The sequence below is a fragment of the Actinomadura sp. NPDC048394 genome (assembly GCF_040651755.1).
Taxonomy (GTDB): domain Bacteria; phylum Actinomycetota; class Actinomycetes; order Streptosporangiales; family Streptosporangiaceae; genus Spirillospora; species Spirillospora montaniterrae.
In genome coordinates, this window is record NZ_JBEZJL010000084.1 from 1 (window position 1) to 49685 (window position 49685).

General features: G+C 73.9%; 44 protein-coding genes. 17 read left to right on the forward strand and 27 right to left on the reverse strand.

From position 1 onward, the window contains the following. Window positions 1-172: 172 nt before the first annotated feature. Window positions 173-844, reverse strand: a complete 672-nt coding sequence (locus tag AB0C78_RS41480; RefSeq protein WP_360759212.1) for a class I SAM-dependent methyltransferase — start codon at window positions 842-844, stop codon at window positions 173-175. 289 nt (window positions 845-1133) lie between these two features. Between AB0C78_RS41480 and AB0C78_RS41485 the strand changes: the two genes are divergently transcribed. From AB0C78_RS41485 to AB0C78_RS41495, 3 genes are all read left to right on the forward strand, one after another. Continuing rightward, window positions 1134-1325, forward strand: coding sequence for a ferredoxin (locus AB0C78_RS41485; protein ID WP_151543949.1), 192 nt, complete (start codon window positions 1134-1136; stop codon window positions 1323-1325). Window positions 1326-1454: 129 nt separating this feature from the next. Next, window positions 1455-3344 (forward strand): endonuclease/exonuclease/phosphatase, encoded by a 1890-nt coding sequence (locus tag AB0C78_RS41490; RefSeq protein WP_360759152.1) that lies wholly within the window; start codon window positions 1455-1457, stop codon window positions 3342-3344. Between the two features lie 165 nt (window positions 3345-3509). After that, window positions 3510-3698 (forward strand): hypothetical protein, encoded by a 189-nt coding sequence (locus tag AB0C78_RS41495; RefSeq protein ID WP_360759154.1) that lies wholly within the window; start codon window positions 3510-3512, stop codon window positions 3696-3698. A gap of 217 nt (window positions 3699-3915) precedes the next feature. Here AB0C78_RS41495 and AB0C78_RS41500 read toward each other — a convergent pair whose 3' ends face one another. Next, the gene (locus AB0C78_RS41500; RefSeq protein WP_360759156.1) at window positions 3916-6828 is read right to left on the reverse strand and encodes a hypothetical protein; all 2913 of its coding nucleotides are present in this window, start codon (window positions 6826-6828) and stop codon (window positions 3916-3918) included. Between the two features lie 109 nt (window positions 6829-6937). Beyond that, window positions 6938-7492, reverse strand: a complete 555-nt coding sequence (locus tag AB0C78_RS41505; protein ID WP_360759158.1) for a DUF1707 domain-containing protein — start codon at window positions 7490-7492, stop codon at window positions 6938-6940. 202 nt (window positions 7493-7694) lie between these two features. Between AB0C78_RS41505 and AB0C78_RS41510 the strand changes: the two genes are divergently transcribed. Both AB0C78_RS41510 and AB0C78_RS41515 read left to right on the forward strand, forming a co-directional pair. After that, complete coding sequence (locus AB0C78_RS41510; RefSeq protein ID WP_151543953.1) at window positions 7695-8279, forward strand: Uma2 family endonuclease; 585 nt, start codon at window positions 7695-7697, stop codon at window positions 8277-8279. 132 nt (window positions 8280-8411) lie between these two features. Continuing rightward, complete coding sequence (locus AB0C78_RS41515; protein ID WP_360759160.1) at window positions 8412-9356, forward strand: NADP-dependent oxidoreductase; 945 nt, start codon at window positions 8412-8414, stop codon at window positions 9354-9356. Window positions 9357-9364: 8 nt separating this feature from the next. Here the strand turns inward: AB0C78_RS41515 and AB0C78_RS41520 are convergent, their stop codons facing one another. Next, window positions 9365-11275, reverse strand: a complete 1911-nt coding sequence (locus tag AB0C78_RS41520; protein WP_360759162.1) for a translation factor GTPase family protein — start codon at window positions 11273-11275, stop codon at window positions 9365-9367. Window positions 11276-11438: 163 nt separating this feature from the next. On the opposite strand from AB0C78_RS41520, the gene AB0C78_RS41525 reads away from it, so the two are divergent. Further along, window positions 11439-12146, forward strand: coding sequence for a cupin domain-containing protein (locus tag AB0C78_RS41525; protein ID WP_360759164.1), 708 nt, complete (start codon window positions 11439-11441; stop codon window positions 12144-12146). Window positions 12147-12200: 54 nt separating this feature from the next. On the opposite strand, the gene AB0C78_RS41530 is transcribed toward AB0C78_RS41525, so the two are convergent. Continuing rightward, window positions 12201-12695, reverse strand: a complete 495-nt coding sequence (locus tag AB0C78_RS41530; protein WP_360759166.1) for a MarR family transcriptional regulator — start codon at window positions 12693-12695, stop codon at window positions 12201-12203. Window positions 12696-12776: 81 nt separating this feature from the next. Here AB0C78_RS41530 and AB0C78_RS41535 point away from each other — a divergent pair, with 81 nt between their 5' ends. Further along, the gene (locus AB0C78_RS41535) at window positions 12777-13631 is read left to right on the forward strand and encodes a TIGR03619 family F420-dependent LLM class oxidoreductase (protein WP_360759168.1); all 855 of its coding nucleotides are present in this window, start codon (window positions 12777-12779) and stop codon (window positions 13629-13631) included. Window positions 13632-13693: 62 nt separating this feature from the next. On the opposite strand, the gene AB0C78_RS41540 is transcribed toward AB0C78_RS41535, so the two are convergent. The 14 genes from AB0C78_RS41540 to AB0C78_RS41605 all read right to left on the reverse strand — a co-directional run bounded on the left by AB0C78_RS41540 (window position 13694) and on the right by AB0C78_RS41605 (window position 30076). Next, window positions 13694-14698, reverse strand: coding sequence for a sugar phosphate isomerase/epimerase family protein (locus AB0C78_RS41540; protein WP_360759170.1), 1005 nt, complete (start codon window positions 14696-14698; stop codon window positions 13694-13696). Next, window positions 14698-15846 carry a Gfo/Idh/MocA family oxidoreductase gene (locus AB0C78_RS41545; RefSeq protein WP_360759172.1) on the reverse strand — a complete coding sequence of 383 codons (1149 nt, stop codon included), beginning with the start codon at window positions 15844-15846 and terminating at the stop codon, window positions 14698-14700. Before AB0C78_RS41545 ends, AB0C78_RS41540 begins: the two co-directional genes overlap by 1 nt. A gap of 49 nt (window positions 15847-15895) precedes the next feature. Next, window positions 15896-16960, reverse strand: coding sequence for an ABC transporter substrate-binding protein (locus tag AB0C78_RS41550; RefSeq protein ID WP_151543958.1), 1065 nt, complete (start codon window positions 16958-16960; stop codon window positions 15896-15898). A 79-nt stretch (window positions 16961-17039) separates the two neighbouring features. Next, window positions 17040-18074, reverse strand: coding sequence for an ABC transporter permease (locus tag AB0C78_RS41555; RefSeq protein ID WP_225992214.1), 1035 nt, complete (start codon window positions 18072-18074; stop codon window positions 17040-17042). Beyond that, complete coding sequence (locus tag AB0C78_RS41560; protein ID WP_360759175.1) at window positions 18071-19615, reverse strand: sugar ABC transporter ATP-binding protein; 1545 nt, start codon at window positions 19613-19615, stop codon at window positions 18071-18073. The genes AB0C78_RS41555 and AB0C78_RS41560 overlap by 4 nt, the downstream gene beginning before the upstream one ends. 74 nt (window positions 19616-19689) lie before the next feature. After that, entirely contained in the window at window positions 19690-20952 is a 1263-nt protein-coding gene (locus AB0C78_RS41565; protein WP_360759177.1) for an ROK family transcriptional regulator, read from the reverse strand. Window positions 20953-21115: 163 nt separating this feature from the next. Next, complete coding sequence (locus tag AB0C78_RS41570; protein ID WP_151544469.1) at window positions 21116-21724, reverse strand: ATP/GTP-binding protein; 609 nt, start codon at window positions 21722-21724, stop codon at window positions 21116-21118. Beyond that, the gene (locus AB0C78_RS41575) at window positions 21705-22220 is read right to left on the reverse strand and encodes a DUF742 domain-containing protein (RefSeq protein ID WP_360759179.1); all 516 of its coding nucleotides are present in this window, start codon (window positions 22218-22220) and stop codon (window positions 21705-21707) included. Before AB0C78_RS41575 ends, AB0C78_RS41570 begins: the two co-directional genes overlap by 20 nt. Before the next feature lie 22 nt (window positions 22221-22242). After that, window positions 22243-22686, reverse strand: a complete 444-nt coding sequence (locus AB0C78_RS41580) for a roadblock/LC7 domain-containing protein (protein WP_151544467.1) — start codon at window positions 22684-22686, stop codon at window positions 22243-22245. Further along, window positions 22683-25550 carry a nitrate- and nitrite sensing domain-containing protein gene (locus AB0C78_RS41585; protein ID WP_360759214.1) on the reverse strand — a complete coding sequence of 956 codons (2868 nt, stop codon included), beginning with the start codon at window positions 25548-25550 and terminating at the stop codon, window positions 22683-22685. The genes AB0C78_RS41580 and AB0C78_RS41585 overlap by 4 nt, the downstream gene beginning before the upstream one ends. A 105-nt stretch (window positions 25551-25655) precedes the next feature. After that, on the reverse strand, window positions 25656-26369 hold the full coding sequence (locus AB0C78_RS41590; RefSeq protein WP_360759181.1) for an ATP/GTP-binding protein: 714 nt from the start codon (window positions 26367-26369) through the stop codon (window positions 25656-25658). After that, window positions 26350-26727 carry a DUF742 domain-containing protein gene (locus AB0C78_RS41595; protein WP_360759183.1) on the reverse strand — a complete coding sequence of 126 codons (378 nt, stop codon included), beginning with the start codon at window positions 26725-26727 and terminating at the stop codon, window positions 26350-26352. Before AB0C78_RS41595 ends, AB0C78_RS41590 begins: the two co-directional genes overlap by 20 nt. Before the next feature lie 44 nt (window positions 26728-26771). Beyond that, entirely contained in the window at window positions 26772-27218 is a 447-nt protein-coding gene (locus AB0C78_RS41600) for a roadblock/LC7 domain-containing protein (protein WP_360759185.1), read from the reverse strand. Next, window positions 27215-30076: a nitrate- and nitrite sensing domain-containing protein gene (locus AB0C78_RS41605; RefSeq protein ID WP_360759187.1), complete on the reverse strand. Its 2862-nt coding sequence runs from the start codon at window positions 30074-30076 to the stop codon at window positions 27215-27217. The genes AB0C78_RS41600 and AB0C78_RS41605 overlap by 4 nt, the downstream gene beginning before the upstream one ends. A gap of 305 nt (window positions 30077-30381) precedes the next feature. Here AB0C78_RS41605 and AB0C78_RS41610 point away from each other — a divergent pair, with 305 nt between their 5' ends. Continuing rightward, on the forward strand, window positions 30382-31224 hold the full coding sequence (locus AB0C78_RS41610; protein WP_360759189.1) for a hypothetical protein: 843 nt from the start codon (window positions 30382-30384) through the stop codon (window positions 31222-31224). A gap of 229 nt (window positions 31225-31453) precedes the next feature. On the opposite strand, the gene AB0C78_RS41615 is transcribed toward AB0C78_RS41610, so the two are convergent. Together AB0C78_RS41615 and AB0C78_RS41620 are read right to left on the reverse strand one after the other, a co-directional pair. Beyond that, window positions 31454-32248 carry an enoyl-CoA hydratase-related protein gene (locus AB0C78_RS41615; protein ID WP_360759191.1) on the reverse strand — a complete coding sequence of 265 codons (795 nt, stop codon included), beginning with the start codon at window positions 32246-32248 and terminating at the stop codon, window positions 31454-31456. A 4-nt stretch (window positions 32249-32252) separates the two neighbouring features. After that, window positions 32253-33155: an SDR family oxidoreductase gene (locus AB0C78_RS41620; protein ID WP_360759193.1), complete on the reverse strand. Its 903-nt coding sequence runs from the start codon at window positions 33153-33155 to the stop codon at window positions 32253-32255. A gap of 287 nt (window positions 33156-33442) precedes the next feature. On the opposite strand from AB0C78_RS41620, the gene AB0C78_RS41625 reads away from it, so the two are divergent. Further along, window positions 33443-34522: a dihydrodipicolinate reductase gene (locus AB0C78_RS41625; protein WP_360759195.1), complete on the forward strand. Its 1080-nt coding sequence runs from the start codon at window positions 33443-33445 to the stop codon at window positions 34520-34522. An 18-nt stretch (window positions 34523-34540) separates the two neighbouring features. On the opposite strand, the gene AB0C78_RS41630 is transcribed toward AB0C78_RS41625, so the two are convergent. Beyond that, window positions 34541-35218 (reverse strand): DedA family protein, encoded by a 678-nt coding sequence (locus AB0C78_RS41630; protein WP_360759197.1) that lies wholly within the window; start codon window positions 35216-35218, stop codon window positions 34541-34543. A 257-nt stretch (window positions 35219-35475) separates the two neighbouring features. On the opposite strand from AB0C78_RS41630, the gene AB0C78_RS41635 reads away from it, so the two are divergent. From AB0C78_RS41635 to AB0C78_RS41660, 6 genes are all read left to right on the forward strand, one after another. Beyond that, the gene (locus tag AB0C78_RS41635; RefSeq protein ID WP_360759199.1) at window positions 35476-36396 is read left to right on the forward strand and encodes a glutathione S-transferase family protein; all 921 of its coding nucleotides are present in this window, start codon (window positions 35476-35478) and stop codon (window positions 36394-36396) included. Window positions 36397-36522: 126 nt separating this feature from the next. Further along, window positions 36523-37194 (forward strand): AIM24 family protein, encoded by a 672-nt coding sequence (locus AB0C78_RS41640; protein WP_151541492.1) that lies wholly within the window; start codon window positions 36523-36525, stop codon window positions 37192-37194. A gap of 204 nt (window positions 37195-37398) precedes the next feature. Further along, a complete protein-coding gene (locus AB0C78_RS41645; RefSeq protein WP_360759201.1) occupies window positions 37399-41121 on the forward strand; it encodes a multifunctional oxoglutarate decarboxylase/oxoglutarate dehydrogenase thiamine pyrophosphate-binding subunit/dihydrolipoyllysine-residue succinyltransferase subunit in 3723 nt (1240 codons plus the stop codon). Window positions 41122-41202: 81 nt separating this feature from the next. Continuing rightward, a complete protein-coding gene (locus tag AB0C78_RS41650) occupies window positions 41203-41379 on the forward strand; it encodes a DUF6104 family protein (protein ID WP_360759216.1) in 177 nt (58 codons plus the stop codon). Between the two features lie 108 nt (window positions 41380-41487). Further along, complete coding sequence (locus AB0C78_RS41655; RefSeq protein WP_360759203.1) at window positions 41488-42312, forward strand: DUF4097 family beta strand repeat-containing protein; 825 nt, start codon at window positions 41488-41490, stop codon at window positions 42310-42312. A 1-nt stretch (window position 42313) separates the two neighbouring features. Continuing rightward, entirely contained in the window at window positions 42314-43048 is a 735-nt protein-coding gene (locus tag AB0C78_RS41660; RefSeq protein WP_360759205.1) for a PadR family transcriptional regulator, read from the forward strand. A gap of 42 nt (window positions 43049-43090) precedes the next feature. Here the strand turns inward: AB0C78_RS41660 and AB0C78_RS41665 are convergent, their stop codons facing one another. The 4 genes from AB0C78_RS41665 to AB0C78_RS41680 all read right to left on the reverse strand — a co-directional run bounded on the left by AB0C78_RS41665 (window position 43091) and on the right by AB0C78_RS41680 (window position 46902). Beyond that, window positions 43091-44059, reverse strand: a complete 969-nt coding sequence (locus AB0C78_RS41665; protein WP_360759207.1) for a zinc-binding dehydrogenase — start codon at window positions 44057-44059, stop codon at window positions 43091-43093. 77 nt (window positions 44060-44136) lie between these two features. Next, window positions 44137-44889, reverse strand: coding sequence for an amino acid ABC transporter ATP-binding protein (locus AB0C78_RS41670; protein ID WP_151541505.1), 753 nt, complete (start codon window positions 44887-44889; stop codon window positions 44137-44139). Window positions 44890-44978: 89 nt separating this feature from the next. Then, window positions 44979-45926, reverse strand: a complete 948-nt coding sequence (locus tag AB0C78_RS41675) for an amino acid ABC transporter permease (RefSeq protein ID WP_151541486.1) — start codon at window positions 45924-45926, stop codon at window positions 44979-44981. A gap of 4 nt (window positions 45927-45930) precedes the next feature. Next, on the reverse strand, window positions 45931-46902 hold the full coding sequence (locus tag AB0C78_RS41680; protein WP_151541485.1) for an ABC transporter substrate-binding protein: 972 nt from the start codon (window positions 46900-46902) through the stop codon (window positions 45931-45933). Between the two features lie 355 nt (window positions 46903-47257). On the opposite strand from AB0C78_RS41680, the gene AB0C78_RS41685 reads away from it, so the two are divergent. Further along, window positions 47258-48448, forward strand: a complete 1191-nt coding sequence (locus tag AB0C78_RS41685) for an NADP-dependent malic enzyme (RefSeq protein WP_151541484.1) — start codon at window positions 47258-47260, stop codon at window positions 48446-48448. Between the two features lie 71 nt (window positions 48449-48519). On the opposite strand, the gene sodX is transcribed toward AB0C78_RS41685, so the two are convergent. Beyond that, on the reverse strand, window positions 48520-48933 hold the full coding sequence (sodX, locus tag AB0C78_RS41690; RefSeq protein ID WP_360759210.1) for a nickel-type superoxide dismutase maturation protease: 414 nt from the start codon (window positions 48931-48933) through the stop codon (window positions 48520-48522). A gap of 183 nt (window positions 48934-49116) precedes the next feature. On the opposite strand from sodX, the gene sodN reads away from it, so the two are divergent. Continuing rightward, window positions 49117-49545, forward strand: a complete 429-nt coding sequence (sodN, locus tag AB0C78_RS41695) for a superoxide dismutase, Ni (RefSeq protein ID WP_151541483.1) — start codon at window positions 49117-49119, stop codon at window positions 49543-49545. Window positions 49546-49685: the final 140 nt, after the last annotated feature.

A 49685-nucleotide genomic window follows, 5' to 3' on the forward strand; every position in this document is an offset into this window, starting at 1 on the left:
CATGATCGGCGATCCGCACATGAACTTCTACGAGGGCACGGCGAAGGTCGACGACATCCGCCTGTACACGCCGGAGAACCGTTCGGCCGGCTCGGCCCACGCCCCCCGGTGGGGGCTCCGCCCCACACCCCCGACCCGAGTGCTCCGTGCCGGGCCGTGACCGTTCTGTGGCTTATGAGGCGTCGGGGCGGGGGGCGGCGGTCGGGTCTGCTTCGGAAACGCGTTCTAGGACGCGTAGGGAGCCCTGTACGCGGCGCTCCTCGAAGGCGCCGCTCTCCAGGGCCCTCAGGTAGACGTGGTAGGGGGGCTGCCCGCCGTCCTTCGGGTCGGGGAACACGTCGTGGATCACGAGTGCCCCGCCGACCGCGACGTGCGGCGCCCAGCCCTCGTAGTCGCCCTGCGCGTGCTCCTCGGCGTGACCGCCGTCGATGAACAGCAGCGCGAGCGGGGTGCGCCAGAACGCCGAGACCGTCCGGGACTGCCCCACGATGGCGACGACCTGGTCCTCCAGGCCCGCCGCGCCGACCGTCTTGCGGAACGTCGGCAGCGTGTCCATCCGCCCGGTGCTCGGGTCGACCAGGGACGGGTCGTGGTGCTCCCAGCCCGCCTGGTTCTCCTCGGAGCCGTGGTGGTGGTCGACCGTGACGACGACCGTGCCGGCCTGCCGGGCGGCGGCGCCGAGGTAGATCGCCGACTTGCCGCAGTAGCTGCCGACCTCCAGCAGCGGGCCGGTGGCGGCGAGCAGGGCCCCGTACTCCAGGGCGGTCTCGTAGAGGACGCGGCCCTCGTCGTCCGGCATGAAGCCCTTGGCGCAGCGGGCGGCGCGCAGCAGGTCCGCCGGCATCGCGGGAGGTCCGTCCGGGCGGTCCGCGGCGGAGGTCGTCCCCGGGAGGGTGGGCGCCTCGCGCAAATCAGACGGGGTTTCGGTCATCCGCGCACCTTATCCGACACCGAATGAGACTCGGGTCTCGCCCCGGTGTTGCCGCACCGGACTGGAACGTGTTCTACTTTTCCGGGCGGGCGGCCGGTGCCAGAACCCGGTTCGGTAGGTTGGGCGCCGGGCACCGGGCCGGCGGGGGCGCGCCCCCGCGCGGACCTCCCCCGCCCATCCGGGAACGCGAACGGAGAAGCCGATGAGAGTACGGGTCGACCCGCTGGTGTGCGAGGCCAACGGCGTCTGCGTCGGGCTCGCCCCCGAGGTCTTCGACCTCAACGACGACGACGAGCTGGAGATCCTCAAGCCGGACGTGCCGGCCGAGGAGGCCGACCACGTCCGGCACGCGGTCCGCTCCTGCCCGAAGGCCGCGCTGACCCTCGAGGAGTAGCCGCACCGGCGGCCCGGCCGCGCCCCGCCGCCGGACGGGCGGAACCGCACCGGGCGGTTCGTCAGCGGTCCGCTTCCCGTGCCATCCTGCTTCGTGCCCTTCGGACGACTAGACGATCGTGGAGTGCGGGTGGCGTACGCAGCTGCAGCGGGCCCTCTCCGGACGGCCCGGACGCTCGCGTCCGTTCTGGCGGCGGCGCTGGCCGTCCCCCTCGCCGTGCCGCCGGCCGCGAACGCCGCCGCGCCCCTCACCGGACGGCGCATCCACGACATCCAGGGCGCCGCGCACGTCTCGCCGCTGAACGGCGCCGCCGTCGCGGGCGTCCCCGGCGTCGTCACCGCCGTGACCGGCAACGGCTTCTGGATGCAGGACCCCCGCCCCGACCGGAACCCCGCGACGTCCGAGGGCGTCTTCGTCTTCACCCGCACCCGGCCGCCCGCCGCCGCCGGCGACGCGGTCCGGGTGAACGGGAAGGTCCGCGAGTACCGTCCGGGCGGCGGGTCCGCCGGGCTCACCCGCACCGAGATCGACGCGACCGCGACCGGCGTCACCGCGCACGGCGCCGCGCTGCCCGCGCCCGCCGTCATCGGGCCGGGCGGGCGCCGGCCCCCGACCGCCGTGATCTCGGCCCGGCGCGGCGACGTCGAGAAGGGCGGGATCCTCGACCCCAAGCGCAGCGGCCTCGACTTCTACGAGTCGCTGGAGGGGATGCGCGTCCGGATCAGCGACGCCGTCGCGGTCGGGCCGTCCCGCGACGGCCAGGTGCCGGTGCTGCCCGCCAACGGCGCCGGCGCCGGGACCCGCACCAAGCGCGGCGGCATCCTGCTGCGCGACGGCGACGCCAACCCCGAGCGGATCGTCCTGGACGACGCGCTCGCCCCGCTGCCCGCGATGAACGTCGGCGACCGGCTGCCCGGCGCCGACGACGGCGTCCTCGACTACTCCTACGGCGACTTCACGCTGCTGCTCACCGCCGCCCCGCGGCGCGCCGACGGCGGCCTGCCGCAGGAGGCCGCGTCCCGGCAGCGGCCCGGCGAGCTCGCCGTCGGCACCGCCGGGCTCTCCGGCCTCAACCCCGACAGCCCCCCGCGGCGCTTCGACGACCTCGCCGGCGACATCGTCCAGGGCCTCGGCTCCCCCGACCTCGTCGCGGTCAGCGGCCTGCAGGACAACAGCGGCCCGCACGACGACGGCACCGTCGCCGCCGACCAGACCGTCGCGCAGCTGATCACCGCGATCAGCGAGGCGGGCGGCCCCGCCTACGACTGGCGCTCGGTGAACCCGCGCGACGGCTCCGACGGCGGCGAGAAGGGCGGTAACAGCCGGATCGGGTTCCTGTTCCGCACCGACCGCGGCCTCGCGTTCGTCGACCGTCCCGCGGCCACCGAGCCGCTCGCCGACCCGCCGCCCGCCGCGCAGCCCGACCCGGCCGTCACCGCCGCGAAGCCGCTGCGCCGCGCGGACGGCACCGCGGCCCTGTCGCAGTCGCCCGGCCGGATCTCCCCCGGCGACGCCGCCTGGAGCGGCGCCCGCAAGCCGCTGGCCGGGGAGGTCACGTGGCGGGGGCGGCGCATCATCGTCGTCGCCGACGACTGGTACCCGCGCACCGGCGACGACCAGCCCGCCTTCGGCCGGTACCAGCCGCCGTCCAGCCCCACCGAGTGGCGCCGCGACGCGCAGGCCCGGGTCGTCGCCGGGTTCGTCCGGTCCGTGCGGGCGGCGGGCAAGAAGGCCGACGTGATCGTCACCGGCGGCCTCAACGACGGCGGGACGTCCCTGCCCGTGCAGGCGCTGACGAAGGACGCCGGGCTCGCCGACCTGCCGGCCGCGCTGCCGGCCGGCGACCGGTACACCGCCGTCACCGGCGGGAACTCCGAGGACCTCGACCACATCCTGCTCAGCCCGTCCCTGGCCAGGAGCAAGCACCGGTTCGACATCGTGCACCGCGCGTCGGAGTTCGCGTCGCGCGCCGGGGACCACGACCCGACCGTGGTGCGCATCGACCTGCCCGGCAAGTGACCGCACCGCGCGGGGGCGTCCGGCCTCGCGTGTGAGCGGGGTCACCCAATTCCGGCGGTGCCGAAAAGAGCGGCTTCGTACGATCCGGAAACCCGCCGGTGTTTCTCTCCCCGGGGCGGGGGCAGCGACCGATCGTCACACCCCCTCCGGGAGGAGACGTCCCCCATGGCGTTCCGATATCGGTCGCACCACATCAGCCTGGTCGGCCTGATCTATCTCATCATCGGCGTGTTCGTCGCCTGGGACCGCGGCTACATCGACGTCCCGCTGCTGCGCCAGGTCGGCAGCGCGCTGCTGGCCATCTTCCTGTGGGTCCTCATCCTGCTGGGCGTGGACCTGCACATCCACGCCTGATCCAGGACCGGCACGGGCCGTCCGCGCGTCCCCCCGCCGTCGGGCGGCCCGTGCCCCGGACCCCGGCGACAGGTCCCCGTGCCGTCGGGGTCATAGACCCCAGAACACCCGAAGAGCTACGTTCCGCTCATGACGAAAAAAGACTGCAGTTGCGGACACGGCGGCGGATGCTCCTGCCCGAAGGGCTGCTCCTGCGGCTGCAACGGGTGATCCCCCGCTAAGGCCGCCCCGCCGACACCGGCTTCGCCGCCGGCGCGGACCCGGCCCGCGGCACCGGCGCCCGCCACAGCAGCGGCGTCTCGGCGCCGGCGTGGACGGCGGAACCGGTGGCCAGGACCGTGCCTCCCGCCGACGTCATCGCCGTGAGGCGCCGTCCGGTACGCCCGCCGAGACCCCGCGCGGGCACCCGCCGCCACGCCGCCCCGTCCGGTGACCCGAACACGGCCGCGCCGCCCGGCGCGGTCGCGACCGCCACGACGAAACCCTGCGGCGTCGCGGCGGCCGCGGTCACCTGCCGCGCGCCCGGCGGCATGCGCCGCGCCCACGTCCGCCCGGCGTCCGGCGACACCAGCAGGCCCGCGTCCGCTCCCGCCACGACCAGCGCGTTCCCGCGCGCCGCGACCTGCGTGAGCGGGCCGGTGCCCGGCGGCACCGCGGGCGTGGGCGTCCATTTCGCGCCGTCCGGCGACGTCCACACGGCCGGCTTCCCGTCGCGCCCGCCGACCGCCACGTAGCCGGAACCGGTCGACGCCACGTCGACGAGGTTCCCGGCCACCGCCGCGCGCTGCCACGCCTTCAGGTCGGACGACCGCCACACGGTGCCGCCGCCGACCGCCACATAGCCCGTGGACCCGGACGCGACCGCCGCGAGCGGCCCGGCGGGCACCTTCGCGGGCTCCCAGACCGACCCGTCCCGCGACGTCAGCGCGAGCCCGCCCGGCCGCGCGGCGGCCGTGCGGCCGACCGCGAGCCACCCCTGCCCGCCGAACGCCACGTCCGACAGCCGCCCGGGGGTGCCCGGCACCCGGCCGCGCGTCCAGCCGAGCCCGTCCGGCGAGCTCCAGACCGCGGCGCCGCCGTTCGTGCTGCCCACCGCCACCGCCCGGCCCGGCCCCGCGGCGAGGGACCGGATCGCCCGCTCGGTGTGCACCGCGCCCGGCACCGCCGCCAGGTTCACGCCGGACAGGTACGCGTCGCCGCCCTGATGTCCCGCGACCGTGACCGCGCCGCCCGCCGCGACCGCCAGACCGCTGGTCTGCACCGGCCCCGCGACCGTCCCGGACGGCTGCCAGGCGCGCCCGCCGGGGCTGCGCAGCACCGTCCGCTGCCCCTTCGCCCCCTTCACCACGACGCCGAACCCCGCCGCGGAACCGCCGAACCGCTCGACGCCCGCGTACCCCGGCGCCGAGAACCGTCCCGCGGCCTGCCACCTCAGGCCGTCCGGGGAGGTGAACAGCACCCCGAACCGCGCCGTCCTCCGGTGCTTCTTCGGGCCGGTGGTCAGCCGCCCCTCTCGCACCGTCGCGAACCCGCCCGGGCCCGCGACCAGGCCGTTCGTCGCGCCCTGCGACCCCTGCGCCTGCGGGACGGCCACCGCCGTCCAGGTCCGCCCGCCGTCCGCGGACCGCCACAGGCCGTCGCCCCGCACCGTTCGCGTGACCTTCTTCTTCCCCTTCTTGCGGGTCACCTTCCGGCTGAACGTCCCGTGCGTCACCAGCACGCCGCCGGACGCGGCGACCCGGTCCAGCCCGGTGATCCCGGCCTGCAGCCCGTCGACGCGCTGCCACGCCCGGCCGTCCGCGGTGCTCCACACCACGGCGCGGCCCCGCGCCGAGCCCACCGCGACGAACCCGTGCACGGTCGCGACCAGCGCGTTCACCTGGTCGTCCGGCCTGAACGCGGCCGTGTCGAGGTGCCGCGTCCAGGTCGCGCCGCCGTCGCTCAGCCACACCACCGTGCCCGCGGGCGACCGCCCGAGCGCCGCCCAGCCGCCGGCCCCGGCCGCGACCAGCCGCGGGCGCTCGCCGGCGGGCGGCTCCGAGCCGTCCGCGCCGCGCACCTTCGCCGCCTTCCACGCGTGCCCGCCGTCCGCGGACACCAGGAACCGCGCGCGCTCCTGCCCCGGCGTGCCGTCGCCCTCCGTCCCGGCGGCGACGACCTTCCGCCCGGACGCGGTGACCACGGCGAGGTCCTGGACAAGGCCGTCCGTCGTGGCCGCCGGGTCGGTCCCGAACAGCGCGCCCGCCGGGATCGGCGCGGGCGGGCGCGGCTTCTTCGGGCCGCCGCCGCTCTGATCGAGCGCGAAAAGCGCGCCGCCCGCGACGACCACCAGCCCGGCCGCACCCGCGATCGCGGCACGCAGCGTCCGCGTTCCCCGGCCCCCGGCGCGCCCCTCTGGTCCCGCCTGCGCATCGCCGACGCCCACCTGAAGATCGTCGGCCGCCACCTTGGACGCGTCGGCCGCCGCCTGGGGCTCGCCGGCCGCCGTCTGCGCTTCACCGGCCGCCGCCCGGTCGGTGTCCGTCTGAGGTTCGCCGGGTGCCGCCTCGTCGTTGTCCGCTTTCTCGGGTGTCTCGGCGGTGCCGGGCTTGGGCTGGGCGGACGCCGCCGCGACGACCGAGCCGGCCCCGCGGGCCTTCGCCGACCGCTTCGCGGCGCGGTTCTTGCGCGCGTCCTGCTTCGGCTTCTCGTCCGCGGGGGCGGCGACCGCTTCCTCGGCGGGCTTCTCGGCCGGGCTCGCGGACGGCGCGGAGGCGCGCTGCTTGCGCTTCTTCGGCTTGGACGGGGACCCGGTCTCAGCGGCCTCTGCCGGGCGCGCGGCGACCGGCGGAGCGTCCGCGCGGATGGCGTTCAGGCTCGCGGGCGCCTCGGATGCCTCGGGCTCCGGGGCGACGGTGGCGGCGCGTTCCCGGGGCGGTGCCCCGTGACCCCAGCGGATGCCGGCGGCGCGCCACGCCTCGTAGGCGCGCTGCCAGGGCGACAGGGCCGCCGGGAGGTCGGCGAGGTCGGCGGCCACGCCGAACGTCAGGCGGCGTCTGACCTCGCGCGATCCGTCCGGCCGGTCATCGGCAGGGGGCTCCGCACCGGCCGGGGACGAGGTGCCGTCCCGCTCCGGGGTCCTCGCCGTCACACGCGCTCCTTCACGGTCCTGGGACCACTATGAAACCGCGCCACACCGATGGTTGTTCGCACATCGGCGTGAACGGCGGCCGATCGGGCCGCTGGAGCGTTCTATCACCTCAGGCCGGACGGATCCGATCTTTCGCCTCGATCTCCCCCTTGTAGGCGAATCCCTGGATGTGGACGACGGGCGCGTCGGCCCCCGGCGCGCCGTGCAGGTCGGCGGAGACGCCCATGCCGCCGGTCTCCACCCGGACGCCCGGCGGGACGATCACCTCGACCGTCGACTTGTAGGCGAGGACGCGGAGCGTCGTGACGGGCCCGTCCAGCTCGGCGGCGCGCAGGTCGAGCAGGGAGTGCCCCTTGTAGATCACGGTGGTGTACTTCTCGGGGAGGCGCCAGCGGCCGGTGCGGCGGACGCCGCTCTTGTAGGCCAGCTGGAAGCGCCCGGCGGGGCCGCGGTCGGCGGGGGCGGGGGCGGTCGCGGCGGCCGGCAGGTCGGACGAGACCTCGGCCAGGTCGGCCTCGGTGCGGGCGGCCAGGGCGAGGTCGATGCGCTCGTCCAGCTCGGCCTCGGTGAGCCGGCCTTCGGCGTAGGCGGTGTGCAGCCGGACGAGGACCCGGTCGCGGTCGCCGTCCGAGGCCCGCAGGCCCTTGCGCTGCTCGAGGGTCATCTCACATCTCCTTAGCGGCGGTCTGCCCGCAGCCTGGACCCTCCGGCGGGTGGAGGGTCAAGCAGAGTCGCGATGTATCTTAACCCGGTCTCGCTCGGTTTGCGAGAGATTCGCCCGGATCGACTCGCGATCATGGGGTGCCGGACTCGCGGGCGTCCGGCCGGTAGATTCGGATCAGCCCGTTGATTGAGGGGGGACGGTCATGGGCGGGACGGCGGGGCGTGCGCACGGCCCGTACACGCTGTACGACCTGGACGCGATGCCCGAGGAGGGGCGGCGCTACGAGCTCGCCGACGGCTGGCTGAACGAGCTGCCGGGCGACCTGTGGCACGACCACGCCGCCGACACGCTGAAGACGATCCTGAAGGACGCGGCGCGGCAGGCCGACGCGGACGTGCACGTGGCGGGCGCGCCGCAGGACGTCACCACCCCGGCCGGCGTCCGCAAGCCGGACGTGTTCGCCGTCGCCCGGGACGTGGCGCGCGCCGCGCTGGAGCGGCAGACCCGCACCTACTACGGCCCCGACCTGATGCTGGTCGCCGAGGTCGTGACGCCCCGCACGGTGAACGAGCAGATCGACCGCGTCCGCAAGGTCGAGGAGTACGCGGCGACCGGCATCCCGCACTACTGGATCATCGATCTGGAGCCCCGCCCGTCGATCACGATGCTGGAGCTGTCCGGCGGCCGCTACGAGGTGGCGGGCAGGGCGCGGTCCGGCGAGACGGTGACGCTGACGGCACCGTTCCCGATCAGGTTCGATCCCGTCCGCCTCTCCGAGATGGACTGACCCCCGGCGGGCGGCGGCGGGCACGGGCCTGCGCTGGCCGGATCCTTTCGGTTGTTGGCGATCTCGCCGCTTTTTGCCGCGGCGGTGTCCGGGCAGAGTGAGTGCGTCGCAACCGAGAAAGGGAGTAACGCCATGTCGGAGCGGATGCGGGCGGTCAGGCAGGACGTGCTGGGCGGGCCCGAGGTGCTGCAGCTGGTCGAGGTCGAGCGGCCGGAGCCGGGGCCCACCGAGGTGCTGGTCCGGGTGCGGGCCGCCGGGGTGAACCCGACCGACTGGAAGCACCGGGCCGCGAAGATCTTCCTGCCGGACCCGCCGTTCACGCTGGGCTGGGACGTGTCCGGCGTGGTGGAGGAGGTCGGGTTCGGGGTGACGCTGCACAAGCCGGGCGACGAGGTGTTCGGCATGCTGCGCTACCCGGGCGGGGTGGGCTCGCACGCCGAGTACGTGGCGGCGCCGTCGCGGACGTTCGTCCGCAAGCCGGACGCCATCGACCACGTGCAGGCGGGCGCGCTGCCGCTGGCCGCGCTGACCGCCTGGCAGGCCCTGGTGGACACGGCGGACGTCCAGGAGGGGCAGCGCGTGCTCGTCCACGCCGCGGCGGGCGGCGTCGGGCACCTGGCGGTCCAGATCGCCAAGGCGAGGGGCGCGCACGTCCTCGGCACGGCGAGCGGGGCGAAGCACGCGTTCCTGCGCGACATCGGCGTGGACGAGCCGATCGACTACCGGAGCGTCGACTTCGCCGACGCGGCCGAGGACGTCGACGTCGTGCTCGACGCGATCGGCGGCGACTACGGGCCGCGCTCGCTGCGCACGATGCGGCGAGGCGGGACGCTGGTGGCGATCGCGGGGCGCGCCCAGCCGGAGGACATGGCGCGGCAGGCCGCCGAGCGCGGCGTCCGGTTCGAGAAGCTGCTGGTCGAGCCGGACTTCCACGCGATGACGGAGATCGCGGAGCTGGCGGCGTCCGGGCGGCTGCGCGCCGAGATCGACACGGTGCTGCCGCTGGAGGACGCCGCCAAGGCGCACGAGCGGGGCGAGACGGGACGGGTGTCCGGCAAGATCGTCCTGACGGTGTGACGGGCCGGTCACCGGCTCAGTCCGCGCAGGTAGGCGGTGCGGTCGAGGGGGTCGCCGCCGGTGCGGGGCCGCGACGGCGGCGTGCCGGTGACGCGGCGCTCGCCGGACGGCTCGGACCACCAGGTGCCCTCGCCGCGGGTGAGCGCGGGCAGTGCCGCCTCCGCCTCCCGCGCGCGCCCGGCCGGGATCTCACCCTTGATCGTCCAGCCGGCCGGGCCGGGTTCGGGCTCGACGGCCGTGGCGCCGAGGGGGCCGAGCGCGGCGAGGACGGCGCTGAGCGCGTCGGCGGGCGCCTCCGCCTCGAACGCGTGGCACGGCTCGTAGACGCGGGTGCCCGCGCGCGCGAGGGCGGCCATGAGGATCAGCGGGGTGAGGCCGCGGAAGTCGCCGGCGGTGCTGACCGGCGCGGCGTACCCGGACCGGGTCAGCACCACGGCGCAGTCGGTCACCGGCCAGCCGTGCAGGCCCTGCTCCAGGGTGCGGTGGACGGTCTCCTCGATCGCCCGGTCGAAGGCGTGCGGCAGCGCGCCCGGCTCGGTCTCGCGGCGGAACGTGTTGCCGGAGCCGCGCGGCGCGGGCTCGACGCGCAGCCCGACGCTCGCCCAGAAGTCCGGCACGCGGCGCCGCCAGTCCATCTCCTCGACGGCCTCGCCGGTGCCGGCCGGGCGCTCGGCATAGACGATGCGGCTCTCCTCGAACACGGCCTCGACACCGGCCTCGGCGAGCAGCCGCGCCGCGATGACCTCCTTCTGCACCTCCCCGTACAGCAGCACCGACGTCGCGCCGGACGGGGCGGGCCGCGCGCGGATCAGCGGGTCCTCGTCGGCGAGGCCGAGGAGCGCGGCGCGCAGCCGTCCCGCGTCGGCGGGGCGGCGGGCGCGGACGATCGTCTCCAGCGACGGCGGCGGGAACGGCGGGACCTCGCGGACGGGCGGCCCGATCCGGTCGCCGACGCGGACCTCGGCGAGGCCGCGGACGGCGGCGATGTTCCCGGCGGTCAGGGGCCCGCCGGGGGCACCGGCCGGCCGCCGAGCGCCGGGGGCACCGACGATGTCCAGCCCGGTGATCCGCCCGCCGCGCCCGCCCGCGAAGACGACGTGCTGGCGCGTCCGCACCTCGCCGGAGAAGAGCCGCAGGTAGGCGACCCGCCCTCCGGAGGGGGCGCGCTCGACGGCGAACACGGTCCCGCGCGTCTCGCCGTCGCCCGGCCCAGCGGGCGGCAGCAGGGACGCGATCCCGTCGAGCAGGTCGCCGACGCCCGCGCCGGTCACGGCCGAGCCGAAGTACAGCGGCTGGACGGCCGCGGCGGCGGTCTGCGCGCGCAGCGACGCCCGCACGGCCTCCGGCGGGGTGGCGCGGCCCTCCACGAAGTCGGCGAGCAGGGCGTCGTCGCCGTCCGCGAGGATCTCCGCCGACGGCGCGCACGGCACGGCCCGCCCGTCCCGCACCCGGTTCAGCGGGACGGGCCGGACGCCCGGCCGGCGGCCGAGCGCGGCGAGCACCGCGTCCGGGTCCGCGCCCATGCGGTCGATCTTGTTCACGAAGACGAGGGTGGGCAGCGCGAGCGCGCGCAGCGCCCGCAGCAGCACGCGGGTGCGGGCCTGCACGCCCTCGACGGCCGACAGCACCAGGACGGCGCCGTCGAGCACCCCGAGGGCCCGCTCGACCTCGGCGGCGAAGTCGGCGTGGCCGGGGGTGTCGATCAGGTTGACGCGCAGCGCGCCGAGCCGGAACGGCGCGACGGCCGACCGGATCGTGATGCCGCGGCCGCGTTCCAGCTCGCCGCGGTCGGTCTGGGTGTCGCCGGCGTCGACGCTGCCGAGCCGGTCGATCGCGCCGGTGTCGAACAGCAGCCGCTCGGTCAGGCTGGTCTTTCCCGCGTCGACGTGCGCGAGGATGCCGAGGTTGAGCGTGGGCATGGGCGGTGGAGTCCTCGAAAGCTCTCGTCCGGAATGGGCTGTGAGATTCCGAAGACCTGGCGCATCTCGCCTCCGCCGTTCAGGGATGGGACGCGTTCATGCTGCCACCCCGACACCCGACGCCCGTACCGGTTTTTCGCCCGGGCGGCACTAGCCTTGGACGGTGCTGCTGCTGACGACGCTCGACGGCTGGCGCGCCCAGCCCGGGCCCCGGTTCGTCCTGTCCGACGCGGGCGCCGTGTGGGCGCCCGACTCCGAGCCCGACCTGCTCGCCATCGCCGACGACGTCTACGGCGGGGGCGGCGCCGGCCAGCTCGTCGCGGTGACGCTGGATCCGGAGCCGGGGCTGCGGCCGCCGCGCGGCGTCATCGACAAGACGGCCGCGACGGCGGTCCGGTACGTGCGGCGCGGGCCGGACGGCCGGCACGTCGCGCTGCTGGACCGTCCCGCCACCGCCGAGGCCCTCGACCTGCTCCCGCACCCCGAGGGGGGCTGGTACCGGGAGACATGGCGGTCGGACGTGTCGTTCGCCCCGGCCGGCTACCCGGGCGAGCGGGCGACCGCGACCGGCATCTACTTCCTGCTGCCGCCCGGCGAGGAGTCGATGTGGCACGCGGTGCGCTCGGCCGAGATGTGGCTGTGGCACCGCGGCGGCCCGCTGTCGCTGCTCCTCGGCGGGGACGGCGACGAACCGGCGGACGCCCCGGAGACGGTCACGCTGGGCGCCGACGTGGCGGCCGGGCAGGTGCCGCAGGCCGTCGTCCCGCCCGGCGTCTGGCAGGCGGCCCGCCCGGCCGGGCCCGAAGAGGTGCTGGTCAGCTGCGTGGTCTCCCCCGGCTTCGACTTCGCCGACTTCCGCGCCCGCCCCTGACCGCGCCCGCCCCCGACCGCGCCCGCGTCTGAACGGGTTCGGCGCCGGCCGCGGCTAGCGGGCCGTCCTGCGGCGCGGCCGGACGGCCTGCTCGGTCCAGAACGGCTCCATCACCCGCTCGATCGCGCCCGCGACGGTGCGGAGCTCGTCCCGGGTCAGCGGCCCGAACACCTCGGCGCCCACCTCGTCGGCCAGCGCACGCGCGCGGGCGTGCACGTCCCGCCCCGCGCGGGTGATGCGGACAGAATGGCGGCGCCGGTCCTTCGGGTCGCGGGTGCGCTCGCAGAGCCCGCGCTCCTCCAGGTCGTCCACCAGGCCGACCATCAGCGTGGGGTCGAGCAGCAGGTAGCCGGCCATCTCCTGCTGCGACAGCGTGCCGGACGAGCTGAGCGCCGCCAGCACGAGGAAGTGCCGGACGCGGAGGCCGAGCGGTTCGAGGGCCTCCTCCAGCCGCTGCTCCATCCACCAGCCGCACTTGGACAGCTGGAAGCCGGTCACGGACGCGAGCCCGGCCGGCAGCCCGCCGCGCATGGGCCTCTCCTCCGCCATCCCGCCAGGCTATAGCAGTTCGAGGATCCAGCCCATCGATCATCGGTTGACTGGATAATCGAAAAGTTCAACTATTGAGTCATGGCACTGACTCTCGGGCTCTACGGGCTCAACCTGCACGCCTGCGCCGGCCCGCGCGGCTCCGCCCGGATCGCCGCCCTCGCCGAGGAGCTCGGCTACGACTCGCTGTGGGCGGGCGACCACGTCGTCCTGCCGAGCCCCCGCACCGACGCCTCGCCGCTCGACCCGCGGGCGCCGTTCCTCGACGCGGTCGTCTCCCTCACCCATCTCGCCGCGGCCACGGAGCGGATTGCCCTCGGCACGGGCGTCATCGTCCTGCCGCAGCGCAACCCGCTGGTCCTGGCCAAGCAGCTGGCGAGCGTCGACGTGCTGAGCGGCGGGCGGCTGGTCTTCGGCCTGGCGGCCGGCTACCTGGAGCCCGAGCTGCGGGCCCTCGGCGTCCCGCCCGGCGAGCGCGGGACCCGCACCGACGAGCATCTCGCCGCGATGCGGTCGCTCTGGTACGACGACGCGCCCGCCTTCCACGGCCGGCACGCCGACTTCGAAGGCGTGGACGCGCACCCGCGTCCCGTGCAGCGTCCCGTGCCGGTGATCATGGGCGGGCACGGCCCGGCGGCGCTCCGCCGCACCATCCGCGAGGCCGACGGGTGGTACGGCTGGATGCTCGGCCGGCGCGCCGCCGCCGACGCGATCGCGCGGCTGAGGGCGGCGGCACGGGAGGCGGGCCGCGACCGGCCCCTGCACGTCTCGGTCTCGCCGCCGCGCCCGCCGGACGCCGCGACCGTCCGCGACTACGCGGAGGCGGGCGTCGACCGGCTGATCGTCGTCCCGCCGATGGGCGTCCCGCTCGACGAGTTGGAGGGGTTCGTCCGGGCCCACGCACCCGCGGAGGTCGGCGCCGCACCGGCCGGGTGAAAGGAGCGCGGCGCGCCGTCCCTTGCGTGGCCTCAAGGGGCGGCGCGCCGCGAGCCGGGGGGTCAGTCGGACGAGAAGGCGGCGTCGAACGCGGCGGACGGCGGCTCCATCGCGTTCAGCGCCCGGACGAACTCCAGCGCCTCGGGCGCGCCCTGGAGGCGGTCCATGCCCGCGTCCTCCCACTCGATCGAGATCGGGCCGTCGTAGCCGATCGCGTTGAGCGCGCGGAAGACGTCCTCCCAGGGGACGTCGCCGCGGCCGGTGGAGATGAAGTCCCAGCCGCGCCGCAGGTCCGCCCACGGCAGGTGCGACGACAGGCGCCCGCGGCGGCCGTCGCCGGTGCGGACCTTGGTGTCCTTGCAGTCGACGTGGTAGATCCGGTCGCGGAAGTCGAACAGGAACCCGACGGGGTCGAGCTCCTGCCAGACGAAGTGCGACGGGTCGAAGTTCAGGCCGAACGCGGGCCGGTGCCCGATCGCCTCCAGCGCCCGGACGGTCGTCCAGTAGTCGTAGGCGATCTCGCTCGGGTGGACCTCGTGCGCGAACCGGACGCCGACCTCGTCGAACACGTCCAGGATCGGGTTCCAGCGGTCGGCGAAGTCGGCGTAGCCGCGCTCCACCATCGCCTCGGGGGTGGGCGGGAACATCGCGACGGTGTGCCAGATCGACGAGCCCGTGAACCCCACGACCGTGGAGACGCCGAGGCGCGCGGCGGCGCGGGCGGTGTCCTTGATCTCCTCGGCGGCGCGCTGCCGGACGCCCTCGGCCTCGCCGTCGCCCCAGATCCGCTCCGGCAGGATCGCCTGGTGGCGCTCGTCCGGGATGTCGCAGACGGCCTGGCCGACGAGGTGGTTGGAGATCGCGAACACCTTGAGGTCGTGCTTGGCGAGCGTCTCCAGCTTGCGCGGCACGTAGCCGTCGTCGGCGAGGGCCTTGTCGACCTCGAAGTGGTCGCCCCAGCAGGCGATCTCCAGGCCCTCGTAGCCCCAGCCGGACGCCAGTCGGCAGACCTCCTCGAACGGCAGGTCGGCCCACTGGCCGGTGAACAGGGTGATCGGTCGCGCCATCACAGGCTCCCCTCGACGTCGGCCCACCCGCCGGACGCGGCGCTCGCCGCGACCGCGTCGAGCACCCGCTGCACCCGCAGGCCGTCGGCGAACGACGGGCTCGGGTCGGTGCCGTCCGCGATCGCGGTGAGCAGGTCGGCGACCTGGTGGGTGAAGGTGTGCTCGTACCCCAGCATGTGACCGGGCGGCCACCACTGGCGGGCGTAGGTGTGGACGGGCTCGGTGACGACGATCCGGCGGAACCCCGCCGTCTCGGCGTCCTCGGTGCCGTCGTAGAACCACAGCTCGTTCATCGACTCCAGGTCGAACGACAGCGCGCCGGACGAGCCGCTGACCTCGATCCGGAGCGCGTTCTTGCGCCCGGTCGCCATCCGGGTGGCCTCGAAGGAGGCGAGCGCGCCGCCGTCGGTGCGGCCGACGAACAGCGCCGCGTCGTCGACCGTGACCTCGGCCGTGCCGCCGCCGGGGGCGGGGCGCTCCCGGACGAAGGTGTCCATCACCGCCGACACCCCGACGAGCGCGTGCCCGGTGATGAACTGCGCGGTGTCGATGATGTGCGCGCCGATGTCGCCGAGCGCGCCCGTCCCGGCCCTGTCACGGTCCAATCGCCAGCTGAACGGCGCCTCCGGGTCCGTCAGCCAGTCCTGCAGGTACTGCGCGCGGACGTGCCGGACGGTCCCGATGCGCCCGCCGGCGACGAGGTTGCGGGCGAGCGTGACCGCCGGGACGCGCCGGTAGTTGAACCCGACCATCGACCGGACGCCGTTCGCCCGCGCGCGCTCCGCCGCCGCCACCATCTCCTCGGCCTCCGCGGACGAGTTCGCGAGCGGCTTCTCGCACAGGACGTGCTTGCCGGCGTCCAGCGCCGCGACGGCGATCTCGGCGTGCGCGTCGCCCGGCGTGCAGATGTCCACGATCTGCACGTCGTCGCGGCGCAGCAGCTGCTTCCAGTCGCCCTCCGACGACGCCCACCCGAGCGTGCGGGCGGCCTCGGCGGCCCGTCCGGCGTCCCGTCCGGCGAGAGCGGCCATCACCGGGGTCAGCGGCGGCCCGAAGAACGGCCCGACGGTGCGCCATGCCTGGGAGTGGGCGCGCCCCATGAACGCGTGCCCGACCATCCCGACTCCGACGGTGGTCAATGTGCTCACCTCTCTGTACTGCGCCCGCCGGGGTCGCCGGCGGGCGCGCGGCCCTGCCTCAGGACTCGAAGCCGAGCGGCAGGTAGCGGCTCACGTTGTCGCGGGTGACGGTCTCCGACGCCAGCGTGATCGACTGCGGCGGCTCCAGCTCCACCAGGTCGGCCATGCCCTTGCCCTGCGCCAGCAACCGGGCCAGCCGGACCGCGGACGCGGCCATCGTCGGCGGGTAGGTGACGGTCGCCTCCAGCACCCCGTTCCCCGCCTTGATCTCGCGCATCGCGTTCGCGGACCCGGCGCCGCCGACCATGAAGAACTCCTTGCGGCCGGACTGCTTGATCGCGGCGAGCACGCCGACGCCCTGGTCGTCGTCGTGGTTCCACAGCGCGTCGATCTTCTTGTGCGCCTGCAGCAGGTTGGACGCGACCTGGTTGCCGGTCTCCACGGTGAACTTCGCGTCCTGCTTGGCGGTGACGGAGTACCCGTAGGACTTCAGCGCGTCCGCGAACCCCTTGCTGCGGTCCTGCGTGAGCGGCAGCGTCGCGATCCCCTGGATCTCCACGATCACCGGGTTCGAGACGCCCTTGGCCTTGAGCTTCTTGCCGATGTAGTGGCCGGCGGAGACGCCCATGCCGTAGTTGTCGCCGCCGATCCACGTCCGGTAGGACAGCTTGTCGGGGAACACCCGGTCCAGGTTGATCACCGGGATGCCGGCGTCCATCGCCTTGCGCGCGACCTGGTTCAGCTGCTCGCCGTCGTTCGGCAGCATCACCAGCACGTTCACCTTCTCCGAGATCAGCGACTCGACCGCGGAGATCTGCTGGTTGATGTCGTTGGTCGGCTGGACGGGCTTGAACGTCACGTCCTTGTACCTCTTCGCCTGCGCCTCGGCGTTCTTCGCGATCGCGGCCGTCCAGCCGTGGTCGGCGGCGGGCGCGGAGAACCCGATGGTGACCTGCTTGCCGGGCTTGTCGTTGTCGCCGCCGAGCGCGCCGGTCTGCGCGGCCGGGGCGGGGTCGTCCTTCTCCTTGTTGCTGGTGCAGGCGGTCGCGAGGGCTCCGGCCGCGACTGCGGCGCCGCCGAACAGGACGCCTCGGCGGGTGGGGCGGGTGCTCTGGTCGCGCATGACGTGCTCCTGGTTTCCGGGGGGTGGGGCGGCGGGGGGCGGGCCGCGGGGGGCGGGCAGGTCAGGTCGGATGAGCGGGTCAGGTGGGCGAGCGCAGGCCGCGGCGCTGCAGCAGCACCGCGATCCCGATGATCACGCCCTTGGCGATGAGCTGGTCGCTGGTCTGCAGGCCGTTCAGGATGAACAGGTTCGTGATGACGGTGAACACCAGCACGCCGAGGATCGACCCGGCGACGGTGCCGCGCCCGCCGGTCAGCAGCGTCCCGCCGATGATCACCGCGGCGATCGCGTCCAGCTCGTACAGGTCGCCGTGGGTGCTGGAGCCGGTGGTGGTGCGGGCCATGATGATGATCGCGGCGACGCCGCAGCAGAACCCCGACAGCGCGTACAGCAGCAGCGTGTGCCGCCGGACGTCGATGCCGGCGAGCCGCGCCGCCTCCGGGTTGCCGCCGACGGCGAACGTGCGGCGGCCGAACGTGGTGCGGTTCAGCAGCACCCAGCCGGCGACCGCGACGGCCGCGAAGATGTACACGACCAGCGGCAGCCCGAGCACCTTCGTCGTGGACAGCGACTCGATCGCGTCGTTCTCCGGCCGGATCAGCTGCGTCTTGCGGTCCGACATCCGCTGCGCCAGCCCGCGCGCCGACACCAGCATCGCCAGCGTCGCGATGAACGGGACCATCCGGCCGTAGGAGATCAGCAGGCCGCTGACGACGCCCGCGCCCGTCCCGACGAGGATCGCGCACAGCGCCATCACCGCCGGGCCGTACGACTGCGTCGCGACGGTCGTCGCCCACACCGACGCCAGCGCCATCACCGACCCGACCGACAGGTCGATCCCGCCCCCGATGATCACGAACGTCTGGCCGACCGTGATCACCCCGATGGTGGCGGCCAGCGCCAGGATCCCGACCAGGTTGCCGGAGGTCGGGAAGTTGTCCGGCTCGGTGATCACGCCGACCACCGCCAGCAGCGCCAGCGCGGCGACCAGCCCGAGGTGCCGGAACTCGCCGGGCCCGCGGCCCGCGCCGGCGCGCCGCAGCGGCCGCAGCGGCCCCTTCGCCCAGGCTCCGCCCGCCGCGGCGCCGCGCACGCCCGCGTCCGTCTCGGTCACAGCGCGCTCCCTTCCATGATCATGTTGAGTACGGCGGCCTCGTCCAGCCCGGCGGCGTCGCCGCTGTGCACGACCCGGCCCTCGCGGACGACCAGCACCCGGTCGGCGAGGCCGAGCACCTCGGGCACCTCGCTGGACACCAGCAGCACCCCGATCCCGCGCGCCGCCAGGGCGCGGATCACCGCGTACAGCTCGGCGCGGGCGCCGACGTCCACGCCGCGGGTCGGCTCGTCCAGGATCAGCAGCCGCAGGTTCCGGGCCCCGGCCAGCCACCGCGCCAGCACGACCTTCTGCTGGTTGCCGCCCGACAGCGTCACCACCGGACGGCGCGGATCGGGCGGCCGGATGTCGAGCGCCTCGATCTGCTCCCGGACGTCCGCCAGCTCGCGACGCCGGTTCAGCCAGCCGAACCGCGCGTACCGGCGCAGGCCCGCGACCGTCACGTTCCCGGCGACGGAGTCGTTCAGCAGCAGCGCCTGGCTCTTGCGCTCCTCGGGCGCCATGCCCATCCCGCGCCGCACCGCCGCGCCCGTGTCGCCCGGACGCACCGGCCGGCCGTCCACGAGCACCCGCCCGCGCGCCGGGCGCCGCGCCCCGTAGACCGCCTCGAGGATCTCCGAGCGGCCCGATCCGACGAGCCCGGCCAGCCCGACGATCTCGCCCGCGCGGACGGAGAACGACACGTCCGCGAACGCGCCGGGCAGCGTGAGCCCCTCGACCCGCAGCACCTCGGCCGCGCCGCCGGGAGCGTCGCCGTCGCCGCCGTCCGGCGCGGGTCGGTCGGGGAACACGTACTCGATGTCGCGGCCGGTCATCAGCGACACGATGTGGTCGGTCTTCGTCGTCCTGGCGGGCAGGCCGTTCGCGACGGACCGGCCGTCCTTCAGCACGGTCACCCGGTCGCCGATCTCGCGGATCTCCTCCAGCCGGTGCGAGATGTAGACGACGGCGACGCCGGACGCGGTCAGCTCCCGGATGATGCGGAACAGGTTCGCCACCTCGTCGTGCGCGAGGGCGGCGGACGGCTCGTCCATCACGATGAGCCGCGCGTCGTGCGACAGCGCGCGGGCCATGCTGACGACCTGCTTGCCCGCCGCGGGCAGCCGGCCCGCCTCGCGGCGCGGCGGGATCTCGCCGTGCCCGAGCCGGCCGAGCAGCTCCCGCGCGGCCCGCTCGGCGTCGCCGCGCCGGGTGAAGCCGAGCGTCGCGCGCTCGTGGCCGAGGAAGATGTTGTCGGCGACCGACAGCCCGTCGACCAGGTCGAGCTCCTGGTAGATGGTCGCGATGCCGGCCCGCATCGCCGCGGTCGGCCCGGCGAGCCGCGCCGGCCGCCCGGCGAAGGCGATCTCGCCCTCGTCCGGCTGGTGCGCGCCGGCGAGCACCTTGATGAGCGTCGACTTCCCGGCGCCGTTCTGGCCGAGCAGGCAGTGCACCTCGCCGGCCCGGACGTCGAGGTCGACGCCGTCCAGCGCGCGGACGCCGGGGAACTGCTTGACGATGCCGCGCATGCGCAGCAGCGGTTCGGGTTCGGACGGGCCCATCGGGCCTCCTCGGGGGTCAGGAGGGACGCGGGTCGAGGGGGACGGAGGTCGGGGCGCGGGACGGGCGGGCGCGGTCAGGCGGGGCCGGGGTCGGGCGGCGGGGAGAAGACGTGGTCGCTGATGAGCCGCGCGCCGCCCACCACCCCGGCGGCGCCGGCCAGCTCGGACAGCACGATCGGCAGGTTGCCTGTCGCCAGCGGCGCCGACCGGCGGTAGACGACGCTGCGGATCTCCGCGAGCAGGGTGTGGCCGAGCCCGGCGACGCCGCCGGCGATGATCACCAGGCCCGGGTTGAAGAAGCTGACCAGCCCGGCGAGGACCTGCCCGACGTGCCGGCCGCCCTCCCGGATGATCCGCACCGACGCCGGGTCGCCCGCCGCCGCGGCCTGCGCGACGTGCTCGCCGGACAGCTCCCCGTGCGCCTCCAGCAGCGCGGCGAGCTGCGGCGACTCCCCCGAGCGCGCCGCCGCCTCCGCGTCCCGCGCGAGCGCCGCGCCGCCGAAGTAGGCCTCCAGGCAGCCGGCGTTGCCGCACGCGCAGATCGGCCCGTCGTCGTCGATCCGGATGTGCCCGATGTCGCCCGCGCTGCCGGACACGCCGCGGTAGATCGCGCCGTCGACGACGATGCCGCAGCCGATGCCGGTGCCGATCTTCACGAGCAGGAAGTCGTCCACCGACCGCGCGAGGCCCGCGTGCAGCTCGCCGAGCGCCATCAGGTTCACGTCGTTGTCCACCAGGACGGGGCAGCCGAGCTCGGCGCCGATCGCGTCGCGCACCGGGAACCGGTCCCAGCCCGGCATGATCGGCGGGACGACCGGCATCCCGTCCCGGAAGCTCACCGGCCCGGGGACGCCGATGCCGGTGCCGTGCACGCGCGGGATCAGGCCCTCGTCGCGCAGCTTGCCGAGCAGGTCCAGCGCCCGGTCCAGCACCGCGGTCGCACCCTGCCGGACGTCGCACGCCTCGCTGACGTGGCCGAGCACCTCCAGGGCCCCGTCGGTCACCGCGACGTCGATCGAGGTGGCGCCGATGTCGAACGCGACGAACCGCAGGCTCGGCGACAGCCGGACGATCCCGGACCGCCGCCCGCCGCGCGACGCCGCGAGCCCGGCGCCCTCCACCAGCCCGAGCTCGACCAGCCGGTCCAGCTCGACGGCCAGCTTCGAGCGCGACAGCCGGACGACGTCGCCCAGCTCGGCCCGCGAGCGCGGGCCCTCGTCGCGCAGCAGCCGCAGCAGGCGTGCCTGATGCACGTTCTGCGGGCGAGCCGGCATGCGCATCACGCCGTCCTCTCGGGTTCCGTCCGGGGTGCCGGGGCCGTGTGACCCCGGTCTCATGCCGAGACCGTAACCGGCTTTCGCCGCCTTGAGAAGACCTTTCCACCAACTTCGGCCAACTTTCTCCATTCGCAGGACAAAGTTGGCCATGAAAAAGCCCCGGACCGGCACATGCCGGATCCGGGGCTGGCCCGCCGGGTCACGGGCTCCCGAGGGGCCGGGGTCAGTACGTGACGGGCTGGCGGCCCGCGCTCATCGTGCGCATGATGTGCTCGACGAGCGTGATCAGCACCCGCTTGGCGTCCTCCCGGTCGCGGACGTCGCAGTCGATCACCGGGATCTCCGGGGACAGGTCCAGGGCGTCGCGCACCTGGTCGTGGGTGTGCCGCCCGGCGCCGTCGAACCGGTTGACGCCGATGATGAACGGCACGCCGCGCCGCTCGAAGTAGTCCACCGAGGCGAAGCAGTCGGCGAGCCGGCGGGTGTCGACCAGCACCACCGCGCCGAGCGCGCCCTTGGCCAGCTCGTCCCACATGAACCAGAAGCGGTCCTGGCCGGGCGTGCCGAACACGAACAGCACCAGGCCGTTCGGCAGGGTGATCCGCCCGAAGTCCATCGCCACGGTCGTCGTCGTCTTGGACGCCACCGCCGTGGTGTCGTCGATGCCGATGCTCTTCTCGGTCAGCGCCTCCTCGGTGCGCAGCGGACGGATCTCGCTGACCGCGCTCACCAGGGTGGTCTTGCCGACTCCGAAGCCACCGGCCACAAGGATCTTGACGGTCAGCGCGGAATCGCCCGCCTGGGCGGCCGCGTCAGAGCGCACGGATTCCATCGATCACTTCCTTGAGTACGCGCTCGCTGGGGAACTGCGCCACCGGCGCGGGGCGCCGGACCTGTATCAGCGAGCGGTCGAGCAGGTCGCCGAGCAGGACGCGGACGACCCCGAGGGGAAGTTCCAGATCCGACGCTATCTCGACGACCGACAACGGGGTGCGGCAAAGCTCCAGGATCATGTCATGTTCCGGCTCCGGCGACCACGGAGACGCCGGAATCGCCGGAGATGCGCCCGCGGCGTCCGGCGCGTCGACGGCCTCGATCAGCGCGACGAGGTCGAACTCGACGCCCTCGTAGTGGGTGCGGCCGCCGGTGAGCGCGTAGGGGCGCACGACGGGCCCGGCGGCGTCGTCGAACCACGCCGACCCGCCCGGTGCGCCCGCCGGGGGGCCGCCCGCGGCACCGGCCGCGGACCCGGTCGCGGCGCCGCCCGCGGCGCCGCCCGCGGAGCCGCCTTCGGCGCCGGCGGGATGCCGGTGCGGCCACTCGGGCACGGAACCCTCGGTCCCGTCCACCTCACACGCCGCCCTCGGCGGCGGCCGCCCGCGGGCTGGCCGACAGGTGCTGGCCGACCCGCGTGACGAGCATCGCCATCTCGTAGGCGATCATGCCGAGGTCGGCGTCGGCGTCGGCGAGCACCGCCAGGCAGGCGCCGCGCCCGGCGGCGGTGACGAACAGGAACGCCGACTCCATCTCCACGATGGTCTGCCGGACCGGGCCGCCGCCGAACGACTCGCCCGCGCCGCGCGCCAGGCTCTGGAAGCTGGCGGCGACGGCCGCGAGGTGGTCGGAGGCCTCCTGCCCCAGGCCGCGGGAGGCCGCCATGCGCAGGCCGTCGCTCGACAGGACCACCGCGTTCTGCACCTGGGCGACGCGCTGGACCAGGCTGTCGAGCAGCCAGTTCAGCTCGCCGCCGGCACCGCCCGCGGCGTCCGCGCCGGAGTGCTGGGCATCTGTCATGGGGCGTCGTCCTCCTGGTCACCTCGGTTGGGCCGATCGTCGAGGCCGGACGGCGCCTGCGCCTCGGCGTCGGCCGCCTCCCGCCTGCCGCGCTGCCAACCGCGCTGCATGGCGGACATCATCGATCGCATGGTCTCGGGCGAGCGGGCCGCGTCCGGGCCGTCCGGTGGAGCGGTCCCGTCGCCGGGCGGGACGCCCGGGGCGCCCGCGTCGCCGGGTCCGGCCGGGGACGCGTCGGCGGGGACGGGGGCCGCCAGCGGCAGCGACGGCTCCGGCGCTGCGGGCCGCTCGGGCTGCTCGGGCCCGGGCGGGGTCGCGGCTGCGGGCGGCGGTGCCTGTCCCCGCGCGGCCAGGTGGGCGTCGACCCGTTCCTTCAGCTGGGGCGCGAGGTGCGTCTGCCGGCGGCGCTTCGGAAGCTCGCCGTCCTTGAGCGGCGGCGCGGGCTCGGCGTCCGCCGCCTGGGCGGGCTCGCGGGCGGGCTCCGGCGAGGCCTGCGGCCGGTCGGCGCGGCGCGAGCGCCTGCGCTCCGGCAGCGGCGTCGGCCCGGGCGCCTCGTCGCGGGCCTGCTCGGTTCGCCCGGATTCGACCCGCACCGGTTCCGCCCGGACGGGCTCGCTCGTCGCAGGTGCGGGATTCGCAGGGGCGGGCTGCGCGGGTTCGGCCTGCGCGGGGTCGCCCGCGACCGGCTCGGCCCGGACCGTGTCCGCCCGCACCGGCTCGGCCTCCGCGACCAGCCGCACGACGCCGCCCTGCTCCACCGCCGGGCGCGCGGGCGCCGACAGCGCGCCCGCGGGCGCGGCGGGCAGCCGCATCGGCCCGGTGTTGCGGCGCGCGACGGGCTCCGGCTCGGCGGTGTCCACGATGAGCGATCCGGGGATCAGCGCGATCGCGGTCGTGCCGCCGTACGGCGACTGCCGCAGCGTCACCTTGATGTCGTGCCGCTCGGCGAGCCGCGCCACGACGAACAGGCCGAGCTGCGCGCTGTCGGACGGGTCGAACTCCGGCGGGTCGTCCAGCCGGGCGTTCGCCGCGCGCAGCGCCTCGTCGGTCATGCCGAGGCCGCGGTCCTCCACCTCGATCGCGAAGCCGTTGGCGACCGGGTGCCCGCTGACCCGCACCGGCGACTGCGGCGGCGAGAACGTGGTGGCGTTCTCCACCACCTCGGCGAGCAGGTGGATGACGTCGGCGACGGCGGAGCCGAGCAGCGCGATCCGCGGCAGCGGCTGCACCCGGACGCGCGGGTAGTCCTCGACCTCGGCGACCGCGCCGCGCACCACGTCCACCAGCGGGACGGGCCGCCGCCAGCCGCGCCCGGCGGTCTTGCCGGCGAGGATGACCAGGCCCTCGGCGTGCCGCCGCATGCGGGTCGCGAGGTGGTCGAGGCGGAACAGGTCGGACAGCTCCGACGGGTCCTCGGTGCGGCGCTCCATGGTGTCGAGCAGGCTGAGCTGGCGGTGCAGCAGCGCCTGGTTGCGGCGGGCGAGGTTGACGAACACCTCGCTGATCCCGCGCCGCGCCGCGACCTCGCCGGCCGCGGCCACCAGCACCGCCTCGCGGGCCCGGTCGAAGGAGTCGGCGATCTGCCGGATCTCCCGGATCCGGAAGTCGACGCCGGGCTCCGGCTCGGGCTCGGCGGGGCGCCCGGCGCGGACCTGCTCGGCCAGCAGCGGGAGCCGCTTGCGGGTGAAGTCGACGACGGCGCCGGCGAGCGTGCGGCACTCGCGCAGCAGCCGCCGCGACACCCGGATCGCGATCAGGGCGGACAGCACGACGGCGACCAGGCCGAGGCCGCCCGCGATGCCCAGCCGGACGAACACGCCGACCGCGATGTGCTGGGCGCGGCCGGTGATGTCGTCGAGGGTGCGGTTCTCGAAGCGGTAGAGGCCCTCGTCGGCGTCGTCGGCGACCGTCCGCCACTGGGACGGGTCGACGACCGGGACCTTCGCGGTGCGGACGGCCCGGCCCGCGGTCCCGCTCTGCGAGCCCGTCCCGGCCGCGGCGCCCTGCCCGGTCGCGGCGCCCGTCCCGGTGGCCGTCCGGCCCTGGACGGGCTTCTTCTTCGCGACGGTCCGGACCTGCTCGGTCCCCCGGATCACCTGGTCCTCGAGCTTGCGCAGCTGCGCGAACTGCGGGGAGGCCGTGAGCCGCTCGTAGCGGGCGCGGTCGGCGGCCGGCAGGTTCGGGACGTTGTCCGCGTACGTCATCCGCTGCGCGCCGACGAGCTGCGCGAACTCGCCGCGCTCGGCGGCGCTCAGGTGCCCGGCGGCGAGCGCGCCGGTGAGCAGCGCGTCCTCGCGGGACAGGAACTCCCGGCCGCGGCCGACGGAGGTGAGCGTGCGGGCGTCGGCGGTGATGGTCCCGTTCGCGGGGGTCGTCGCGCTGTAGATGGCGAAGCCGGCGTCGATGATGCCGCTGTAGTCGGCGAGCACGTCCGCGCGGCCGGACGCCCGGTCGTCGACGCCGCGGCGGGTCGCCTCCAGCGTGCCGAGCTTGGCGAGCAGGTCGTCCATCCGCTTGACGACGCCGGGCAGGATGGAGCCGCGCAGCGCGCCGTCGCCGAAGCCCTTGCGCAGCTCCTTGACGGCGCCGTCGGTCACCTGCCGCTGGGTGCGCAGCACGTCGGGGTTCACCGCGCGCGACGACCCGGCGTCGGCCATCGACAGCCGGCGCTCCTTCTGCAGCGCGTTCATCAGCCGCTGCGTCGGCAGCACCGCCTCCTGCTGGAACTTGCGGCTCTGCAGCAGCTGGTGGGCGTCCCCGTAGGTGATCCCGGTGAGGAACATCCACAGCGCGGCCAGCGCGAGCAGCGGCACGAGGACCAGGAGCGTGATCCTCGCCCGGATGGAGGAGAAGCGGGAGCCCATCACGGCAGGTGGACCATGCTCACATCGGCGGCTTTCGGCGAGGGGGGATGCGACATGCGGGGGAAACCTCCCGATGCGGGATGTACGGGGGTCTGCGGGACTCTACTACGTCGCGGGTCCGCGACGATCAGGTGACCGAGCGTCATGTCCGGGGTCGCCGGCGTCCGGCCAGCTCAGCACGTGCTCCATCAGCGCGATGAGGACCTGCTTGGTCGAATCGCGGTGGCGGGCGTCGCACAGCAGCACCGGGACGCCCGGGTCCAGGTCGAGCGCGATCGCGACGTCCCGGGGGTCGTGCCGCTGCGCCCCGTCGAAGCAGTTGACGGCCACGACGAACGGCAGCCGGCGCCGCTCGAAGTAGTCGATCGCGGGGAAGCAGCCGGTCAGCCGGCGGGTGTCGGCGAGCACGACCGCGCCGATCGCGCCGGCCGCCAGCTCGTCCCACATGAACCAGAAGCGGTCCTGGCCGGGCGTGCCGAACAGGTAGAGCAGCAGCTGGTCGGAGAGCGTGATGCGGCCGAAGTCCATCGCGACGGTCGTGGTCGTCTTGCCCTGGACGCCGGTGACGTCGTCGACGCCGACGCCGCGGTCGGTCAGCGGCTCCTCGGTGCGCAGCGGCCGGATCTCGCTGATCGACCCGACGAAGGTGGTCTTGCCGGCGCCGAACCCGCCCGCGATGAGGATCTTGGTGGTGACGAGCGGGTGGGGGGCCGGGCCGGCGGCCGGCGCGGCGGGGCCGCCGAACCAGGGGTGCTCGCCGGTTCCCGGGGCGGTGCGGCCGGGGGCCGCCTCGCCGGGGTCAGAGGGCGCGTAGGCCATTGAGGACCTCCCTCAGGACGCCGCGTCCGGGCCGTCCGCCGGCGGGGGCGGCGGAGTCCACCACCGCGATCAGCCCGGCGTCGCGCAGGTCGCCGAGCAGCACCCGGACGACGCCGAGCGGCAGCCCGAACTCCGACGCCAGGTCGACCACGGCGACGGGCCGGGCGCAGCCGCGCAGCAGCCGCACGTGGTCGGGGCTGTAGCGCAGCCGGTCGCCCGGCTGCGCGCCGGTCGCCGCGACGACCGCGATCAGTTCGAAGCCCTCACCCGCGGGACGGGTGCGGCCCCGGGTCCGCGCGTAGGGGCGGACGAGCGGGCCGGCCTCCCGGTCCAGCCACCGCTCCGCCGACGGGTTCATCGGTCAGTACCCCCACATCTCCCCCGGGACGGGCTCCGCCCGGATCACCGGCCCTGCGGGGCCGCTCCCCCGGCGCCGAAGCCGCCGCCCGCCGCCTCGTAGCGCGGGGCGGCCTGCAGGTGCTGCCCGACCCGCTTGACCAGCACCGCCATCTCGTAGGCGACCAGGCCCGCGTCGGCCTCCGCCTCGGCGAGCACCGCCAGGCAGGTGCCGTCGCCGGCGGCGGTGACGAACAGCAGCAGCGCGTCCATCTCGATGATGGTCTGGCGGACGTTGCCGCCCGCGAAGTGCCGGCCGGCGCCGCGGGCGAGGCTCTGCACGCCGGACGCCAGCGCGGACAGGTGCTCGGCGTCCTCGCGGCCGAGCTCGCTGGACGCGGCGACCGCGAGGCCGTCGCGGGACAGGATCACCGCCTGCCGCACGCTCGCGACGCGCTCGGCGAAGTCGTTGAGCAGCCAGTTGAGCTCGCCGGTGACCGTGTTGTGCATCATCGGGTCCCCTCATCCTCCCCATCGGACGCGCGGCCGCGCCGCCATCCCTGCTGTACCGAGGCCATCAGCGAGCGCGCCTCCTCCGGGGACCTCGCGACCCCGTCGGCGGCGCCGCCGCCCACCGGAGGGGGCAGCGGCGGCGGTTCCTTGCGCAGCTGCGGCGCGAGGTTCTCCTGCCGGACCCTGCGGGGCAGGCCCGCGTGGGTGCCGGCGGGAGAGCCGCCCTCCGCGCCGCGAGGGCGCTCGCCGCCGTCGACGGTACCGCGCTCCTCCCCGCCGTCCCACGCCGTGTCACCGCCCGGATGCGCACCGCGCTCCGATCCGGCGTCGTCCCGCCCGGGTGCGCCCGCCGGTGCGCCGGGTGTGCGGGCGCCGGGCGCGTAGACGGGCGCGGGCATCCAGCCGTCGGCGTCGGACGGGTCGTCCGACGCGTAGGCAGGCATGGCGTCGGCCTCGTCCGACCACGGGTTCGCGGAGCCGCCGCGCGGGCCGTGAGGCGGCGCGGGCGGCGCGTCCTCGGGCCGGCCCCAGGGAGCCGCCGGGCCGGCGAGCTGCGGCAGCACGGGCGGCGCCTCGCGCAGCGGCACGGGCACCGGCCACGCCGAGCCGGGCTGCGGCGATTCGCCGGGGGCGGGCTCCCGGCGGGCGAACACCCCGACGTCCGGGACGACCTCGGCGCGCGTCACGACCTCCGGGCGCGGCGTCCCGCCGAACGGGACGTCGGTGTACGGGGTGCCCATGAACGCCGGCCCGGTGTCGGACGGCACCGCCTGCACGGGCCCCCGCTCGGCGGGCTCGGCGGGCTCGGCGTCAACGGGCTCGGCGGCGTCGCCTTCGCCGTCCGGGGACGGGGCGTCCGCGCCGCCGGACGCTCCGGGGGCGCCGTCGTCCGCCGGGGCCTCGACCGCGGGCGCGTCCGTGGCGCCGTCCAGCAGGGCGGGGTCCTCGTCCATCCGGTCGGCGGGCACGACGAGGTCGTGCGGCATCAGCACGATCGCCGTGACGCCCCCGTACGGGGAGCGGTGCAGCGACACGTCGATGCCGTGCCGGGCCGCGAGCCGCGCGACGACGAACAGCCCCAGCCGGTCGGTGTCGACCAGGTCGAACTCCGGCGGTTCGGCGAGCCGCCGGTTGATCTCGGCGAGCATCTCCGGCTTCACGCCGAGCCCGCGGTCCTCGATCTCCACGCAGAAGCCGTTGCCGACCCGCTCCGCCATCACCCGCACCTCGGTGTTCGGCGGGGAGAACGACGCCGCGTTCTCCAGCAGCTCGGCCAGCAGGTGCACGACGTCGGTGACGGCGGCGCCGACCAGGCCGTCCTCGGACTCGGTCAGCACGACCGCGCGGGTGTAGTCCTCGATCTCGGCGACCGCGGCGCGCAGCACGTCGGTGATGTGCACCGGGCGCCGCCAGCCGCGGCCCGGGGTGGCGCCGGACAGGATGATCAGGCTCTCGGCGTGCCGCCGCATGCGGGTGGTGAGGTGGTCGATCCGGAACAGCGCCTCGAGGTCGTCGGCCTCGGCGCGGCTCTCCAGCCCGTCCAGCATCGTCAGCTGGCGGTGCAGCAGCGACTGGTTGCGGCGGGCGATGTTGAGGAAGATCCGGCCGACGCCGGCGCGCAGCTCGGCCTGCCCGACGGCGGCGTCCACGGCGGTGCGCTGCACCTTGGCGAACGACTCGGCGAGCCGGTTGACCTCGCTGGTGCGGCCGCGCGGCAGCGCGGGCGCCTCCGCCTCGACGTCCACGGCCTCGTTGCGGCGCAGCCGCTCGACGAGCCGCGGCAGCCGCTCGTCGGCGAGCTCCTCGGCGGAGCCGCGCAGCCCGACGAGCTCGCGGACGACGCCGCGCCCGAACCGCAGGGCGAGCAGCACCGACAGGGCGATGACCAGCAGGCCAGCGCCGCCGACGACGCCGAGCCGGATGTAGGCGTCGCGGCCCAGCCGGTCGGCGCGCGCGGCGGCCCCGTTGGTGTTCGCCATGATCATCTGGTTGACCGACAGGACCAGCGGCTGCGCGGTCTCCTGCCACTGCCAGGCGCTGATCGGCAGCGGGCCGCGGTCGTGCGCGGCGATCTGGTCCTCGATGTCCTTGTACGCGTGGTATTGGGTCGAGGCGAACACCGGGGCGGTGAGCCGGGCGTAGACCTTCGGGTCGGCCAGCGACCGCTGCCGCTGCCACTGCCAGCGCTGCTCGCCGAGCATCTCCAGGAACATCCGGTGCTCGGCGGCGGTCATCCGGCCGTGCGTGACGAGCGCGCCCGCGACCAGCGCGTTCTCGCGCTGCAGCAGCTCCATCGCGCGCCCGGCGGCGCGGTCGGACAGCGTCCAGTTGTAGAGGGACGCGTCGTCGATGACGATGAGGCTGTCGTACAGCCGGTGCATCACGTCGACCATGCTGCTGTAGTCGTTGACGGCGGTCAGCCGGTCGATCGTGCGGCCGTCGACGGCGGCGCGCAGCTCGCCGAGTCCGCCGAGCGCCTTCAGCACGTCCGAGACGCGCGACCGCATCTCGGCGGTGGTGGCGCCGCGCGCGGCGTCGGAGGTGGACGTGCGGCGGAAGGTGGCCACGGCCTTGTCCAGGCGCGCGCGCTGGGCGGTGAGGGCCGCGGGCGTGGACGCGGCCTTGCGCGGGCCGCTGAGGTACACGACCGACGCCTGCCGCTCCTTGCCCAGCTCCACGAGCAGCCCTTGGCCGGACGCGGCGAACTGGTCGTTCAGCGTGTGGTACTTGCGCTGGGCGAGGGCGGCGCGGCCGGTGAGGTCGGCGGCGTACACCCAGATCGCGACCAGCGAGACGAGCGGAACGAGAAGAAGCGCGGCGACCTTGGACCGGATCGGGCGCGTGCGTGCGGTTCTCATGGGACCTCGAACGTTCCGGCACGTAGGGTGGCCCGATCATAGAGGCGGCCCGCAACGCCTCCGCAACCCCTTCACCACCTTTCGTCCGTATTCGGAACCGGAATCGGTTATCGACAATCAGGACATTTGCTTCATTTCCCCCTGTTGCCGGGCGGCGATGGGCCATACTCTGCTGTTTCGCCCGCCGATCGCGGCCCGGCACGGGAGGGAGACCGACGATCAGTACAGGCAGCCACGGCGCGGCCGGCCCGTCCGGCCGGAGCGGGAGCCCGCTCCCCGCGCCCGGGAGCGTTACCATTCCCGCCGTGAGTCCCGAAAGCCAGGCATCCGAGGCACTTCCGTCGCGACGCCGCCGCGCCCCCCGCGGCGGCCGACATCGCGGCGACGAGTCCTTCCTGCTGCCCCAAGGATCCCCCGCGCTCGTCCTGGCCGTGCCCGGCCCCGCCCGGCAGGGCGGCACCGAGGTCGCCGCCGAGCTCGCCCGGCTCGTGGAGATCGAGCACACCGGGCAGCCCGCCCACGTCGGGTACCTCGACGGCGGCGAGGCGAACCTGCACGCCCTGCTGGCCGGCCTCGGCCGCCCGCAGGACGAGCTCGCGGCCGTCGTGGTGCCGATGTCCACCGGGCCCGACCCGGCCCTGGACGCCGCCGTCCGCGCCGCCGTCGCGTCCGCGCCGGTGCGCGCCGTCGCGGCCGAGCCGCTCGGCCCGCACCCCCTCATCGCCGAGGCGCTGCACGACCGGCTCGCCGACGCCGGCCTCGCCCGCGCCGACCGGATCCGGATGATGACGATGGTCACCGCCGCGACCGGCGTCATCGTCGCCACCCCCGGCGACGCCACCGCCGTCCGGCAGGCCGAGGTCACCAGCGTGCTGCTCGCCTCCCGGCTCGCCGCGCCGGTCTTCACCGCCTCGCTCGCCGACGAGGCCGGCATGCGGGCCGCCGGGGAGCAGCTGCGCGCCGCCGGCGCCGCGTCCGTCGCCGTCGCGCCGCACCTCATCGGCCCCGAGCCGGAGAGCCGCCTGGTCCCCGCCGCGGCCGCCGCCGTCGGCGCCGCGCACGCGGGCCCGCTCGGCGCCCACCCGGCCCTGGCGCGCCTCGCCGCCCTCCGCTACGTCGAAGCCCTGTCGTTGGCCCTGGCCGACTAGCCGCAAGCATGACCGTGGCCGGGGTCCTAGCCAGGACACCGGCCACGGGCGGTTGAGCACCAGCCCAACGGTTCGAAGCTCAGCCACAGGCCACGGGCAGGCACGCGGAGCGAGTGCAGCGGGCCTGCCCGACGACGGACGACGCGTTTCACGCGGAGCTCTAGCGGAGCGTGAAACCGTCGTCCGTCGCAACGGGGGTTCCAGGGGGGCGTCCCCCTGGGCTACACGTCTAGCGGTTCTTGAACTGCGGGGGGCGTTTCTGCATCGTCGCGGTCATGCCCTCGGCGAGGTCCTCGGTGAAGAACGCGAGGGCCTGGACGCCGGTCTCCGCGGCGATCTGCCGGCGCAGCCCGGGGACGTCCAGGGACATGTTCAGCAGTTCCTTCGTGCGGCTCAGCCCGTACGGGGACGTCGCGAGCAGCTCGTCGGCGAGCGCCTGCGCGGCGTCAAGGTCGCCGCCCTCCGCGCACACCTCGTTGACGATCCCGAGCGCCTCGGCGCGGGCCGCGTCGAGGCGCTGCGCCCGGTAGCAGATCTCCGCGGCCTTCGCCGGGCCGACGAGGCGCGGCAGCAGCCAGGACAGCCCGCAGTCCCCGGCCGACAGGCCGAGGTTCACGAACGGGACGACGAACCGGGTGGTGGGGTCCGCGACCCGCAGGTCGCAGGCCAGCGCCCAGGAGACGCCCATGCCCGCGACCGGGCCGTGCAGCGCCGCGATCACCGGCTGCGGGATCTCCCGCAGCCGCGCGGTGACCTCGCCGCCGCGGGCGATGCCGCGGTAGAGCCGCTGGGCGCGGCCCTCCTCGGACTCCTGGCCCGGGTCGCCCTGGATGTCCATGCCCGAGCAGAAGCCGCGGCCGTCCCCGGTGAGCACGACGACCCGCGTGGACGGGTCGCGCGGCAGCTCGTTGAGGACGTCGAGCATCCGCTCGGTCAGCGCGCCGTCGACGGCGTTCAGCCGCTCCGGGCGGGACAGGGCGATGGTGAGCACCCCGTCCCGCCGGTCGAGCCTGATCCCGTCCAACGGCTCAGGAGGTCAGCTGCTGGATGAGCGGGCCCATCTGCTCCATCGGGTTCTTGAACACCGCGAGCGGCTCGCTCGCGTTGATCGCGGCCCAGTTGTCGCGGACGGCCTCGACGGTGAGGGTCTCCTTCTGCCCGTAGCCGGGGCCCTCCGCCACGAAGATCTTGGCGATCCGGCCGCCGCCGACGGTGTAGACCTCGCCGGAGTCCTCGTTGGACTCGTGTACGAGGAAGGCGACCAGGGGGGTGACCTGGTCGACGCCGAGCTTGTCGGCGAAGTCGGCGGGCAGCAGGTCCTCGGTCATCCGGGTCCAGGCGACCGGCGCGATGGCGTTGGCCTTGATGTTGTACTTGGCGCCCTCGTGCGCGAGGGTCTTGGTGAACCCGACGAGGCCCATCTTCGCGGTGGCGTAGTTGGCCTGGCCGAAGTTGCCGAACAGGCCGGCCGGCGACGAGGTGTTGACGATGCGGCCGTAGGCGTTCTCGCGCAGGTGCGGCCACGCGGCGCTGGAGACCAGGAACGAGCCGCGCAGGTGCACGGCGATGACCGCGTCGAACTCCTCGACGGTCATGTTCTTGAACGACTTGTCGCGCAGGATGCCCGCGTTGTTGACGACGATGTCCAGCTTGCCGAACGCGTCCAGCGCGGTCTGCACGATCGCCTTGGCGCCCTCGGGGGTCGCGACGTTGTCGGGGTTGGCGACGGCCTCGCCGCCGTTCTTCTTGATCTCGTCCACGACCTCCTGGGCGGGGCCGGCGGAGGCGCCGACACCGGAGCGGTCGCCGCCGAGGTCGTTGACGACGACCTTCGCACCGCGCGCGGCGAGCTCCAGCGCGTGCTGGCGGCCGAGGCCGTGGCCCGCCCCGGTCACGACCGCGACACGGCCGTCGTAGCGCAGTTCCGACATCTCTGTCTCCTCACATCGCACCGACTACGCCCCCAGGTAATCATCCGGGGGTTACCCAGTGGTACCACTAAACCGAATCCCGCTCGGCCGCGGCCCCCTCCGATCCCTCCCCGGCGGTCCGCGCGGGCAAGCACCGTGCTCCGTGGGACTTCAGTGAAACTTGCGGCAAATGCCGCATTTCCTGGGGCGTACGGCGTAGTGTCCTCACCCACCCGCATGTCTCACCCACCCGCGCAACCCGGCCCGGTCCGCACAGGTGCCGCCTCGACATCGGAGGTCCCGTCTCGATGAGCCCTGCCGACGCGTCCAGCGCCCCCCGCCCGTACCGCGTCGTGCAGTGGGCGACCGGCACGCTCGGCCGCGCCGTGATCCGCGGCGTCCTCGACCGCCCGGGCCTGGAGCTCGCCGGCGTGTGGGTGCACACCCCCGCCAAGGACGGCGCCGACGCGGGCCTGCTCAGCGGACGCGCCGCCACCGGCGTCACCGCCACCCGCGACCTCGCCGCGATCCTCGACCTGGACGCCGACTGCGTCGTCTACGCGCCCGGACGCGCCGGCGACCCGCTCGCCGACCTCGACACCGTCTGCGCGCTGCTCGCCTCCGGCAAGAACGTGATCTCCATGAACGGCCTCGTCTACCCGCAGGCGCACGGCCCGTCCCTGGTGAACGAGCTGGAGCAGGCGTGCAAGCGGGGCGGCTCGTCGGTGCACGGCACCGGCTTCAACACCGGGTTCATGGCGGACGTGATGCCGCTGGCGCTGTCCCGGCTGTCGCGCCGGATCACCCACGTCTACTCCCGCGAATGCTCCGACTTCGCCCGGCACCCGTCCTGGGGGATGGTGCACCACATGGTCGGGTTCGGCCGCGACGAGGAGGCGTTCCTGCGCTCGCTGCGCCCCACCCGCACCGCGATGCGGTCGCTGTACACCGAGAGCCTGCACCTCGTCGCCGCCGGGCTCGGCGTGGACCTCGACGAGATCGACGTGGACGTCGACTACCGGCTCGCCGGCACCGACCTGGAGATCACCGCCGGCCGGATCCCGCGCGGCACCGTCGCCGCGGCGCGCTGGACGTTCAGCGGGCTGACCGGCGGGCGGCCGGTGATCAGCGTCGAGGTGATCCACAAGGCGGACGCCGCGCGGATCCCCGACTGGGGCGACCCCGGCCACTCGGTGCGGGTGCACGGCCGCCCGTCGATCACCCTCACCACCGACGACGAGTGGGTGTCCGACGAGATCTCCGCCGCCGCGGCGCACGCGCTGAACTCGATCCCCGTCGTGTGCGCCGCCGAGCCCGGCATCCGCACCTACCTGGACCTGCCGCCGGTCACCGGCCGGATGGACGCCACCGCCTCCGGCCGCCTCTGAGGGCCCGGCCCGGACCGGCTACGGGAGGGTCTGCTCCACGCGGGACGCCGCGTCGCCGGCCTCCGCGTCGCCGGCCTCGGCCTCCTCCTCGGCCTCCCGGCGGTGCCTGCGGACGCTCCACACCACGATCGCGACGACCGCGATCACCGCGAGCCCGATCGCCAGCCCGCGCCCGGCCCACTGCGCGGCCCGGTCGAACGCCTCGCCCGCGAAGTAGCCGCCGAGCGTGAACGTCACGACCCAGGTGAGCCCGCCGAGGAAGTTGAACAGCAGGAACTTCGGATACGGCAGCCGGGAGCTGCCCGCCAGCGCGGGCATCAGCGCCCGCAGCAGCGCGGTGAACCGGCCGATGAACACCGCCACCGCGCCGCGCCGCCGGATGAGGTCCTGCGCGCCCTCCACCTTCGCGCGGTGCTTGGCCACCGCGCGGATGTCCAGCAGCCGCGGCCCGTACTTCTTGCCGATCTCGTAGCCGACCGAGTCGCCGGCGACCGCCGCGACGACCCCGATGACCAGCAGCAGCGGCAGCGAGAGGGTGCCCTGGCTGGCCAGCACGCCGCCGACCACCACGGCCGTCTCGCCGGGGAACACGAACCCGACGAACAGCGCCGCCTCCGCGAACACCAGCGCGGCGATCAGCCCGTAGACCAGGCCGGGCGGCAGGCCGTCCACCAGGGTGTTGAAAGTCTCGAGCATGGTCCCCCGCCATCTCGTCCGTCCGGGGCCGCCTCCGGCTGCCGGCCCCTGCTGCGCGCCATGCGATCGTGCGGGCCCGTTTGGCGCGAGCCACCGACGGTTATCGTATGCGCGGGGCCGGTGACCCAGGATCCCCCGGAAGGACGACTTGCCGGCGGCCGGGACGGCGTGCGGACCGGCGGCCGCCTCCTTCCAGGGTCGCGGTCGCCTCCCCCTGACGGTCGCACCGCACGGTTGACTTTCGGAAGGAACCGGACATGACCGCACAGGAAGTCGAGCGGGGCCGCTTCGTCCGGCAGCCGAACCGGTTCACGGAGCGGATCACCGCCGACGGTTCGAGCGGCTACCCCGTGGAGCCGGGCCGGTACCGGCTGTTCGTCTCCTACGCCTGCCCGTGGGCGCACCGCTCGCTGATCGTCCGGCGGCTGCTCGGCCTGGAGGACGCGCTGCCCGTCGCCGTCGTCGACCCCATCCGGGACGAGCGCGGCTGGCGGTTCCCCGACCGCGACCCGGTCACCGGCGCGGTGTTCCTGTCCGAGCTGTACCTGGCGAGCGACCCGTCCTTCGAGGGCCGCTACACCGTCCCGTGCATCTGGGACACCGTGACGGAACGCCTCGTCACCAACGACTTCCCCAACATCACCACGATGCTGGAGACGGAGTTCACCGCGCTCCACCGCCCCGGCGCGCCCGACCTCTACCCGGAGCCGCTGCGCCCGGAGATCGACGAGCTGAACGACCTCGTCTACAACACCGTCAACAACGGCGTCTACAAGGCCGGTTTCGCCAAGGCCCAGGACGCCTACGAGGAGGCGTTCGACGCCCTCTTCGCCACCTTCGACCGGCTGGAGGAGCGGCTCGCGGACCGCCGCTACCTGCTCGGCGACCGCATCACCGAGGCCGACGTCCGCCTCTACCCGACGCTCGCCCGCTTCGACGCCGTCTACTACTCGCACTTCAAGTGCAACCTGCGCCGCCTCGTCGACTACCCGAACCTGTGGGGGTACGCCCGCGACCTCTACTCCCTGCCCGCGTTCGGCGAGACGACGAACCTCGACCACATCAAGCGGCACTACTACGGGACGCACGGCGACATCAACCCGTCCGGGATCGTCCCGAAGGGCCCGCTGATCGACTGGACGGCCCCGCACGGCCGCGGCTCCCGGACCGGCGGCTGACACCGGGAACCGGACGCCCGCACCGGGAACCGAACGCCGCTCACTTCACGTCGTACCGGTCACATCCCGTCGTTATGCTGGCGGATCTCCGAAACGATCTCGATGTGAGAGGCAGTACCTCCGACAATGCGCAGCCAGTTCTTCGGAAACATGGACCAGGGGCAGCAGCTCCCCGGCCACTTCGCCCTCCAGAACTCCAAGATGCTCCGCGTCCACCTCAACGGGGACGTCCTGGCCCGGCAGGGCTCCATGGTCGCCTTCCAGGGCCAGATGGACTTCGACTACGAGGGCGCCGGAGGCATCGGCAAGTTCATCAAGAAGGCCGTCACCGGCGAGGGCGTCCCGCTGATGCGCGTCCGCGGCCAGGGCCTGCTGTTCGTCGCGCACGACGCCGCCGACATCCACCTGTTCTACCTGGAGAACGAGGGGCTGACCGTCAACGGCGCCAACATCCTCGCCTACGACTCGCACCTGCAGTCCGACATCCAGCGCGTCCAGGGCGCCGGCATCGCCGCGGGCGGCCTGTTCAACACCACCCTCACCGGCACCGGTTTCGTGGCGCTCACCACGCACGGCACCCCCGTCATGCTCGACTGCGGCCGCGCCCCCACGTTCGCCGACGGCCAGTCCGCGGTGGCGTGGAGCACCAGCCTCCAGGTCGGCGTCAACCGCACCTTCAAGGCCGGCGCGCTCATCGGCCGCGGCAGCGGCGAGGCCATGCAGCTCGCCTACCAGGGCCAGGGCTTCGTCCTCGTCCAGGCCAGCGAGGGCCCGACCGTCCCCCCGCACACCCACTGAGCCGCGCCGCCGGCGGGTGACATCGGTCACCTTCCGGGGCGGCGGATCTTGTCGGAGGCGCGGCCCCGGCTTCGGCAAGATCCCTGTGGCCACGGGGGAATGGAGGGCGATCGCAACGCGCTGGCATGGGAAGAGGTCAAGTGCGAGTAGCCTTGATAGGTCTCTTATCTCACCTGCGAGCTGCGGAAGAGGGCGATCTCCGCCGTGTCGACAGAGTCGTCGCAAACTAGTGCCGACCCAAAGATCACAGATTTCGGTGCCAACGAGTGGCTGGTCGACGAGCTGTACCAGAAGTACCTCGAAGACCCCAACTCGGTTGACGAAGCCTGGTGGAACTTCTTCGCGGACTACCAGCCGGACACCCGGCCGGCGTCCGTGACCCCCGCGTCCCCCGGCGCACCCCAGACGAGCACCGGAACGGCGGCCGGCGCGGCCGCCAACGGCACCGCGGCCGCTCCGCCGACACCGCAGCCTCCGGTGTCGCCGCCGAAGGCCCCCGCCAAGCCGGCCGACAAGGCCGCCAAGCCGGCGCCGAAGGCGGACAAGCCGGCGCCGCCGCCGGTCCCGGCGGGCGCCGAGGAGGTCCGGCTGCGCGGCGTCGCCGCCCGGACGGCCACCAACATGGAGGCCAGCCTCGCGGTGCCGACCGCGACGAGCGTGCGCGCCGTCCCGGCCAAGCTGCTGATCGACAACCGCATCGTCATCAACAACCACCTCAAGCGCGGCCGGGGCGGGAAGGTCTCCTTCACGCACCTGATCGGGTACGCGATCGTCAAGGCGCTCGCGGCGATGCCCGAGATGAACGCCGCGTTCACCGAGGTGGACGGCAAGCCGGTGCTGGTCCGGCCGGAGCACGTGAACTTCGGGCTGGCGATCGACCTGCAGAAGCCGGACGGCTCCCGGCAGCTGGTCGTGCCGAGCATCAAGGCCGCCGAGACCCTCGACTTCCGCCAGTTCTGGGCCGCCTACGAGGAGATCGTCCGCAAGGCGCGCGGCAACAAGCTGACCATCGAGGACTACCAGGGCACCACGATCAGCCTGACGAACCCGGGCACGATCGGCACGGTGCACTCGGTGCCGCGGCTGATGCCCGGCCAGGGCACGATCATCGGCGTCGGCGCGATGGAGTACCCGGCCGAGTTCGCGGGGGCGTCCACCGACACCCTCGCCCGGATGGGGATCAGCAAGGTGATGACGCTGACCTCCACCTACGACCACCGGATCATCCAGGGCGCCCAGTCCGGCGACTTCCTGCGCCGCATCCACGAGCTGCTGCTCGGCGAGGACGGCTTCTACGACGAGATCTTCGAGGCGCTGCGCATCCCGTACGAGCCGGTGCGCTGGGTCAAGGACATCTCCGCCGGGCACGAGGACGACGTCGCCAAGATCGCCCGGGTGCACGAGCTGATCCACGCCTACCGGGTCCGCGGCCACCTGATGGCCGACACCGACCCGCTGGAGTACAAGCAGCGCCGCCACCCCGACCTCGACATCCTCAAGCACGGCCTCACCCTGTGGGACCTGGAGCGCGAGTTCGCGACCGGCGGGTTCGGCGGCAAGCCGACCATGAAGCTGCGCGACATCCTCGGCGTGCTGCGGATGGCGTACTGCCGCACGGTCGGCATCGAGTACATGCACATCCAGGACCCGGAGGAGCGCGCCTGGATCCAGGCCCGCGTCGAGGTCCCGCACGACAAGCCGTCCCGCGAGGAGCAGCTGCACGTCCTGCGCCGGCTGAACAGCGCCGAGGCGTTCGAGACGTTCCTGCAGACCAAGTTCGTCGGGCAGAAGCGGTTCTCGCTGGAGGGCGGCGAGTCCGTCATCCCGCTGCTGGACTCGGTGATCTCCGCGGCGGCGAAGGCCAGCCTGGACGAGGTCGTCATCGGGATGGCGCACCGCGGCCGGCTGAACGTGCTCGCCAACATCGTCGGCAAGTCCTACGGGCAGATCTTCGGCGAGTTCGAGGGCAACCTCGACCCGCGCAGCGCGCAGGGCTCCGGCGACGTGAAGTACCACCTCGGCGCGTCCGGCGACTTCGTCGCCGACGACGGCTCGAAGATCCACACCGAGCTGGTCGCGAACCCGTCCCACCTGGAGACGGTCGACCCGGTGCTGGAGGGCGTCGTCCGCGCCAAGCAGGACCTCCTGGACGTCGGCGAGGCCGGCTTCACGGTGCTGCCGATCCTGATCCACGGCGACGCCGCGTTCGCCGGGCAGGGCGTGGTCGCCGAGACGCTGAACCTGTCGCAGCTGCGCGGCTACCGCACCGGCGGCACCGTGCACGTGATCATCAACAACCAGGTCGGGTTCACCACCGCGCCGGAGTACTCGCGGTCCAGCGTGTACGCCACCGACGTGGCCCGGATGATCCAGGCGCCGATCTTCCACGTCAACGGCGACGACCCGGAGGCGTGCGCGCGGGTGGCGCGGCTGGCGTTCGAGTACCGGCAGACGTTCAAGAAGGACGTCGTCATCGACATGGTCTGCTACCGGCGCCGGGGCCACAACGAGGGCGAGAACCCCTCGTTCACCCAGCCGCTGATGTACGACCTGATCGACGCCAAGCGCTCGGTGCGCAAGCTGTACACCGAGGCGCTGATCGGCCGCGGCGACATCACCGTCGAGGAGGCCGAGCAGGCGCTCCGCGACTACCAGGAGCAGCTGGAGCGGGCGTTCACCGAGACCCGCGAGGCCGTGAAGAAGCCGCTGGAGCCGGGCTCGGTCGTCAAGCCGGACGTCGAGGAGCGCATCCCGATCGACCACGGCAAGGCCGGCACGGCGATCCCGCAGGAGACCGTCAAGCGGATCATCGAGACGCAGGTCAGCCTGCCGGAGGGGTTCACCCCGCACCCGCGGCTGCAGCCGATCCTGCAGCGCCGCGCGCAGATGATCGAGGACGACGCGATCGACTGGGCGACCGGCGAGCTGCTGGCGATGGGCTCGCTGCTGATGGACGGCCACCCGGTGCGGCTCGTCGGGCAGGACACCCGGCGCGGCACGTTCGGGCAGCGGCACGCGGTGCTCGTCGACCGCAGGACCGGCGAGGAGTACACCCCGCTCAAGCAGTTCGGGCAGGGCGTGTCGAAGTTCTACGTGCACGACTCGCTGCTCAGCGAGTACGCGGCGATGGGCTTCGAGTACGGCTACTCGATGACCCGCCCGGACGCGCTGGTCGCGTGGGAGGCGCAGTTCGGCGACTTCGCCAACGGCGCCCAGTCGGTGGTGGACGAGTACATCTCGTCCGGCGAGCAGAAGTGGGGCCAGCGGTCCAGCCTGGTGCTGCTGCTGCCGCACGGCTACGAGGGCCAGGGGCCCGACCACTCGTCCGCGCGGATCGAGCGGTACCTGCAGCTGTGCGCGCAGGACAACATGACGGTCGCCTACCCGACGACGCCGGCGAACTACTTCCACCTGCTGCGCTGGCAGGTGCTGTCGAGCCGGGGCAAGCCGCTGGTGGTGTTCACGCCGAAGTCGCTGCTGCGGCTGAAGGCGGCGACGTCGCCGGTCGAGCAGATCACCGACGGCGCGTTCCAGCCGGTCATCCCGGAGGTCAACCCGGCGGTGGACCCGGCGGGCGTGAAGCGGGTGCTGCTCACCACCGGCAAGATCTACTACGACGTGGCGAAGGCGCGCGACGCCGCGGGCGCGAACGACACCGCGGTCGTGCGGGTCGAGCGGCTGTACCCGCCGCCGGTCGACGAGATCAAGGCGGAGCTGGCGAAGTACCCGGCGGGCGTCGAGGTGGTCTTCGTGCAGGACGAGCCGGCGAACATGGGCGCGTGGCCGTTCATGGCGCTGAAGCTGCCGCACCACATCGAGGGGCTGAAGATGTCGCGGGTGTCGCGCCCGGCGTCGTCGTCGCCCGCGGTGGGGTCGGCGAAGCTGCACCAGGCCGAGCAGGAGGCGCTGCTGTCCAGGCTGTTCTGACGTAGCAGGCATGGTCGCTCCGCGTCCCGCCGTGACGGCGGGGGGCGGGGCGGGGGCGGGTGAGGGTAAACGATACCCCAGATCTTAACAGATCGGGGGCTCGAGGGGCGCACCGAGCGCCGGGGCGGCGAGGAGGTCAGCCTGACGTGGCTGGCGGAGCGGCTCCGCGAGTTCGTCGACCTGAACCCCGAGTTCGAGACGCCGGTGGAGCGCCTCGCGACGTGGCTCGCCCGCCTCGACGACGAGGACGACGACTGACGCGCCGCTGACGCGCGACGGGGCCGAGATTCGCGATACATCTTGACTTTTCGTTGACGCGACATATCGTGTCAACGGAAGGAACCCTCGGACGAAGGGCAAGAGGCGATGTCGCGCTGGACGATCGACGAACCGACCACGCTGGACTTCGACGGCGTGGTCACGCTGCGCACGACGCTGATCGCCGGCACCGTCTCCGTGCTCGCCTCCGACGAGCGGCCGTCCGTCATGATCAGCGAGGTCGAGGGGCCGCCGCTGGTGATCGCGCACGAGGCCGGCATGCTCACCATCACCCATGAGCGGCTCTGGGAGGGCGTGCTGAGCTGGCTGCGCACCCGCAACGCCCGCGCCGCGATCACGGTGACCGTCCCGCACGACTGCCCCGTCACCGTCAACCTGGTGTCCGCCGACGCCGTCATCACCGGGCTGACCGCCCGCACGTCCATCAAGTGCGCGTCCGGCGGCATCACCCTCGACGGGGTGACCGGCGCGGTCGACGCGAACACGGTATCCGGCGACATCGAGGCGCAGGGCCTGGACGGCACCGTCTCGTTCACCTCCGTCTCCGGCGACCTCGCGCTCGCCGGCGGCGCGGTCGAGCAGCTCACCGCCCGCACCGTCAGCGGCCGCATCGCCGCCGACGTCGACCTGGTCGGCGACGGCCGGATCGAGGTCAACACCGTCTCCGGCGAGGTCGCGCTGCGGATCCCCGAGTCCGCCGGGGCGCGGGTCACGCTGAACGCGGCGGCCGGCCGGATCGAGACGTCCTTCCCCGAGCTCGGCCGGGCCGACCGGGCCGTCGCCACCACCGTCTCCGGCAAGATCGGCGACGGTTCGGGGCGGCTGTCGGTCAACTCGGTGTCCGGCTCGATCACGCTCCTCGGCCGCGGCGACGAGGCCCCGGAGATCAGCACCCCGCGAATGGAGAAGTGAGTTGAGCCCCGTTTTCGGCCACGGCCGGCTCCGCCTGTACCTGCTGAAGCTGCTGGAGGAGAGCCCGCGGCACGGCTACGAGGTGATCCGGATCCTGCAGGACCGGTTCCTCGGGGTGTACTCGCCCTCCCCCGGGACGATCTATCCGCGGCTGGCCCGGCTGGAGGCGGAGGGCCTGGTCACCCACGAGGTGGTCAAGGGCAAGAAGGTGTACTCGCTGACCGACAAGGGCCGCGAGGAGCTGGAGCGCCGGATGGACGAGCTGGCCGAGCTGGAGGAGGAGATCACCGCCTCCGCGCAGGAGTTCGCGCGCGGCGTCCAGCAGGACGTCCGGCAGACCGTCCGGTCGCTGCGCGAGGAGCTGACGCAGGCCGCGCGGACGATGCGCGACCAGGGGAAGGCCACGTCCAAGGAGGCGTGGAAGGAGACCACCGACCGGCAGAAGGACGAGTGGCGGCGGCAGAAGGACTACTGGCGCGAGCAGAAGCAGGCGTGGAAGGAGGAGTGGCGGCAGAACTGGGAGGACGCCTGGAAGACGGCGACCGGCACCCACGAGGACATCGCCCGCCTGAAGCTGGAGCGGCTGCTGCGCCGGTTCGTCGAGGACGTCCGCAATGCCGCGAAGCGCTCCCGCCTCGACGACGACGACCTCGCCGCCGTCCAGTCCCTCCTGGACGAGACCCGCGAGCGCCTGCGCACCGAGATCCTCGACCGCGACATCGACGCCCGCGACTGACCGGCGCCTGGAGCAGGGGGCGCCGGTCCGTATTCCTTGCGGCTACGGGGTGAAGACGATCTTGCCGAAGAGGTCGCCCTCGGCCATCGCGGCGAAGCCGTCGCGGGCCGCGCTGAGCGGCAGCGTCCGGTCGATCAGCGGGCGGGTGCCCGTCTTCACCAGGAACCGCGCGAGCCGTTCGAGCTGCTCCCGGGTGCCCATCGTGGAGCCGACGACCTGGAGCTGCAGGAAGAACACCCGGTTCAGCTCCGCGGGCGGCACCTGGCCGCTGGTGGCGCCGGACACCACGATCCGGCCGCCGGGCCGCAGCGACTTCAGCGAGTGCGACCACGTCGCCTCGCCGACCGTCTCGATGACCGCGTCGACCCGCTCCGGCAGCCGCGCGCCGGACTCGACGGCGACGTCCGCGCCGAGCTCCAGGGCGCGCTTGCGCTTGGCCTCGCTGCGGCTCGTCGCGAACACCCGCAGGCCCGCCGCCGACGCCAGCGCGATCGCGGCGGTCGCGACGCCGCCGCCCGCGCCCTGTACCAGCACGGTCGCGCCGGGCTCCACGCCCGCCTTGTCGAACAGCATCCGGTAGGCGGTCAGCCACGCCGTCGGCAGGCACGCGGCCTCCTCGAACGACAGCTCCGCCGGCTTGCGGACGAGGTTGCGGCGCGGCACCGCGACCTTCTCGGCCAGCGTCCCCGGGTACCGCTCGGACAGCAGCGACCGCTTCGGGTCGAGGGTCTCGTCGCCGCCGCCCCGGTCCGGGTCGCCGATGACCGAGTGGACGATGACCTCGTTGCCGTCCTCGTCGACGCCGGCGGCGTCGCAGCCGAGGATCATCGGGAGCCGGTCGGCGGGGAGCCCGACGCCGCGCAGCGACCACAGGTCGTGGTGGTTGAGCGCGGCGGCCTTCACCGTGACGGTCGTCCAGCCGTCCGGCACCTCGGGATCGGGCCGCTCCCCCAGCGTCAGCCCGTTCAGCGGATGGTCTGCGTCGATCTGTGTGGCCGTGACAGCGAACATGAACGCACACTAACCGCCCGCCCGGAAAGCCCGGCGGCCCGCCCCCGGTCCCGGGGACGGGCCGCCTCGGACGGACCTCAGAGCACCTTGGACAGGAAGTCCTGCGTGCGCTGGTGCCGCGGGTTCGCGAGCACCTCGCGGGGCGTGCCCTTCTCCACGACGACGCCGCCGTCCATGAAGACGAGCGAGTCGCCGACCTCGCGGGCGAAGCCCATCTCGTGGGTGACGACGATCATCGTCATGCCGTCCACCGCGAGCTGCTTCATGACCTCCAGCACCTCGCCGACCAACTCCGGGTCGAGCGCGGAGGTCGGCTCGTCGAACAGCATCAGCGCCGGCTCCATGGCGAGCGCCCGCGCGATCGCGACGCGCTGCTGCTGCCCGCCGGACAGCTGCGAGGGGTAGCTGCGCGCCTTGTCGGCGAGCCCGACCCGCTCCAGCAGCGCGACGGCCGCCTCCCGCGCCTTCGCCCGCGGGATCCGCCGGACCTGCACCGGCGCCTCCATGACGTTCTCCAGCGCCGTCATGTGCGGGAACAGGTTGAAGCGCTGGAACACCATGCCGATGTCGCGGCGCTGCGCGGCGACCTCGCTCTCGCGCAGCTCGTGCAGCTTGCCGCCGCGCTCCCGGTAGCCGACCAGGTGGCCGTTCACCCACAGCCGCCCGGCGTTGATCTTCTCCAGGTGGTTGATGCAGCGCAGGAACGTCGACTTGCCGGACCCGGACGGCCCGATGACGCACATCACCTCGCCGGGCATGACCTCCAGGTCGATGCCCTTGAGGACGTCCAGCCGGCCGAAGGACTTGCAGACGCCCTCGGACCGGACCATCGGCCGCCCCGACGACGCGGCGCCGGACGGCCCGTCGCCGTCCGCGGGCTCCGGGGGCTCCGCGCCCGGCTTGCCCAGCCCGACTCCGCTCACCGTTCCCTCCCCTCGACCGCCGTCCGCTGGGCGGTCCGCCGGGCGCGCAGGTTGCTCCACAGCCGCTCCAGCATCGTCTGCCGCTGCGCGGTGCCGCGCCCGAAGTAGCGCTCCAGGTAGAACTGCCCGACCGTGAGGATCGACGTCATGATCAGGTACCAGATGCTGGCCAGCAGCAGCAGCGGGATCGTCTGGTACGTCCGGCCGTAGATGATCTGCACCGAGTACAGCAGCTCGGGCACCGCGATCACCGACACCAGCGAGGACGTCTTCAGCATCGAGATCGTCTCGTTGCCGGTCGGCGGGATGATCACGCGCATCGCCTGCGGCAGCACGATCCGCCGCATCGTCTTCGCGCGGCTCATGCCGAGCGCGCTCGCCGCCTCCGCCTGGCCCTGGTCGACCGACAGGATGCCGGCCCGCACGATCTCCGACATGTACGCCGCCTCGTTCAGCCCCAGCCCGAGGCAGCCCGCGACGAACGGGGTGATCAGCGAGTTCGCGTCGAAGTGCGCGAACGTCGGGCCGAACGGGATGCCGATGGACAGCTGCGGCACGAGCGCCTTGATGAACGCCCACAGCAGGATCTGCACCAGCACGGGGGTGCCGCGGAACGCCCAGATGTACAGCCAGGCGGACCCGGAGATCAGCGGGTTCGGGGACAGCCGCATGATCGCCAGCAGCACGCCGCCGACGACGCCCATCACCATCGCGATGGCGGTCAGCTCCAGCGTCTTGCCGATGCCGGTCATCACCGCGGTGATGGTGAAGTTCTGCCCGATGACGTCCCAGCCGAAGTTGGGGTTGTTGACGACGCTGTAGACCGCCCACACCGCGATGTACGCGATGATCACCGCGGCGACCCAGCGTCCCCAGTGCCGCACGGGGACGGCCCGGATCTCCTCGGGCCGGCCCTCGCGCGACGTCTCGTCCGTGACAGTCATCCGGTCAGCTCGTGGCGCCGTTGATCTGCGGCGAGGTGTTGGCCCCGCTGGTGATGCCCCACTTGTCGAGGATCTTGTTGTAGGTGCCGTCGGCCTGCAGCGCCTTCAGCGCGCCGAGGATCGCGTCCTTGGTGGTGCCGAGCTGCTTGCCGACCGCGATGCCGTACGGGGCGGTGTCGTACGTCGCGCCGGACACCTCGAACTGGCCGCCGGACTGCTTGGCGGCGTAGTCGATGACGGGCGAGTCGGCCAGCACCGCGTCCGCGCGGCCGCTGCTCAGCGCCAGGTTCGCGCCGTTCTGGTCCGGGTACGGCTGGCCGACGGGCCCGGGCTTGCCGGCGTCCTTGCACTTCTTGGTGCGGGTGCCGAGGCCCTTCGCCGCGTCGACGGTGGTGGACACCTCGTCGTTCTGGACGGTGCCCTTCTCGACCGCGACCTTCTTGCCGCACAGCGACAGGTCGTCGGGCTTGAGGTTCTGCGGGTTGCCCTTCTTGACCATCAGCGCGGAGCCGGCGGTGAAGTAGGTGACGAAGTCGACCGTCTTCTCCCGCTCCTTGCTGTCGGTGAAGGACGACATGCCGAGCTGGTACTGGCCCGACTTGATGCCCGGGATGATCGCGTCGAAGCCGGCCTTCTGGAAGGCGAACTCGACGCCGAGCTTCTTGCCCAGCGCCTTGCCGAGGTCGAGGTCCATCCCGATCAGCGTCTTGTTGTCGGTGTCGTAGAACTCGTTCGGCGCGTACGACGGGTCGGTCCCGACGGTGATCTTGCCGGCCGACTTGACGTCCGGGGCCAGCTTGGCGTTCAGCGCGGCGTCCTGGGTGATGCCGGAGAAGATGTCCCCGACGGACTTGGTCGGCGCGGCGGCGCCGCCACCGGAGCCGTTGTCGTCACCGCACGCCGACAGGGCGAGGGCGCCTGTCAGCACGAGCGCGCCGGCCGCGACGGCGCGGCGGCGCAGAGAACCAGTGATCACAGGTCCCCCTCCAGAGGTCGCAGTGGATCCGCACGGATCCTGAGGTCAAGTGCACATTTTGGCGCACACCTGGCCCGATGCGGATAAAGGGTGCGACACAATCGGACAACGAGGCAGCCCGGCACCCCCGCCGCCACCTCCGCCTCCCGCACTCTACGCGATGATCGTCCCACCGTCCGTGACGATCAGTGACGGCCGCCACCGCCCCGCCCCCCGGATCGGCGGGACCCCGTGTGGCACAATCGGACAACGGGTGACCCCCGTACGTCGCGAGATGTCCACCAGGTGACGGCCACCAGACCACACCACCGCGGCGGCATCGCCCGAAAGCCAACTTTCACTGACAGGGGTCGCTGTGGCTGCCGAGCCCATTCCCACCGAACCGCTCTCACTGGACGACGATCCGGCCTTCCCGCTGCACCGCGGCGGCAAGCTGGAGATGCGGTCGACCATCCCGGTCCGCAACAAGGACGATCTGTCCCTCGCCTACACGCCCGGCGTCGCCCGGGTGTGCACGGCCATCGCCGACAACCCCGAGCTCGCCTACGACTACACCTGGACGTCCAAGGTCGTCGCCGTCGTCACCGACGGCACCGCCGTGCTCGGCCTCGGCGACATCGGCCCGGCCGCCTCCATGCCCGTCATGGAGGGCAAGTCGCTGCTGTTCAAGGAGTTCGCCGACGTCGACTCCGTGCCGATCGCGCTGAACTGCACCGGCGTCGACGAGATCGTCGACACCGTGATCCGGCTCGCGCCGTCCTTCGGCGGCATCAACCTCGAGGACATCAGCGCCCCCCGCTGCTTCGAGATCGAGGACCGGCTCCGCGCGGCCCTCGACATCCCCGTCTTCCACGACGACCAGCACGGCACCGCGATCGTCGCGCTCGCCGCGCTGAAGAACGCCGCCCGGTACGTCGGCAAGCCGCTGTCGGAGCTGCGCGCCGTCGTGGCCGGCGCCGGCGCGTCCGGCATCGCCGTCTCGCAGATCCTCATCGAGGCCGGCATCGGCGACATCGCGCTGTCCGACAGCAAGGGCCTCATCTACGAGGGCCGCGACGGGCTCAACCCCGTCAAGCAGCGGATCGCCGCGATCACCAACCGGTCGCACCTGACGGGCTCCACCGAGGAGGCGCTGCGCGGCGCCGACGTGTTCATCGGCCTGTCCGGCAGCACCGTCCACGAGTCGTGCGTCGCGACCATGTCCGACGGCGCGATCGTGTTCGCCCTGTCCAACCCCACCCCCGAGGTGCACCCGGACGTCGCGCGCCGGCACGCCAAGGTCGTCGCGACCGGCCGCAGCGACTTCCCCAACCAGATCAACAACGTGCTCGCCTTCCCCGGCATCTTCCGGGGCGCGCTGGACGTGCGCGCGCACTCCATCACCGAGGGCATGAAGCTGGCCGCCGCGAACGCGCTGGCGGACATCGTCGGCGACGACCTCACCGCCGACTACATCATCCCCAACCCGTTCGACGACCGGGTCGCGCCCGCCGTCACCGCCGCGGTCGCCGCGCAGGCCCGCGCCGAGGGCGTCAACCGCGTCTGACCCCCGCCCGACCCGCCGCGCCTCGCGCCGGCCCGCGCTCCCCACCCGCGGAGCGCGGGCCGCACCGCCTCCTACCGTCCGACCGCGGCCCGACCGGCCGCCGGACGGACGGACGCGCGCCGCCACGGCCAGTACCGGGCCACGACGCGGCCGAGGACGAGGCCGTCCGGCACGGCCCCGAAGTCCCAGCTGTCGCGGCGGCCGCGGGCGCGCTGGTTGTCGGACTCCAGCCACCAGCCGCTCCCCGAGCGGTGCGCCACCCGCTTCACGATGAGCACGTCCGCCCGCTCCGGATGCCGCGCGACGACGACGTCCCCGGGGCGGGGCCGGGCGCCCGCCAGCACCACGAGCCAGTCCCCCGGCGCCAGCGCGGGCAGCATCGAGTCGCCCTCGACCGCGACCGTCCGCAGCCGCCCGCGCGTCCCGGCCAGCGCCAGCAGCAGCGCCCCGCCGAGCGTCCAGGCCACCGGGTGGCGCATCCGCATCGCTCTCCTCGCCTCCGTGCACGGGCGCTTTCGCGCGCCGGGCCGCATAGTCGCGCGGCCACGGGTACATCTCACCGCTGGAAGGGGTTCCGGGTCGCGCCGCGGTCCGGGTCCTAGGCCGAAATACCGAGCGCCCTGGCCGGACGGGCCCCGGGGCACAAGGGTAATGTCGGTGACCTGAGCATGATCCGCAACGAGGGAAGGGAATCGCAGGTGTTCAAGCTTCTGCGCCCGAAGACCACGGTCTCCGCGCACTGCGACCTGCCGTGTGGCGTCTACGACCCGGCGCAGGCCAGGATCGAGGCCGAGTCGGTCAAGGCGATCTGCGAGAAGTACGCGGCCAACGAGGACCCCGAGTTCCGCGCCCGCGCGATCCTGATCAAGGAGCAGCGCTCCGAGCTGGTCAAGCACCACCTGTGGGTGCTGTGGACCGACTACTTCAAGCCGCCGCACTTCGAGAAGTACCCCCAGCTGCACCAGCTGTTCAACGAGGCGACCAAGCTCGCCGGCGCCTCCGGCACCAAGGGCAGCATGGACCCGAAGGTCGCCGACGACCTGCTCGGGAAGATTTCCGAGATCGACAAGATCTTCTGGGAGACCAAGCAGGCCTGACCGGCCCGAACGCCGAGGCCCCGGGGGGCGGGGGGGCCGGGGGGGGGGGGGGGGGGGGGCCCCCCCCGCCCGGCGGCGGGGGGGCGCTCGGCCGGATTGAGGTTCGGCGGGGGGGTGACGGGCGCAGGGACCAACAAGTC

Bases quoted from the DNA above. Each gene is read 5' to 3' on its own strand.
- AB0C78_RS41480 (WP_360759212.1), bottom strand. From the start codon at position 844: ATGCCGGCGGACCTGCTGCGCGCCGCCCGCTGCGCCAAGGGCTTCATG.
- AB0C78_RS41485 (WP_151543949.1), top strand. From the start codon at position 1,134: ATGAGAGTACGGGTCGACCCGCTGGTGTGCGAGGCCAACGGCGTCTGC.
- AB0C78_RS41495 (WP_360759154.1), top strand. From the start codon at position 3,510: ATGGCGTTCCGATATCGGTCGCACCACATCAGCCTGGTCGGCCTGATC.
- AB0C78_RS41505 (WP_360759158.1), bottom strand. From the start codon at position 7,492: ATGACCCTCGAGCAGCGCAAGGGCCTGCGGGCCTCGGACGGCGACCGC.
- AB0C78_RS41510 (WP_151543953.1), top strand. From the start codon at position 7,695: ATGGGCGGGACGGCGGGGCGTGCGCACGGCCCGTACACGCTGTACGAC.
- AB0C78_RS41515 (WP_360759160.1), top strand. From the start codon at position 8,412: ATGTCGGAGCGGATGCGGGCGGTCAGGCAGGACGTGCTGGGCGGGCCC.
- AB0C78_RS41520 (WP_360759162.1), bottom strand. From the start codon at position 11,275: ATGCCCACGCTCAACCTCGGCATCCTCGCGCACGTCGACGCGGGAAAG.
- AB0C78_RS41530 (WP_360759166.1), bottom strand. From the start codon at position 12,695: ATGGCGGAGGAGAGGCCCATGCGCGGCGGGCTGCCGGCCGGGCTCGCG.
- AB0C78_RS41535 (WP_360759168.1), top strand. From the start codon at position 12,777: ATGGCACTGACTCTCGGGCTCTACGGGCTCAACCTGCACGCCTGCGCC.
- AB0C78_RS41540 (WP_360759170.1), bottom strand. From the start codon at position 14,698: ATGGCGCGACCGATCACCCTGTTCACCGGCCAGTGGGCCGACCTGCCG.
- AB0C78_RS41550 (WP_151543958.1), bottom strand. From the start codon at position 16,960: ATGCGCGACCAGAGCACCCGCCCCACCCGCCGAGGCGTCCTGTTCGGC.
- AB0C78_RS41560 (WP_360759175.1), bottom strand. From the start codon at position 19,615: ATGGGCCCGTCCGAACCCGAACCGCTGCTGCGCATGCGCGGCATCGTC.
- AB0C78_RS41565 (WP_360759177.1), bottom strand. From the start codon at position 20,952: ATGAGACCGGGGTCACACGGCCCCGGCACCCCGGACGGAACCCGAGAG.
- AB0C78_RS41570 (WP_151544469.1), bottom strand. From the start codon at position 21,724: ATGGAATCCGTGCGCTCTGACGCGGCCGCCCAGGCGGGCGATTCCGCG.
- AB0C78_RS41580 (WP_151544467.1), bottom strand. From the start codon at position 22,686: ATGACAGATGCCCAGCACTCCGGCGCGGACGCCGCGGGCGGTGCCGGC.
- AB0C78_RS41585 (WP_360759214.1), bottom strand. From the start codon at position 25,550: ATGGGCTCCCGCTTCTCCTCCATCCGGGCGAGGATCACGCTCCTGGTC.
- AB0C78_RS41590 (WP_360759181.1), bottom strand. From the start codon at position 26,369: ATGGCCTACGCGCCCTCTGACCCCGGCGAGGCGGCCCCCGGCCGCACC.
- AB0C78_RS41595 (WP_360759183.1), bottom strand. From the start codon at position 26,727: ATGAACCCGTCGGCGGAGCGGTGGCTGGACCGGGAGGCCGGCCCGCTC.
- AB0C78_RS41600 (WP_360759185.1), bottom strand. From the start codon at position 27,218: ATGATGCACAACACGGTCACCGGCGAGCTCAACTGGCTGCTCAACGAC.
- AB0C78_RS41605 (WP_360759187.1), bottom strand. From the start codon at position 30,076: ATGAGAACCGCACGCACGCGCCCGATCCGGTCCAAGGTCGCCGCGCTT.
- AB0C78_RS41620 (WP_360759193.1), bottom strand. From the start codon at position 33,155: ATGTCGGAACTGCGCTACGACGGCCGTGTCGCGGTCGTGACCGGGGCG.
- AB0C78_RS41625 (WP_360759195.1), top strand. From the start codon at position 33,443: ATGAGCCCTGCCGACGCGTCCAGCGCCCCCCGCCCGTACCGCGTCGTG.
- AB0C78_RS41630 (WP_360759197.1), bottom strand. From the start codon at position 35,218: ATGCTCGAGACTTTCAACACCCTGGTGGACGGCCTGCCGCCCGGCCTG.
- AB0C78_RS41635 (WP_360759199.1), top strand. From the start codon at position 35,476: ATGACCGCACAGGAAGTCGAGCGGGGCCGCTTCGTCCGGCAGCCGAAC.
- AB0C78_RS41640 (WP_151541492.1), top strand. From the start codon at position 36,523: ATGCGCAGCCAGTTCTTCGGAAACATGGACCAGGGGCAGCAGCTCCCC.
- AB0C78_RS41655 (WP_360759203.1), top strand. From the start codon at position 41,488: ATGTCGCGCTGGACGATCGACGAACCGACCACGCTGGACTTCGACGGC.
- AB0C78_RS41665 (WP_360759207.1), bottom strand. From the start codon at position 44,059: ATGTTCGCTGTCACGGCCACACAGATCGACGCAGACCATCCGCTGAAC.
- AB0C78_RS41670 (WP_151541505.1), bottom strand. From the start codon at position 44,889: ATGGTCCGGTCCGAGGGCGTCTGCAAGTCCTTCGGCCGGCTGGACGTC.
- AB0C78_RS41675 (WP_151541486.1), bottom strand. From the start codon at position 45,926: ATGACTGTCACGGACGAGACGTCGCGCGAGGGCCGGCCCGAGGAGATC.
- sodX (WP_360759210.1), bottom strand. From the start codon at position 48,933: ATGCGGATGCGCCACCCGGTGGCCTGGACGCTCGGCGGGGCGCTGCTG.
- sodN (WP_151541483.1), top strand. From the start codon at position 49,117: ATGATCCGCAACGAGGGAAGGGAATCGCAGGTGTTCAAGCTTCTGCGC.